Source organism: Hyphobacterium vulgare, assembly GCF_042643335.1.
Classification (GTDB): domain Bacteria; phylum Pseudomonadota; class Alphaproteobacteria; order Caulobacterales; family Maricaulaceae; genus Hyphobacterium; species Hyphobacterium vulgare.
Map to the genome: position 1 here is coordinate 355,172 of NZ_JBHRSV010000028.1, position 57,671 is coordinate 412,842.

50 protein-coding genes (2 of these 50 running past the window's edge) are annotated in these 57,671 nt (G+C 62.2%); 32 read left to right on the forward strand and 18 right to left on the reverse strand.

Going from position 1 to position 57,671, the window contains the following annotated elements:
• The 4 genes in view from ACFOOR_RS14125 to ACFOOR_RS14140 are tightly spaced (at most 15 nt apart) and all read left to right on the forward strand, a layout consistent with a single transcriptional unit that may run on beyond the window.
• Positions 1-995, forward strand: partial view of a 3-hydroxyacyl-CoA dehydrogenase NAD-binding domain-containing protein gene (locus tag ACFOOR_RS14125; protein ID WP_343163229.1) — the 3' end only. 1,093 nt of this gene lie to the left of the window's left edge; only the last 995 of its 2,088 coding nucleotides appear in the window; its start codon lies off the left edge, out of view; the stop codon is at positions 993-995.
• A 10-nt stretch (positions 996-1,005) separates the two neighbouring features.
• On the forward strand, positions 1,006-2,184 hold the full coding sequence (locus tag ACFOOR_RS14130; RefSeq protein WP_343163230.1) for an acetyl-CoA C-acyltransferase: 1,179 nt from the start codon (positions 1,006-1,008) through the stop codon (positions 2,182-2,184).
• A gap of 15 nt (positions 2,185-2,199) precedes the next feature.
• The gene (locus tag ACFOOR_RS14135) at positions 2,200-3,396 is read left to right on the forward strand and encodes an acyl-CoA dehydrogenase family protein (RefSeq protein ID WP_343163231.1); all 1,197 of its coding nucleotides are present in this window, start codon (positions 2,200-2,202) and stop codon (positions 3,394-3,396) included.
• A gap of 1 nt (position 3,397) precedes the next feature.
• Entirely contained in the window at positions 3,398-4,546 is a 1,149-nt protein-coding gene (locus ACFOOR_RS14140) for an acyl-CoA dehydrogenase family protein (RefSeq protein WP_343163232.1), read from the forward strand.
• A gap of 25 nt (positions 4,547-4,571) precedes the next feature.
• Here ACFOOR_RS14140 and ACFOOR_RS14145 read toward each other — a convergent pair whose 3' ends face one another.
• Complete coding sequence (locus ACFOOR_RS14145) at positions 4,572-5,216, reverse strand: DsbA family protein (protein ID WP_343163233.1); 645 nt, start codon at positions 5,214-5,216, stop codon at positions 4,572-4,574.
• Positions 5,217-5,404: 188 nt separating this feature from the next.
• On the opposite strand from ACFOOR_RS14145, the gene ACFOOR_RS14150 reads away from it, so the two are divergent.
• Entirely contained in the window at positions 5,405-6,250 is an 846-nt protein-coding gene (locus ACFOOR_RS14150; RefSeq protein WP_343163234.1) for a type 1 glutamine amidotransferase domain-containing protein, read from the forward strand.
• Positions 6,247-8,073 (forward strand): arylsulfatase, encoded by a 1,827-nt coding sequence (locus ACFOOR_RS14155; protein WP_343163235.1) that lies wholly within the window; start codon positions 6,247-6,249, stop codon positions 8,071-8,073. The genes ACFOOR_RS14150 and ACFOOR_RS14155 overlap by 4 nt, the downstream gene beginning before the upstream one ends.
• A gap of 86 nt (positions 8,074-8,159) precedes the next feature.
• On the opposite strand, the gene ACFOOR_RS14160 is transcribed toward ACFOOR_RS14155, so the two are convergent.
• The 3 genes from ACFOOR_RS14160 to ACFOOR_RS14170 are packed head-to-tail and all read right to left on the reverse strand — an operon-like array spanning position 8,160 to position 12,194.
• The gene (locus ACFOOR_RS14160) at positions 8,160-9,260 is read right to left on the reverse strand and encodes an MBL fold metallo-hydrolase (RefSeq protein WP_343163236.1); all 1,101 of its coding nucleotides are present in this window, start codon (positions 9,258-9,260) and stop codon (positions 8,160-8,162) included.
• A 26-nt stretch (positions 9,261-9,286) separates the two neighbouring features.
• Positions 9,287-11,089: a flavin-containing monooxygenase gene (locus ACFOOR_RS14165; RefSeq protein ID WP_343163237.1), complete on the reverse strand. Its 1,803-nt coding sequence runs from the start codon at positions 11,087-11,089 to the stop codon at positions 9,287-9,289.
• A gap of 25 nt (positions 11,090-11,114) precedes the next feature.
• The gene (locus ACFOOR_RS14170; RefSeq protein ID WP_343163238.1) at positions 11,115-12,194 is read right to left on the reverse strand and encodes a haloalkane dehalogenase; all 1,080 of its coding nucleotides are present in this window, start codon (positions 12,192-12,194) and stop codon (positions 11,115-11,117) included.
• A 355-nt stretch (positions 12,195-12,549) separates the two neighbouring features.
• Between ACFOOR_RS14170 and ACFOOR_RS14175 the strand changes: the two genes are divergently transcribed.
• The 3 genes from ACFOOR_RS14175 (at position 12,550) to ACFOOR_RS14185 (ending at position 18,631) form a co-directional block, all read left to right on the forward strand.
• Positions 12,550-13,947 carry an MFS transporter gene (locus ACFOOR_RS14175; protein WP_343163239.1) on the forward strand — a complete coding sequence of 466 codons (1,398 nt, stop codon included), beginning with the start codon at positions 12,550-12,552 and terminating at the stop codon, positions 13,945-13,947.
• Between the two features lie 119 nt (positions 13,948-14,066).
• Positions 14,067-15,806 carry a sulfatase gene (locus tag ACFOOR_RS14180; RefSeq protein WP_343163240.1) on the forward strand — a complete coding sequence of 580 codons (1,740 nt, stop codon included), beginning with the start codon at positions 14,067-14,069 and terminating at the stop codon, positions 15,804-15,806.
• A gap of 116 nt (positions 15,807-15,922) precedes the next feature.
• Positions 15,923-18,631: a TonB-dependent receptor gene (locus ACFOOR_RS14185; protein WP_343163241.1), complete on the forward strand. Its 2,709-nt coding sequence runs from the start codon at positions 15,923-15,925 to the stop codon at positions 18,629-18,631.
• A 120-nt stretch (positions 18,632-18,751) separates the two neighbouring features.
• Here the strand turns inward: ACFOOR_RS14185 and ACFOOR_RS14190 are convergent, their stop codons facing one another.
• Positions 18,752-19,153 carry a DUF4345 family protein gene (locus ACFOOR_RS14190; protein WP_343163242.1) on the reverse strand — a complete coding sequence of 134 codons (402 nt, stop codon included), beginning with the start codon at positions 19,151-19,153 and terminating at the stop codon, positions 18,752-18,754.
• A gap of 62 nt (positions 19,154-19,215) precedes the next feature.
• Positions 19,216-20,190 carry an NAD(P)H-dependent flavin oxidoreductase gene (locus ACFOOR_RS14195; protein WP_343163375.1) on the reverse strand — a complete coding sequence of 325 codons (975 nt, stop codon included), beginning with the start codon at positions 20,188-20,190 and terminating at the stop codon, positions 19,216-19,218.
• A 342-nt stretch (positions 20,191-20,532) separates the two neighbouring features.
• Here ACFOOR_RS14195 and ACFOOR_RS14200 point away from each other — a divergent pair, with 342 nt between their 5' ends.
• Together ACFOOR_RS14200 and ACFOOR_RS14205 are read left to right on the forward strand one after the other, a co-directional pair.
• Positions 20,533-21,597, forward strand: a complete 1,065-nt coding sequence (locus ACFOOR_RS14200) for an alpha/beta fold hydrolase (protein WP_343163243.1) — start codon at positions 20,533-20,535, stop codon at positions 21,595-21,597.
• Positions 21,598-21,855: 258 nt separating this feature from the next.
• Entirely contained in the window at positions 21,856-22,887 is a 1,032-nt protein-coding gene (locus ACFOOR_RS14205; RefSeq protein ID WP_343163244.1) for a formylglycine-generating enzyme family protein, read from the forward strand.
• 602 nt (positions 22,888-23,489) lie between these two features.
• Here ACFOOR_RS14205 and ACFOOR_RS14210 read toward each other — a convergent pair.
• From ACFOOR_RS14210 to ACFOOR_RS14240, 7 genes are all read right to left on the reverse strand, one after another.
• Positions 23,490-26,615 carry an efflux RND transporter permease subunit gene (locus ACFOOR_RS14210; RefSeq protein ID WP_343163245.1) on the reverse strand — a complete coding sequence of 1,042 codons (3,126 nt, stop codon included), beginning with the start codon at positions 26,613-26,615 and terminating at the stop codon, positions 23,490-23,492.
• Complete coding sequence (locus ACFOOR_RS14215) at positions 26,612-27,775, reverse strand: efflux RND transporter periplasmic adaptor subunit (RefSeq protein ID WP_343163246.1); 1,164 nt, start codon at positions 27,773-27,775, stop codon at positions 26,612-26,614. Before ACFOOR_RS14215 ends, ACFOOR_RS14210 begins: the two co-directional genes overlap by 4 nt.
• Positions 27,772-29,220, reverse strand: a complete 1,449-nt coding sequence (locus tag ACFOOR_RS14220) for a TolC family protein (RefSeq protein ID WP_343163247.1) — start codon at positions 29,218-29,220, stop codon at positions 27,772-27,774. The genes ACFOOR_RS14215 and ACFOOR_RS14220 overlap by 4 nt, the downstream gene beginning before the upstream one ends.
• A 69-nt stretch (positions 29,221-29,289) precedes the next feature.
• Entirely contained in the window at positions 29,290-29,709 is a 420-nt protein-coding gene (locus ACFOOR_RS14225; RefSeq protein WP_343163248.1) for a signal transduction protein, read from the reverse strand.
• 71 nt (positions 29,710-29,780) lie between these two features.
• Complete coding sequence (locus ACFOOR_RS14230) at positions 29,781-30,317, reverse strand: EF-hand domain-containing protein (RefSeq protein ID WP_343163249.1); 537 nt, start codon at positions 30,315-30,317, stop codon at positions 29,781-29,783.
• Between the two features lie 119 nt (positions 30,318-30,436).
• Complete coding sequence (locus tag ACFOOR_RS14235; protein ID WP_343163250.1) at positions 30,437-31,816, reverse strand: ATP-binding protein; 1,380 nt, start codon at positions 31,814-31,816, stop codon at positions 30,437-30,439.
• Positions 31,813-32,538, reverse strand: coding sequence for a response regulator (locus ACFOOR_RS14240; protein ID WP_343163251.1), 726 nt, complete (start codon positions 32,536-32,538; stop codon positions 31,813-31,815). The genes ACFOOR_RS14235 and ACFOOR_RS14240 overlap by 4 nt, the downstream gene beginning before the upstream one ends.
• Before the next feature lie 144 nt (positions 32,539-32,682).
• On the opposite strand from ACFOOR_RS14240, the gene ACFOOR_RS14245 reads away from it, so the two are divergent.
• Positions 32,683-32,874: a hypothetical protein gene (locus ACFOOR_RS14245; RefSeq protein WP_343163252.1), complete on the forward strand. Its 192-nt coding sequence runs from the start codon at positions 32,683-32,685 to the stop codon at positions 32,872-32,874.
• Between the two features lie 84 nt (positions 32,875-32,958).
• Here the strand turns inward: ACFOOR_RS14245 and ACFOOR_RS14250 are convergent, their stop codons facing one another.
• Positions 32,959-34,365, reverse strand: coding sequence for a YfcC family protein (locus tag ACFOOR_RS14250; RefSeq protein WP_343163253.1), 1,407 nt, complete (start codon positions 34,363-34,365; stop codon positions 32,959-32,961).
• Between the two features lie 78 nt (positions 34,366-34,443).
• Positions 34,444-35,643 (reverse strand): LL-diaminopimelate aminotransferase, encoded by a 1,200-nt coding sequence (locus ACFOOR_RS14255; protein WP_380214848.1) that lies wholly within the window; start codon positions 35,641-35,643, stop codon positions 34,444-34,446.
• A gap of 123 nt (positions 35,644-35,766) precedes the next feature.
• Here ACFOOR_RS14255 and ACFOOR_RS14260 point away from each other — a divergent pair, with 123 nt between their 5' ends.
• The 4 genes from ACFOOR_RS14260 to ACFOOR_RS14275 all read left to right on the forward strand — a co-directional run bounded on the left by ACFOOR_RS14260 (position 35,767) and on the right by ACFOOR_RS14275 (position 39,636).
• A complete protein-coding gene (locus tag ACFOOR_RS14260) occupies positions 35,767-36,099 on the forward strand; it encodes a hypothetical protein (RefSeq protein ID WP_343163254.1) in 333 nt (110 codons plus the stop codon).
• A 252-nt stretch (positions 36,100-36,351) separates the two neighbouring features.
• Positions 36,352-36,744 carry a hypothetical protein gene (locus ACFOOR_RS14265; RefSeq protein WP_343163255.1) on the forward strand — a complete coding sequence of 131 codons (393 nt, stop codon included), beginning with the start codon at positions 36,352-36,354 and terminating at the stop codon, positions 36,742-36,744.
• Positions 36,745-36,911: 167 nt separating this feature from the next.
• A complete protein-coding gene (locus ACFOOR_RS14270; RefSeq protein WP_343163256.1) occupies positions 36,912-38,354 on the forward strand; it encodes an MBOAT family O-acyltransferase in 1,443 nt (480 codons plus the stop codon).
• 25 nt (positions 38,355-38,379) lie between these two features.
• Complete coding sequence (locus tag ACFOOR_RS14275; protein ID WP_343163257.1) at positions 38,380-39,636, forward strand: hypothetical protein; 1,257 nt, start codon at positions 38,380-38,382, stop codon at positions 39,634-39,636.
• Positions 39,637-39,638: 2 nt separating this feature from the next.
• Here the strand turns inward: ACFOOR_RS14275 and ACFOOR_RS14280 are convergent, their stop codons facing one another.
• Positions 39,639-40,589, reverse strand: a complete 951-nt coding sequence (locus ACFOOR_RS14280) for a LysR family transcriptional regulator (RefSeq protein WP_343163258.1) — start codon at positions 40,587-40,589, stop codon at positions 39,639-39,641.
• Between the two features lie 96 nt (positions 40,590-40,685).
• On the opposite strand from ACFOOR_RS14280, the gene ACFOOR_RS14285 reads away from it, so the two are divergent.
• The gene (locus ACFOOR_RS14285; RefSeq protein ID WP_343163259.1) at positions 40,686-41,135 is read left to right on the forward strand and encodes a hypothetical protein; all 450 of its coding nucleotides are present in this window, start codon (positions 40,686-40,688) and stop codon (positions 41,133-41,135) included.
• Positions 41,136-41,282: 147 nt separating this feature from the next.
• Entirely contained in the window at positions 41,283-42,260 is a 978-nt protein-coding gene (locus ACFOOR_RS14290; protein ID WP_343163260.1) for an NADPH:quinone oxidoreductase family protein, read from the forward strand.
• A gap of 179 nt (positions 42,261-42,439) precedes the next feature.
• Here ACFOOR_RS14290 and ACFOOR_RS14295 read toward each other — a convergent pair whose 3' ends face one another.
• On the reverse strand, positions 42,440-43,771 hold the full coding sequence (locus ACFOOR_RS14295) for a hypothetical protein (protein ID WP_343163261.1): 1,332 nt from the start codon (positions 43,769-43,771) through the stop codon (positions 42,440-42,442).
• Between the two features lie 187 nt (positions 43,772-43,958).
• Between ACFOOR_RS14295 and ACFOOR_RS14300 the strand changes: the two genes are divergently transcribed.
• The 8 genes from ACFOOR_RS14300 to ACFOOR_RS14335 all read left to right on the forward strand — a co-directional run bounded on the left by ACFOOR_RS14300 (position 43,959) and on the right by ACFOOR_RS14335 (position 50,404).
• A complete protein-coding gene (locus ACFOOR_RS14300) occupies positions 43,959-45,038 on the forward strand; it encodes an isoaspartyl peptidase/L-asparaginase family protein (RefSeq protein WP_343163262.1) in 1,080 nt (359 codons plus the stop codon).
• A complete protein-coding gene (locus ACFOOR_RS14305; RefSeq protein ID WP_343163263.1) occupies positions 45,028-45,441 on the forward strand; it encodes a hypothetical protein in 414 nt (137 codons plus the stop codon). Before ACFOOR_RS14300 ends, ACFOOR_RS14305 begins: the two co-directional genes overlap by 11 nt.
• Positions 45,442-45,489: 48 nt before the next feature.
• A complete protein-coding gene (locus tag ACFOOR_RS14310; protein WP_343163264.1) occupies positions 45,490-46,638 on the forward strand; it encodes a homogentisate 1,2-dioxygenase in 1,149 nt (382 codons plus the stop codon).
• 101 nt (positions 46,639-46,739) lie between these two features.
• Positions 46,740-47,372: a carbonic anhydrase gene (locus ACFOOR_RS14315; RefSeq protein ID WP_343163265.1), complete on the forward strand. Its 633-nt coding sequence runs from the start codon at positions 46,740-46,742 to the stop codon at positions 47,370-47,372.
• Positions 47,373-47,387: 15 nt separating this feature from the next.
• Positions 47,388-48,350, forward strand: a complete 963-nt coding sequence (locus tag ACFOOR_RS14320) for a sodium-dependent bicarbonate transport family permease (RefSeq protein WP_343163266.1) — start codon at positions 47,388-47,390, stop codon at positions 48,348-48,350.
• A gap of 9 nt (positions 48,351-48,359) precedes the next feature.
• Positions 48,360-48,692: a P-II family nitrogen regulator gene (locus tag ACFOOR_RS14325; protein WP_343163267.1), complete on the forward strand. Its 333-nt coding sequence runs from the start codon at positions 48,360-48,362 to the stop codon at positions 48,690-48,692.
• Positions 48,693-48,722: 30 nt separating this feature from the next.
• Positions 48,723-49,736, forward strand: a complete 1,014-nt coding sequence (locus ACFOOR_RS14330) for a fumarylacetoacetate hydrolase family protein (protein ID WP_343163268.1) — start codon at positions 48,723-48,725, stop codon at positions 49,734-49,736.
• A gap of 77 nt (positions 49,737-49,813) precedes the next feature.
• Positions 49,814-50,404, forward strand: coding sequence for a hypothetical protein (locus tag ACFOOR_RS14335; protein ID WP_343163269.1), 591 nt, complete (start codon positions 49,814-49,816; stop codon positions 50,402-50,404).
• 12 nt (positions 50,405-50,416) lie between these two features.
• On the opposite strand, the gene hspQ is transcribed toward ACFOOR_RS14335, so the two are convergent.
• Positions 50,417-50,749 (reverse strand): heat shock protein HspQ, encoded by a 333-nt coding sequence (gene hspQ / locus ACFOOR_RS14340; RefSeq protein WP_343163270.1) that lies wholly within the window; start codon positions 50,747-50,749, stop codon positions 50,417-50,419.
• Between the two features lie 161 nt (positions 50,750-50,910).
• Here hspQ and ACFOOR_RS14345 point away from each other — a divergent pair, with 161 nt between their 5' ends.
• From ACFOOR_RS14345 to guaA, 6 genes are all read left to right on the forward strand, one after another.
• On the forward strand, positions 50,911-52,041 hold the full coding sequence (locus ACFOOR_RS14345) for a Ppx/GppA phosphatase family protein (RefSeq protein ID WP_343163271.1): 1,131 nt from the start codon (positions 50,911-50,913) through the stop codon (positions 52,039-52,041).
• A complete protein-coding gene (locus ACFOOR_RS14350) occupies positions 52,038-52,805 on the forward strand; it encodes an RlmE family RNA methyltransferase (RefSeq protein ID WP_343163272.1) in 768 nt (255 codons plus the stop codon). The genes ACFOOR_RS14345 and ACFOOR_RS14350 overlap by 4 nt, the downstream gene beginning before the upstream one ends.
• 1,060 nt (positions 52,806-53,865) lie before the next feature.
• Positions 53,866-55,338 carry an IMP dehydrogenase gene (gene guaB / locus ACFOOR_RS14355; protein ID WP_343163273.1) on the forward strand — a complete coding sequence of 491 codons (1,473 nt, stop codon included), beginning with the start codon at positions 53,866-53,868 and terminating at the stop codon, positions 55,336-55,338.
• Positions 55,338-55,772, forward strand: coding sequence for an MAPEG family protein (locus ACFOOR_RS14360; RefSeq protein ID WP_343163274.1), 435 nt, complete (start codon positions 55,338-55,340; stop codon positions 55,770-55,772). The genes guaB and ACFOOR_RS14360 overlap by 1 nt, the downstream gene beginning before the upstream one ends.
• Positions 55,772-57,082, forward strand: a complete 1,311-nt coding sequence (locus tag ACFOOR_RS14365; RefSeq protein WP_343163275.1) for an RsmB/NOP family class I SAM-dependent RNA methyltransferase — start codon at positions 55,772-55,774, stop codon at positions 57,080-57,082. Before ACFOOR_RS14360 ends, ACFOOR_RS14365 begins: the two co-directional genes overlap by 1 nt.
• Before the next feature lie 426 nt (positions 57,083-57,508).
• A protein-coding gene (gene guaA / locus ACFOOR_RS14370; protein ID WP_343163276.1) for a glutamine-hydrolyzing GMP synthase crosses the window boundary here: on the forward strand, positions 57,509-57,671 show its 5' end (the start). Its footprint extends 1,412 nt past the window's final position; 163 of the gene's 1,575 nt are visible here — the first part of the coding sequence; the start codon lies at positions 57,509-57,511; its stop codon lies beyond the right edge, outside the window.

Genomic DNA, 57,671 nt, shown 5'->3' on the forward strand with positions numbered 1-57,671 from the left:
CGGACTATGATGCGCTTTCATCGTGCGATCTCATCATCGAGGCCGTGTTCGAGGACATGGCGGTGAAGAAACAGGTCTTTGCCGAGCTGGACCGGGTAGCCAAACCGAACGCAATCCTGGCCACCAATACCTCCTATCTCAATGTGAATGAGATCGCGGATTCGGTTTCGCGCCCCGGAGACGTGATCGGACTGCACTTCTTCTCGCCCGCGCACGTGATGAAATTGCTTGAGGTGGTGGTTGCCGACAAAACCCTTCCCGAGGTGACGGCGACCAGTTTTGCGCTGGCCAAAAGACTCGGCAAGGTCGCCGTTCGTGCCGGGGTGTGTGACGGCTTCATTGGTAATCGCATCCTCGCGCACTATCGAAAAGTCCTCGATCAAGCAGTCCTGGCTGGGGCCAGTCCGTTCGATGTGGACCGAGCGCTGACCGGTTACGGGCTCGCCATGGGTCCGTATGCCGTGGGCGATCTTGCCGGACTTGATATCGGATGGGCCCATCGCAAGCGGCTTGCAGCCACCCGGGACCCGCGCGAGACCTATGCTGAGTTTTCAGATCGGCTTTGCGAGGCGGGCCATTTTGGCCGAAAGACGGGCAGGGGGTTCTATGATTATTCAACCGGCAAGCCGGTCCCGAACGAGGACGTTCTGGATATCCTCGAGCGTGAGCGGGCCTCGAAAGGGATCACCGCGAGAACGCTGTCGGATGACGACATTGTGCGCCGATACCGGGCGGCAATGGTGAATGAGTCGGCCCGGATTATCGATGAAGGTATTGCCCGTCGTCCGCTGGACGTGGATGTCACCATGCTCAATGGCTATGGCTTCCCGCGCTGGCGGGGTGGGCCCATGCATGATGCAGATGCGGTTGGTCTGGAGTCCATCCTGACCGACATCAAGACATTCGCCGCTGAGGACGATTTTCTTTGGCAACCTGCCTCGCTGCTTGAACGGCTCGTGGCCGAAGGCAGGACCTTTGCCAGTCTGAATGACTAAGGATCAAGCCATGAAACAGGCCGTTATAGTCTCGACCGCGCGCACCGGGCTCGCCAAGTCCTACCGCGGGGCCTTCAACGAAACCCACGGCGCAACCATGGCCGGGCATGCTGTGAAGCATGCTGTGGAGCGATCCGGGCTTGACGCCACGCTCATCGAAGATGCGTTTATTGGATGCGGGTATCCGGAAGGCGTAACCGGGGCGAACATCGCCCGCCATGCTGCCATTCGCGCTGGCTTGCCGGTGACGGTGGCCGCTGTGACAATCAACCGCTTTTGCTCTTCCGGGCTCAACGCTGTTGCGATGGCCGCCCACGCCATCGCCATGGAAGGAGCGACCGCCGCGATCGCAGGTGGCGTGGAAAGCATCAGTCAGATGCCTCCGTCGCGTCCTCCCCAAGCGCGCGAACCCTGGCTGGAGGCGAACAAGCTGGCCATCTACGACTCGATGATCCAGACCGCAGACACTGTGGCAAAACGCTACAAGATCAGCCGTGAGGCGCAGGACGAGTTATCGCTCGAAAGCCAGAAACGCACCGCCGCGGCGCAGGCGGCAGGCAAGCTTGACGATGAGATCGTGCCGATCACCGTCACTCAGGCCATCAAGGACCGGGAAACCGGTGAGGTGACGCGCAAGCAGGTCACCTTTGGCATGGATGACTGCAATCGCCCCAACACCACATTGGAAGGCCTTGCAGGTCTCGAGCCAGTACAAGGCCCGGGTAATTTCGTGACAGCCGGCAATGCATCGCAATTGTCCGATGGTGCCGCGGCGCTGGTGCTCGTCGATAGCGAGCTGGCCGGGAAAAAAGGGCTGGAGCCCCTCGGGGCATTGAAGGGGTTCGTGACTGCGGGCTGCGAGCCGGATGAGATGGGGATCGGTCCGGTATTTGCTGTCCCGCGGCTGCTGAAACGCCATGGTCTTGCGGTCAAGGATATCGATCTTTGGGAACTGAACGAGGCGTTTGCGAGCCAGGCGCTGTATTGCCGAGATCGGCTCGAAATCGATCCTGAGATCTGCAATGTGAATGGTGGCTCGATCTCGATTGGCCACCCCTTCGGAATGACCGGCGCGCGTATGACTGGGCATCTCTTGCTCGAAGGCCGGCGGCGCGGTGCCAAGTACGGTGTCGTTACCATGTGTGTCGGTGGTGGCCAGGGTGCGGCTGGCCTGTTTGAAATTTTCTAAGGAAAGATCGCGCAGATGGATCTGAACTATACCGATGAGCAAAACGCCTTTCGTGCAGAGGTGCGCGGTTATCTTGAGGAGGCGCTTCCAAAGCGGCTCTCGCAGAAGGTTGCGGGCGGGAAGCGTCTGAACAAGGCTGATTACGATCTCTGGCACGATATTCTTTATACGCGAGGCTGGCGTGCTCCTAACTGGCCCAAGGAATATGGCGGCACGGGCTGGGATGCGGTGCAGCGCCACATCTTTGATGAGGAGACTGCGCGTATTCACGCGCCGCGGGCCGTACCGTTCGGTATCAACATGCTTGGGCCTGTTCTTCAGGAATTCGGCACGCAGGCGCAGAAGGATTACTACCTACCGCGCATGCTCAAGGGTGAGGACTGGTGGTGCCAGGGGTATTCTGAGCCCGGCGCCGGCTCTGACCTTGCTTCGGTCAGGACCACCGCCGTACGCGATGGGGACCATTATGTCGTAAACGGACAGAAGACCTGGACCACCTTGGGGCAGCACGCCGACAAGATTTTCTGCCTTGTTCGGACCTCGAAAGAGGGCAAACCGCAAGAAGGCATCAGCTTCCTGCTGGTCGATATGGAAACGCCTGGCGTCGAAGTCCGGCCGATCGTGCTGCTTGATGGCGAAGCCGAGGTTAACGAAGTCTGGTTCAGCGACGTCAAAGTCCCGGTCGAGAATCTGGTAGGTGAGGAAAACAAGGGCTGGACCTACGCCAAATATCTTCTCACCCATGAGCGTACCAACGTGGCCGGCGTGGGTTTCGCGACCGAGGGCTATAACAGTCTGAAGCGCATTGCCAGCCGTGAGTATTCTGGCGGTCGCCCCCTGATCGAAAACCCATATTTCGCTGCAAAAATGGCGCGCGTGGAAATCGATCTCATGACGCTTCAGACGACCAATTTGCGCATGATCGCCAAAACTGCGTCGGGTCAGGCCCCGGGTGCAGAAAGCTCAATGCTGAAAATCCTGGGTTCGGTCATCCGCCAGGAAATCAATGTGCTCACCCGCGAGGCAGCCGGTCCCTATGCCCTGCCCTTCGTATCGGAGCTTCTGGACGAGGACAGTAATGCCGAACCTGTTGGTCCGGACTACGCAATGCCTGCGACGCAGAGCTATTTCAACAATCGCAAATTGTCGATTTATGGCGGATCCAACGAGGTTCAGCGCGGGATCATCAGCAAAGCGATTCTGGAGCTGTAATATGAATTTCGAACTGACTGAAGAACGCCAGATGCTGCAGGACGGGCTGCGTCGATTTCTGCGTGAAACCGTCACTTCGGACCTGTTGAGCGAGGCCACCGAGAGCTCTGAAGGCCATAGCCAGACTCTGTGGAACGGCCTGGCCGAAATGGGTGTAATTGGCGCGCTGTTCTCGGAGCGGGATGGCGGGTTTGGAGGCGCAGGTTTCGATCTAGCGCTGGTTTTTGAAGAGATGGGGCGTGTCGGCGCGTTCGAGCCTTTGCTCGAAACCGGAGTTTTGGCTGGAAGGTTGATCGCTGAGCTTGGCAGTGATGAGCAGAAAGCGTTGATCGAAGATGTCATTGCCGGAAGCATCAAGATTGGTTTTGCGCACGGAGAACCACGTAGCCGCTATGATCTGGAGCGCGTTGAAGCCACGGCTGAAGCGGGTCCGCAGGGCTATGTGCTCAATGGTCATAAGGCGGTTGTGCGGGCAGCACCCTCGGCCGACTATTTCGTGATCAGTGCCCGCACAGCTGGAAATGTCGCCGATGAGGATGGCATTTCGCTGTTTCTTGTGCCTGCGGGAGCTGAAGGCCTGACCCTTCGCAGCTATCCGTTGAATTGCGGGGGGCGGGCCTCTGAAATGTTGCTAGAGAACCTCACCGTCGCCCACGATAGCGTGCTGGGTGAGCCCGGTGCCGCTTTCACAGCGCTGGAGCGAGCTGTCGCTTATGCGACAGCCGCGATTTCCGCAGAGGCGCTGGGCTTGATGGAGACCATCCGCGAGCTGACCACCGATTATCTCAAGACCCGGCAACAATTCGGACGTCCGATCGGCAAATTCCAGGCGTTGCAGCACCGCATGGCTGATGTTCTGATCATCATCGAACAGGCACGCTCTGCGGTAATAAATCTGGCGGGTCATCTCGAGAGCCCCCCCGCACTGCGTGCCCGTCATGTCAGCGCGACAAAGTACATGATCGGATGTGCGGCCCGTCAGGTGGTTGAAGAGAGCATTCAGATGCATGGCGGGATTGGCATGACGCAGGAGTATGCGCTCGCGCACCTGGCCAAGCGCCTGACGATGGTTGACCATAAGTTCGGTGACACCGATTACCATCTGGAGCGCTTCTGTAAGACGCAGCTGGTGTCGGCCGTTCCGGCCTGAGGCCGTGTTGGTAACGCCGGCCTGTCTATCGGGCCAGGCCCGCGTTTTCCAGCCGCCAGCGCAAGGTGTCGACACGATCTTGCCCAAAGAGGGGTTCGTCTCGGAACACCATGGTTGGAACACCCCAATGACCCGAGGCATCGAGCGCCTTGTGATTGCTCTCGATGTCCTCGGCGTGGTCTCCGCCCTCGATGGCGTTGTCGAGCGCTGCCAGATCAAGCCCGATCTCTTCGACGGTCTGGCTGAAGATGCTGCCTTTGTCCCACCCTTGAGTCCCACCAAAAATCATCGCGGAAACATGACCCGCGAACTCCAGCCCTTTGCCCTGTCTGGTCGCCTCGACGCCAAGCTTGGTGAGCCTGTGGATGTGAGGCTGGTGGTCTGAAACTTTCATGGTTGTGAAATCCTGAACCACGGGATCAGGTTGGAGCGGATAGACAACCGGGCGCCCAAGCATCTGGCCTCGCCGCATGCTATCCCTGACGATATATTTGGGCGCTCTCTTGTCATTGGGATCAAAGAGCGATTGCGGGAACCGGATCGCCAGAGGCAGAACCGGCCTTAACCGGACCGTCACGTGAAAATCGTCGCGAAGTTTCAAGAGATCCGGCACCACCAGACGTGAATAAGGACTGCGAAAAGACCAGAATACATCAACGAAGTCAGACATTGTTTCATCCCTCATTATGTCCAGCAATGCGTCGGCCTCTCAGGAGCTACTCGGGCACCCTGCCTTGCTGGATTGAGGGGCGGAACGAGGCGTTTCCGCGGTTTTTCCCGCCTGCTGACGTAGATGCAGAAATTGACTCGATTAATGTGTAGCATTAAACGGGAAAGGCAACCTCAGGAGATCAATTCGTGAAACGTTGGCTCGTCTATGGACTATTTGGTGTGTTGGCGCTCGTCGCCCTGGTTGGTTTCGGAGTGCCTCGCGCCCTGACTGCGGCGGGCCTTCATGCCCACTATGAAGTCCCGCCGATGGATCTCAGCGGGCGGCGCGCACTAATCATTACAACGAGTCATGCCACCCTCGATCCCAGCGGCGCGGCGACCGGTGTTTTCGCCTCGGAAATGACGGCTCCCTACTATGCCTTCCTGGATGCCGGCATGGAAGTTGATATTGCCAGCATTCGGGGCGGGGCTATTCCCATCGAACCTGCTTCTTTGCGTTGGCCGCTCATTTCGCCGCCGGATCGGCGCTTCCTCGATGACCCCCAATTCCTGTCCCGCGTTGAGCGCTCATTGGAAATCGAACTCGTTGATATCGAGGATTATGACATCGTGTTCCTGGCCGGAGGCTGGGGTGCAGCCTATGACTTCGCCCAGTCGGACGCGCTTGGCGATCAGATCAGCCGCGCTTATGCGGCTGGCGCGGTAGTCGGCGGCGTCTGCCATGGCCCTCTAGGTCTGTTGCCGGCACGGGCGCCGGATGGAACCCCGCTCGTTGAGGGGCGCCGCGTCACGGCTGTGACCGATAAGCAGGTTCAGGAACTGAATATCGAAATCACACCGAGACACCCCGAGCGCGACCTTCGCGCCGCAGGCGCACTTTTTGAGGCCGAGACAGCCTTTCGCGATTTCTTCGCCACCCACGTGGTGGTCGATGGCCGTATTGTTACCGGACAAAACCAGAATAGTGGCGCAGAAGCCGCTCACCGCATGATGGAAGTGGTCCTCACCGACAATCATGAGACTGCACCATGACGAAAGGCCTCTTTCGGCTGCTGCTGATCTTGCTGATGTGCTTTGCAACACCCGCGGGACTGGCACAGGAGAGCAGGCCGAATATCGTCGTGTTTCTGGTCGACGATGCGGCTTTGATGGATTTCGGTGTTTATGGCGGTGAGGCCCACACACCGAATATCGACGCGATCGCCGCGCGCGGAACACTGTTTACCCAGCACCGGGCAACGCCATTCTGCGCTCCCTCGCGCGCCATGTTGCTCACCGGCATGGATCATCATACGGCAGGCCTTGGCACAATCCGCGAAGTTCTGCCCACCGAGCATCGTGGCCAGCCTGGCTATACGATGGCTTTGGAACCTGGCGTCATTACTCTTGCAGAGCGCCTGCGCGGTGGCGGGTACCGGACTTACATGACGGGTAAGTGGCATCTCGGTCATGAGGAAGGCGATCTGCCCATCGACCAAGGATTTGACCGCTCCTTCCTGGTTGATGCCTCGGGCGCTGACAACTGGGAAGACCGCCCCTATCTGCCGTATTATCGCGAGGCTCCCTGGTTTGAGGGACGTGAGCCCGCCACCCTGCCGCAGGACTTTTATTCGTCCACGTTCATCGTCGATCAGATGATCGACTATCTCGAAACCGATCAGGCGTTGGACGAGCCTTTCTTTGCCTTTGTTTCCTTCCTGGCGATCCATATTCCGGTCCAGGCCCCTCGCGCGTTCACCGATAGATATGTCGAAACCTATTCGGTCGGCTGGGAGGTCATCCGCGAGGCCCGTTGGCAGCGCGCCCAGGAACTTGGGCTGATCCGGGAGGGGGCCCCCATGGCACCGCCCCCTGCGACCCTTGACGCCTGGGACTGGGACACGCTGAGCGAGGAAGAACGGGCTCTTGCGTCCCGTCGAATGGCCGTTAATGCCGGAATGCTGGAAGCGATGGACCATGAGATCGGCCGGCTGATTGATCATCTGCGCGAGACCGGCGTCTATGACAACACGATCTTCGTCGTGACCTCCGATAATGGCCCGGAAGCCGGTGATCCGATTAACGGTCCGGTGAGCAACTGGCTGCGTTGGACCGGTTATAATTGGGATCTGGAAACCCTCGGTGAGCGCGGCAGTTATGTCGCCATCGGTCCAGAGTGGGCGCAGGCAGCGTCCGGACCCTCAAGCTTTTTCAAATTTCATGCTGGCGAGGGCGGGTTGCGGGTCCCGTTGATCATGGCAGGGCCGCAAGTGCCGGACGAGGGACGGGTGGAGGCCTTCACGGTCATGGCCGATGTGGCCCCCACGCTTCTGGATCTGGCCGGAGTGGCCCACGAAGTGCCCGATACGCTGCCGATGACCGGGCGAAGCTTCCTTTCGCTCCTGACGGGAGAAACGGAAAGCATTTATGGCCCCGATGACGCGATTGGGTTGGAAACATCTGGACAGGCGGCCCTGTACCGCGGCCAGTACAAGCTGGTCCGCAACATGCCGCCCCATGGCGATGGCGTGTGGCGGCTGTATGATGTGTTTGCCGACCCCGGGGAGACCCGTGATCTTTCAGATACACATCCCCAACTGATGCGGGAAATGCGCCATGAATATCGCCTCTACGCCAATCGTGTGGGAGTGCTGGAACTTCCTGAAGGCTATCAGGTGGAGCAACAAATCGGTCTAAACATCATTGAGAGGATGCTCAGCTTCTATTGGGGCTGGCTTCTGTCAGGGCTGGTGATCATCGCCGCCGGTCTATGGGCCCTATGGCGATTCATTGGCTGGATTATCCGTCACCGCGGCGCGATCGTCTCGACCGAATGGCTGCGCTCGCTGTCTCGAACGGTCCGCAATCGGCCCTGAGCCAACTCGCTTCAGGCCGTCGACCTATCGAAACGAATGAGTCTGGCTCAAGCCTGGTCGCGCGGACCTCGCGGTCCGCGCGATCGCTAAAGCGGATTGGTATGAATGATCTCGTCGCTATTTGCGGGAAGCGATATGAGCATGCCGTCCTCGCCCACTGTAATCCGGCCGTCAAACAGGTTGCCGGACTCGCCAAGCCACATCCGGTTCAGGGCTCGCATCGGCAGGGGCGGCACGATGTGATAAAAAACCAGCTCTTCTGCCCCGGCTTCTGACGCGGCCCGCGCGGCGTCTTCAGGGGAGGCGTGATAGTCGAGGATGTCGTACAGGAGCGTTGCGGGCACATCGCGCCCAATCGTTTCCATTCGCTCGGCGAGGCGCTGAACCATATCTGGATCCAAGCCTTCGTGCAGCATCACGTCTACACCTTCTGAAGCTCGGACGAAGCCCGGATGATAGATGGTGTCACCACTCAGAGATACTGACCGTCCTCCATAATCAATTCGGTACCCGAACGCCGGCTCAACCGGTGAATGATCGACGCGGATAGCCCGGATCGTCACGCCAGCTTGCTCATAGACGATCTCGCTGACGGCAGGCCCGGCTGGAAGCTCCAGCTCGATCGGGCGGCCGCCATAGCCGTCCGGGTTGGCAGTGCCTGAATGGTGGGCGACCCGGTAATTGCGATCGAACGCATAAGCCGTATTGAATGCCTCGACAACGGTGGCAGTGCCGACCGGACCACGAACCGGTAAGGGTTCGGATCTGAAGGCGTTGTCTCCGATCCAGGCCATCACAAGAAGTTCGCCAAGGCCGTCAATGTGATCAGAGTGAAGGTGAGTCAGGAAAGCGCTTTCGAGCGCCCCCATCGGGAAGCCCATCCGCCCCAGCTTACGAATTCCCCCTGAGCCGGCATCGAAAACGAAAGCCTGGTCGCCGGCAACGACGCCAACGCAGCTGGCGGCGCGTCGATCGTCAGCGATCGGTGACCCGGTGCCGCAAAGATAAACATGCAGTCCATCGGAAAGTTCAGCCAAGGGGTCAGCCGTCATGCGGCTCTCCATGGCAGCGTCGAAGACGCGCGACATAATAGGAACCTGAAACACGCGAAACCCGATTATCGCGATCAATATAAGCACGACGGCCGCGATCAGGCCTCTAGTCCACCAGTTCGTGAGCAAGCTCATCTCGTTTCTCCTCAAGCGGTCCCGGCCTATTCCCGATTTCTGAATACCAAGCCTTCAAAATTGCCGGCGTCCCGCCAATTTTTGATGTGGGAGAAAAACCCTCCAGCCCCGCCCGGATGCCCCTGGGCCGACTTGAACTTTTTATCCCAGCCCTGGCCCTCATTATTCCAGAAGCCCGGGGTGCAGTCCGGTGAGCTAATCATGGAGCCGGTATTTGTCAGGATGAGTTCAACCCATGCCGCTTCAGCTTCAGCCGACGGCTCGACCTCCGCAAACGCGTTAGCTTCAGCGTGAGACACAATTTGAGCAATTGTCGCTGCGTGGTCGACAATATTGTGTGTAATATTCGAGGCTATGTTCGCAGCTTGATGCATTTGCACCATGAAGGCATTTGGAAAACCACGCATTTGTAGCCCATGAAATGTGCGCAGCCCGTCTTCCCAATGCTCGGACAGCATCTCCCCGCCGCGGCCTTTGAGATCAAAACCGGACTTTAGCTGAAAATTGGCTCCGAATTCGAAGCCGGATGCAAAGACAATACAATCGACTTCGTAGTGCTTGCCATTTGCAATAATACCGGTCTCATCAACGGCTTCCACACCCTTACCGTCGGTGTCGACAAGAGTTGTGTTCGGCAGATTGAACGCGGGGAGATATTCATTGCTAAAACATGGGCGTTTGCAAAGCTGTCCATACCAGGCTTTCAACTTCTCCGCGGTTTCCTTGTCTTCGACGACGGATTCCACGCGAGCGCGGATCTGCTCCATCTTTTCTAGATCTGCGTCTTCAAATGCCGCCTTCATGCCCTCCGGGTTCAGCTGCTCTGGAGGCAGGGCGAACACTTTCTCCCGGATGCGACGCGCAATCGCTGTCCAGCCATCGTCGATGAGATCCTCGCTGGGGATGCCGCGCCCCTGGTTCTCGACGAAATTGTCCAGCCATCGCTTCTGCCAGCCCGGTGTTGCGATTTCGGCAAACCACTCTGGATCAATGGGATGATTGACACGCTCGTCAACCGAGGACGGAGTGCGCTGAAAGACGAAGAGTTTGCGCGCCGAGCGCGCAAGTTCGGGGACGCATTGAACAGCGGTCGCACCGGTGCCGATGATGGCGACCCTCTTGTCGCCCAGCTTGTCGAGCGGTGCCCCGTCCTTGTTGCCTCCGGTATAGCTATAATCCCAGCGGCTGGTGTGGAATGACTTGCCCTTGAAGGTCTCAATGCCGGGAATGCCGGGGAGCTTGGCCACATGCAGCGGCCCTGTTCCCATGCCGATATAGTTGGCCGTGAAATCGTCGCCGCGCGTTGTGGTGATACGCCAAACCTTGCTGCCTTCCTGCCATTCAAGTGAGGTCACTTCGGTGTGGAACAGCGCCTTGTCTCGCAGATTATACTGGTCGGCGATGCGTTCGCAGTGGGCGAGGATTTCCGATCCTTTGACGTATCTTTCGCTTGGCATATAGCCGGTTTCTTCCAGCAGCGGCAGATAGATCATGGCCGCTGTGTCACAGCGCAGGCCTGGATATCGGTTCCAGTACCAGGTGCCACCGACATCGCCGCCCTTGTCGATCAACCGGACATCCTCGATGCCAGCTTCCTTCAGTCGCGCGCCAACCACGAGACCTGAAAATCCTGCGCCCACAAAGGCGAAAGTCACATGGTCTTTCACCGGGTCGCGTGGCTTGAGCGGTGTATAGGGGTCTGCCGCCAGATCATCGAACTTGTCTTCAAGTCGCTGATACTGAGCATTGCCGTCGGAGCGTAAGCGCTTGGCGCGCTCCACGGCGTATTTATTCTTGATCGCGTCTTTGTTGAGAGTAGCTGTGTTCATAGGGCAGCCTCTTGGTGTCTTCGACTCACTGATTCGGCGCGGGTGTGGCGCGAATAAAGTTGATAATAGTTTGCGAGATTTCTTCCGGAGCGTTCTCCTGGACAAAATGCCCGCCGCCAGAAATGGTTTTGTGTGGCTGACCCTGTGCGCCGGGGACGCGTTTGCGGAATTCGGCTTCCTGACCGCCGGTAATCGGATCGTCATCAGAGAAAGCGCAGAGGAACGGCTTCTCGAAAGCGTCAAAGAAGGCCCAAGCCTTCAACTGGGCTTCTGTTGACGGGTCGCCTGGCAGAAGAGGCACGTGCGTCGGCATCGCGCGGGCGCCCATCTTGTAGCTCTTATCGGGGTAGGGGGCTTCATATGCTTTTACGACGGGCGATCGGGCGATCTTGCCTAGCCCGAGCTTGCTCAGGACCACGTTGATGGCCATGGACCGTCGAGAGTCATGGCTCGTACCCGCGTACATTATCAGCCCGATTGGAAGGTTTTCCGTTTCCCAGCTGAACTTCTGCCAGGTGGCAAATTTGAGGACCTTGCTCTCTCCCGCCATCCCCTGGAGTGATCGCCCCATCTGCTGGAGCGTTGGCGTGCGCGGGTCAGCTTTGAGCGCCTCGACCGCGCGCAATTCCTTTTCGGACACATCTCTGGGATAGGCCAGCCCAGTATTGGATATGACAACCCGGTCAAATCTGTCGGGCTGATCGGCCACGACACGCAATCCGATCATGCCGCCCCAGTCCTGCCCGAAGAATGTCAGTTCGGTGAAGTCATTCGCAGCAAGCCAGTCATTCATCCAGTCGACTTGGCTTTGATAGGTATAGTCTTCGAGCGAGGCTGGCTTATCGGACTTGCCAAAACCGGGCAGGTCCGGCGCTATCACCCGAATGCCGGCGGCCGTCAGCACGGGTATCATCTTGCGATACACATAGCTCCAGGCGGGTTCCCCGTGGAGGCACAGAACCGCCGGACCGTCCTTTGGCCCTTCGTCGATGTGATGAATCCGCAGTTCTGCCCCATCTTGCGTCCGTATCGATGTGTAGTGAGGGGCAAACGGATAGTTTTCGAGGTTTTCGAAACAGGTATCCGGCGTGCGAAGAATCTTCATTTGATAGGGTCATCGTTAGCAATTTAATGGAAGGCATTACTACTCTGGCTTGGATACGAACGCAAGCCCGGCGCCGGTCCGCGCCTTCTTGATTGCCCACCGCTTTCGGGGTGTACGACGGAGAGCGACGCGCGAACGAGTTGCGCCTTGCCCTTGAACGCTTGTTGCTTCGGCTCCCGTCATAATGATATACATTAAATCGGAAATTGGCTTTTAGAAGCGACGCCAAAGCGTGCCCCGAGCCATGCTCACCGCGCGCCAAGGGGGACGAATGGCAGAGAGTGAGAATTCAGAAGTGTCAAACGCTACAGCGGCCTTCGAAGCAGACGCTGGTAAGCACTCACCTGGCATTTTGATGAAGCTCGCCTTCGGAGTCGGCGCGGTCGCCTCAGGCGTTAAGACCAGTGCTTTCGACTATTTTCTGCTGCTGTTTTACAGCCAGGTCGTGGGTTTGGACGCGCGGCTGGTCGGTTTTGCAATCCTTGTTGCGCTTGTGTTTGATGCGATAAGCGATCCGCTCGTTGGCTACTGGTCGGATAATCTTCGCTCGCGCTGGGGACGCCGGCATCCTTTCATGTACATTTCGGCAATCCCGGTGGCGCTGAGCTTCTTCCTGTTGTGGAACCCGCCCGCAGACGCTTCTCAACATGTCCTCTTCTGGTATTTGCTGGTGCTGGCCGTAACGATACGCACAGCGATCACCTTCTTTGAGACCCCAAGCAGCGCGCTCGTTCCGGAACTGACTAAAGACTATGACGAGCGGACATCGCTTTTCAGCTTACGCGTATTCTTCGGCTGGTTTGGGGGAAACGTCATGTCGGTCATGATGTTCTTCCTGCTCTTTCCATTGCTGGCCTCCGAAGCCTTTCCCGATGGCCGGTTCAATCCCGACGCCTACCAGGTTTATGGCATTGTCGGATCGCTCGTGATCTTCGTTGCAATACTCGTATGCGCGCTCGGGACCCATTCAAACATCGCCCATCTCGAACCCGCGCCGCCGGCTCGGCAAATGACTTTGAAGCGCATCTTCGGTGAGATTTTCGAGACGTTGTCGGAGCGGTCGTTCGTCGCGTTGTTTGCCAGCGCGCTGCTGGGGGCCGTGGCATCCGGCGTTGCGGCGAGCCTGTCCTACTATTTCCTGACCTATTTCTGGAGTTTCAGCGAGATCCAGACCGGGGTCATTCTCCTGGGGACCTTTGTCGCGGCGGGAATCGGGCTTGTGCTGGCGCCGATTGTCTCGCGGACAATTGGCAAGAAGCGCGGCGCCATGATCGTCGGGCTCATCGCCTTCGTCGGGTCGCCCATGCCGATCGTGCTACGCCTTATTGGCGTCTTGCCCGAAAATGGAGAACCCTTCGTGTTCTGGTTTGTCCTGATCACGAATATTGTCGATATCGGACTGATCATCTGCTTCCAGATTCTGTTCTTCTCGATGGTGGCAGATCTTGTCGAACAGAGCGAGGTCAAAACCGGGCGGCGCTCCGAAGGCGTGTTCACCGCAACGGTCACCTTTATTCGCAAGTCGGTCCAGGGCCTCGGGGTTCTTACCGCGTCCTTCGTGCTGGCGCTCGCGGCGTTCCCGGTGGGCGGCGATACGTCTGATGTATCAGAGACTGCCATCTGGCGACTGGGCGCACTTTATGTGCCAACAGTCCTGATCCTCTGGCTTGCCATGATCGCCGCGATTTCAGCGTATAAAATCGATCGAACCTCGCATGAAATTAATCTGGAAAAGCTGAGAACGAGACCCTAGGACTTCAAACAAGTAATGTTGCCACCATGTCATGAGCCCTTTCAAGAAAAAATAAATATATCTTTTGGGTGATTGGATAGGCGGGTCGCGGAGACCCGTAGTGCAACAGGGAGGAACAGATGAGTACGCTATTGCAGCTCCGCACCGCGGCGCTTCGACTGTTATCGCCCATCTGGGTCCGCGCCTTGTTGGCGGTTATTTTTTTGCTGGTCGTGGCGGTGGCGGCAGCCTGGATGAACCGCGCCAATATCATTCTTTATCTGGCGTCTGGTACGGACCAGTTAGACGTTACTGAGTATCAGCCGGTTGAGTGGATGCGGGGGCCGGAACAGGCATCTGCCCGACGCCCGGACTCGCCGCCGAATATAGTCTTCATCCTGGCCGACGATCTTGGACTGAATGACATTTCGACTTTTGGGGGCGGTGTCGCGGGGGGGCGCGTGCCCACACCGAATATCGACCGGCTGGCGGCCCAGGGGGCAATCTTTACGAACGCCTACGCGGGAGCGGCAACATGTGCGCCGTCGCGTGCGATGCTGCTCACCGGGCGGTACGCGACGCGGACCGGTTTTGAATTCACGCCGGCACCAACCGGGATGGGCCGGATTCTTTCAATTCTCGATGACGGTGGTCTTGAAGTCAGCGGCTTGCCTGGCCTGGTTTGGAATGAGGCGTTTGACGAAACCGGTTTGTCTTATGGCGAAATGGGGCTTCCTCCCGAGGAGGTGACCATTGCCGAAATCCTTAACCAGGCGGACTATCACAGTGTGCATATCGGTAAATGGCATTTGGGCCGTGGCACCGAAATGCGGGCCGTATCGCAAGGATTTGATGAAAGCCTTCTGATGGCCAGCGGGCTGTACCTGCCCGAAGACAGCCCTGATGTCGTTAATGCCCGGCTTCACGACGATATTTTTGACCGATTTCTGTGGTCAAGAATGCAGTTTGCGGCTGATTACGACAGAGCCGGCGAAGTCCCGGTGGACGAAGCTTTTGAGCCGTCCAGATACATTACCGACTATTACACTGATGCGGCCGTCGAAGTTATCGAAGCCAATCGCAACCGTCCCTTCTTCCTGTATCTGGCGCATTGGGGACTCCACAATCCCCTACAGGCAACGCGCGAGGATTACGAAGCTGTCGGTGATATCGAGCCGCATCGACTGCGCGTGTATGCTGCCATGGTCCGATCGATCGATCGTTCCGTTGGGCGTGTGATGGACGCCCTTGAAGAGCAAGGTATCGCTGACAATACAATTCTGGTTTTCACCTCTGACAATGGCGGGGCGAGCTATATCGGACTGCCTGAAGTGAATGCGCCTTACCGTGGATGGAAAACAACTCTGTTCGAGGGCGGTATCCGGGTCCCCATGTTTGTGCGCTGGCCAAACCGGATCGCACCGGGCCGGGTGGTTGATGAGCCCGTTGCGTTCATCGATCTGATGCCAAGCTTTGCGGCGGCTGCGGGTGTCGCGCTTCCGGGCGATATTGAAATCGACGGGCAGGATATTTTGCCGCTGGCGCTTGGTGAGGCCGATTCGGTTTCACGTCCTGATGATGCGATCTATTGGTCCAGCGGATTCTATCGCGCCGTTCGGGCTGGGGACTGGAAGTTGCAGGTCAATGAGCGGCAAGGACGGCAATGGCTGTTCAACCTCGCTGAGGACCCGACAGAGTCCACCAATCTTGCCGAGAGCCGACCGGAAGTGGTGGCGCGGCTGAGGGGTTTGATCGACGCGCATTGGTCGCAGGCCAGAGATCCGCTCTACCCCCATGCGATTGAGTGGCCTGTCCTGGTGGACAAGACGACCTTTGAGCCCATCGACGAAGGCGACGAGTATGTGATCTGGGCGAATTGAGCTGGCCCGTTGCGTCGGACGGGCCTGCGCTGAGCCACACCCGACAGATCGCGCTCTAATCGTAGCCTGTCCTTTTTCAGCCTTTAAGAGAATGGATTTGCGAGGGCTTGTATTTAATGGGCCGCATTAGTAATGTCCTTCATTATAAGCCGGTAAAACTGGCACAAGGCTATCACGCGGTGGCCGAAGGGGAGGACTTCATGGCGCGCAATAAGAAGCAGAATTTTCGGTCTCACTTGATGTCAGAAGCACTCTTGGGTGCCTGTCTGGCCGTTCCGCTCCTCAGCGGTGGTGCGATAGCCCAGGAGACTGACGAAGAGGTTACGCGGACACGCGACGTCATTACGGTGTCGGCGACCAAGCGGGAACAAACCCTCCAGGAGACGCCCGTGGCGGTGTCCGTGATCGGTGCGGAAACCATTGAACGTGCCGAGATCCAGGATCTCAGCGATCTGGCAACACTGGTGCCTTCCCTGCGGGTGGCGCAGGGCAGCACGGCGGGCAACACCAACTATTACATCCGCGGTTTCGGTAACGGGTCGAACGCGATTGGTGTCGAGCCATCGGTCGCCGTCTTTGTTGATGGCGTTTACCGTTCGCGCTCGTCGGCAAGCGTTTCGGACCTGCCAAACCTGGAGCGTGTCGAAGTCCTTCGAGGGCCTCAGACCACGCTCTTCGGTAAGAACGCGTCAGCCGGTGTCATTTCCTTGATTACGCGGCGGCCGCAGTTCGAAACCATGGGCAATATCGAGGTCAGTGTCGGCAATTATGACTCCCGGCGCCTGGCGGCAGATATCACCGGTCCGCTCACTGAAAATCTGGCATACAGCCTTTCAGGCAGTCTCAACCAACGTGGCGGCTACGCTGAAGATCTTGGGACCGGAGAAGACTATAATCAACGCAACCGCTGGGGCGTTCGCGGCGACCTTCTTTTCCTCGCAAATAATGATCTGGAATTCAGGCTCATTGCCGACTATGACGAAATTGATGAGATCTGCTGTATCGGCACAAACCTTGTGAACGGTCCAGTTGGTGGGGTCGTGATGGCTTTGGGGGGGCAATTTGTTCCCGAAGACCCGTTTTCCTACCAGACCTATTCAAGCTTTGCCCCGACCAATGAGATCGTGAATTCAGGCATATCTTTACAGGCTGATTACGATCTGGGCTTTGCAACGCTCACCAGCATCAGCGCCCGCCGGCGCAATGAAAGTACAACAAACTTCGATCCAGATTTTTCAAGCCTCGATATTTTCGGGCAAAATCTTGAATCGTTTGACATCGAAACCTTTACCCACGAATTGCGACTCACATCGAATGAGAATGACAGCCGCTTGGCCTGGCTGTTGGGTTTCTACTATTTCGATGAATCCGTTGCTGTCGAAAATGCCCTGACTTTTGGTCAAGACTGGCGTCCGCTGGTGTCCGCTCTCGCTGGTGGCCCAACAGTATTAACTTCTCTGGAAAGTCTTGTTGGCGTTCCCCAGGGCACGTTTGCAGCGGCCGGCCAGGGGACGAATGAGGACATGTTTCAGGATAATACTGCCTGGAATGTATTCGGTACCGTTGACTTCAATGTCACAGAGCGCCTGACGGCAACCTTTGGCCTAAACTACACCGAGGATAACAAGGATGTCAGGATCAATATCGAAAATACCGACGCGCTGTCCGCGCTGAACATCGACCAGCTCGGCTATACAGCCACGCTCGCTCAACTTCTTGCACGGCAGGGCGTCAATATCGCCGACCCCAGGTCGGTCGGTCCATTCATACAGATGAATCCAGCGTTGTACCGGCAACTGCAGCAGTCGGCGCTCGATATTGCTCAAAGCGACAACAATCCACTTAGTGCGTTGCGTGGCGTACAAATTCTCCCACCTGTTCTCGGATTTCCGAACGCAGTGGAGACCGGTGAGTCCAATGACAGCAACACCAGCGTGAGCTTCCGGCTGGTCTATGATGTGTCGGACAATATCAACGTCTATGCGTCCTATGCCACCGGCTTCAAGCCGACATCGTGGAATCTTTCGCGCCAGACCCGCCCATTTGCGTCCGACTTCACAACCGGCAACACGATCATTGACCCGGTGACCCGGCAGCCTGTTTTCATTCCGCCGTCATCACCGATCAACGACGCGGGTTTGAACATTACGAATCTTCGGTCCGGGACGCGATATGCTGCACCTGAGGAGTCACAGGTGTATGAGCTCGGGATCAGGGGCGACTTTGATACCGTCCAGTTCAGCCTGACCTTCTTCGACCAGTCGATTGAGAATTTTCAGACGATCGTTTGGACGGGCGACGGTTTCGCTTTTGCAAATGCAGAAGAGCAATCGTCTACAGGGTTGGAGATCGATCTGACATGGCAGCCGATTGACCCGCTGACATTGACCTTCGCGGGAACCTTCATGGATTCAGTCTATGACACCTTCACCAATTTTGGTGATGGGGTTGATGTATCCGGCCAAACACCGGTCGGTGTGGCGGATACGCAATGGTCTATCTCGGGCAATTATAATTTCCTCGTCGCACGGATGCCCGCCTTTGTGCGTGCGGATTGGCAATATGTGGGTAGTTCTCCCTTCTTCAATGACCCAGACGAGGTCGCTCTGATGGACGGTTCTGGCTATACGAGGGAGCAGAGTATCGTTAACGCCTCGGCTGGCTTGATGACCCCTGCCGGTATCGGGATTTCCGTATGGGGCCGCAATTTGTTCGACGATGAATCGATTGTCGGGGCCTTCCCGACTTTGGCTCAAGAAGGGTCGATTTCCGGCTTCCCGAACCAGCCCAGAACCTATGGGGTGACGGTTCGCAGGACCTTTTAGATCTTATCCACGCCGGGGCGTGTCCAGCCTCGGCTTTGTCACGGCCCAAAAATCAAAACTCCCAGACGGGTTACCGTCTGGGAGTTTCTGTTTTGACGGTTCGATGAAGAACCGGTCTGCTCAGGCGTTTTGCTTCAAAGGCCGGATTGGCAGGAAGGCACCGAGCGCGAGGAGCGAGGCGGCGACCACTTCCATGCCGGTTTGCACCATCCCGGCTGTATCCAGCTCCCCAGCGGCGATTGAGGTGATGCGCGCGATGACCATCACGGCCTCGATGGCAGCCAAAGGAACGAGCCAGCCCGGATGAATGCGGATCGCCGCATAGATGCCAACCAATCCCATGGCGAGGTAGTGCGCACCGATCAGGGCGCGAACCGAGGCAAGACCTTCGGGCGCTTGAGGCAGAAGGGACACGGCTTCGGCCAATCGCTCGGGCTGCATAAAGCCAATGGCTCCTATGAATACAAAACCGACCGAGATGAGGATAATCACGATCCGGATAACAGTTGCAGCAATTGTCATGGTTTCATCCTGTCTATTATGACAATAATTCGTTGGGGGTTGTTTGTGTGCCCTGGCATTTATCAGCTGGCGTCAGCGTAGCGCGCCAGTCTGCCGCGGATAATGTCTTCGGCGTCGGCAATGAGGGACCGCACAAGCTCCGCGCAGGTGGGAATATCGTCGACAAAGGCCCCGGACATGCCGGCCGTGACCATCCCGGCCTCGATATCACCGGTGAACCAGGCCTTTTCCTGATTGGTACCTGAGACGTATGCGTGGACGTCCTCAAACTTCCCGCCTGCCGCTTCGATTTCCGCGACCTTTTGTGAGACCGAGTTTCGATAGACACGGGCGGTGTTGCGGAAGCTTCGGAAGATGATCTGAGTTTGAGTCTCGTTCATCTCGACGATTTTCTGCTTGATATTGTGATGAATGGGGGCCTCCTGGGTCGCCATGAAGCGTGTTCCCATATTGATCCCGTCGCAGCCGAGCGCCAAAGCGGCCACGAGGCCCTGGCCGTCGGCTATGCCGCCAGACGCGACCACGGGAACCTTGAGCGCGCGGGCTGCAGCGGGAAACAGGACCAGACCTGGAATGTCTTCTTCCCCGGGATGCCCGGCACATTCAAATCCATCAATGCTGATCACATCCACCCCAAGCCGCTCCGCAGCCAAGGCATGGCGTACGGTCGTGCACTTGTGAATGACTTTGATCCCGGCTGCTTTCAGCCGTTCCATGAAAGGCTCAGGACTGCGGCCGGCGGTTTCAACAATGGTCACGCCGCTATTGACGATCACATCGACGTATTGGTCATAGTTGATCGGGCTCGCAACAACACCAACCGTCAAATTCACCCCAAAAGGCCTGTCGGTCATCTGCTGGCATCGGGCAATCTCTGCTTCCAGCCCTTCAGCGGTTTTCTGAGTAAGGGCCGTCATGACACCCAGCGCCCCCGCATTTGAAACCGCTGCCGCCAGATCTGCGGTACCCACACGCATCATGCCACCACAAATAATCGGGGCATCAATTCCCAGGAGTTCTGTGAGTCGTGTCCTCAAGGTGTCCCTGCCAGGCAAACAGCCAACGCCAAATATCAGAATAATGAAGCGCATTAAATCTGATCTTCGTTCAGCATGTCAATCAGCCGTGCGTGCGCAGCGACCCGGACTGGATACAGCGATCAGAAGGCACGTGGGGCTGTGTACCCGCTCTTTTGTGCGGGCCTGAACGATGGATGGGAAACCGCAGATTTTAACGCGAACACGCCGGCTGACGACGAATGTCAAACAGATCTCAAAGGCCACAGCATCGCGAAATTAATGGATACCATTGATGTTGGCTGTGTTGTGTGACAAAGCTGACGAGCTGCTTTTCTTCAAGCTCACGCCCAAGGGGTCGCCATGTTGAAGATCGTTCTAATTGTAATGGGAATCATGGTGTTAGCGGGAGCGATCATGGCTTTTGCGCTGACCCGTGATGGCAAGCTCGTGACGCCTGAAGGCACAGGTACAGTGACCACCGCATCTGGAACCTTTGAAGCCTTTCCTCTGCCTGACTATGCAGCCGAGTTTATAACGGACGACTATCTGAGTTACCTGATCGAGGTGGAGCCCGGCATCAAGATTCATGTCCTTGAAGTCGGGACCGGCCGGCCTGTGTATCTGCAACACGGCAATCCGACGTCCGGATTTCTATGGCGGCGGGTCGTGGAGCATTTGCCCACTGATCGCTACCGAGTGATTATGCCAACCATGGTTGGGCTTGGATTTTCCAGCAAAGTCCCGGCAAGCCAGCACACTGCGGAAAACCAGATCAACTGGATGCATGCCGCGCTGGAGCAGCTCGATCTGGAGGACGTTGTCTATGTTGGTCAGGATTGGGGTGGGATCGTGGGCATGGGTATCTTCACCCGCTCGCCGGACCTCTTGTCCGGAGCGGTTATGCTCAATACCGGCATTCATGCCCCGACCCAGAGCGGAAGCCTTTCGGCAGCGCACGATCTAGCCAGGACACCCATTGTCGGCGAACTCATGCTGGAGGTCATCGTGTCGATCTTTGACCGGTTGAGCGAAGCGCAGGGAGACCCTGCCTCCATGCCGCAGGAAGTCGCTGACCTCTACGGACGCCCCCTGCGCGAAAGCGGCAATCGAAAAGCTCCGCTGGCGCTGATGCGAGCCGTGCCGACCGGGCCAGAGCATCCCACAGCGGCTCAATTGCGCATGATCGAGGATTATATCGAGACGATCGATATCCCGGTCGAGATTGTCTGGGGCATGAATGACCCGATCCTGACCCGCCTCCTTCCCAATATGGAGGCGATTTTCCCAAACGCCCCGGTCACGCGGACGCAGGGCGGCCATTTCCTTCAAGAAGAAGTGCCTGAGGAAATTGCGGCGGCCATTATCCGTGTCGTAGAGCAAGTCGATGGTGATGACTCCGCTTCGGCCGCTGCAACCGGCGAATAACAAGATTGGCGGTCTTGTCAGAGGAAACCAGCCGTTTTCGGGTTTGGCTCAAGGCTATTGACCTGCTTCCCGTTTTCTCGGCCCGGATCAGGGGGCTGGGTGACAAACACTTCAGATCCGTCGCCAGACCACTTGAAAAACACGCCGAAAACCATCTCAACCTCTTCAAACTCGCCGCCATTCAAGTCTGGCTACGAAATTATGAGTCGGTATAGTGGGCAGAGTGAGCGCTGCGTTTGCGGTGAGATCTGCCACTAGATGAGTTCTTTTGGTGTGTTCTGGTTGCTTGAGGTCGGATTGAATATGCGTGTGAATTTACAGAGATTGTGTATGGTCCGAGTTCTTGTGCATGCCGGTGTCATCGCTGTCCTGGTGACAGCTTGCGGTGAGCAGGGCTCCAACTCTCAGGCTTTAAGCGACTCACTCGTGGAGCGCAGCGGCCCGGCCTGCCCTACGTCTGAGGCTCCAGCGTTCATTGCCATTGCGGGGGGGCGCTTCATCATGGGGTCGGAACGCGGCTACCCGGAGGAAGCTCCGGAGCGCGAGGTCAGTGTCGGGGCGTTTGCGCTGACGACCCATGAAATCACCAATGCCGACTTCTCCCGTTTTGTCGAAGCAACGGGCTATGTCACCGTGGCTGAACGGGCACCTGATCCGGCCTTGCACACGGACATTCCTCGCGAAGCGCTGGTTGCCGGCTCAGCAGTTTTCGTGCCGCCCACGGGGGCTGAATACTGGTGGCAATTTGTACCCGGCGCGAGCTGGCAGGCGCCGGAAGGTCCAGGCTCCGATATTTCAGATCGCGCTGACCACCCAGTCGTTCACGTCGCCTACGATGACGTTCTGGCCTATGCCAACTGGGTTGGCGGTCGGTTGCCGACCGAGGCGGAGTGGGAGTTTGCCGCGCGCGGCGGGCTGGAGCAGGCCATCTATGCCTGGGGCGACACCCCGCCCCATGAGGGCACGCCGCGGGCCAATACCTGGCAAGGCCTATTCCCGGTCATCAATGATGCCGACGATGGCTATATCGGATCCGCGCCGGTCGGTGAGTTTGACGCCAATGGCTATGGCCTTCACGACATGACGGGCAATGTCTGGGAGTGGGTGGCAGCTCCGGATCGGCAGTCGAATATGGGGCTCATCAAGGGCGGCTCCTTCCTTTGTTCAGACAATTTCTGTCGCCGCTTCAGGCCATCGGCCAATCAGCCGCAGGAGCTGGATTTCTCCACGAACCATATCGGTTTCCGCGTGGCGTTTGACGCCGATTGTGGTGCCGAACCAGAAGCCTGATTGCGCTGGCAGGTGGTTCCAGACGACAGCGAACGGGTCTCAGTTCGCCAGGGTTTCGCGAATTTGGGCAGAAAGTTGCCGCCATTCGGCCAGCGCGGTTTGCCGGTTCTGCTTGCACCGGTCGCGGTGGTTGATGAGGCGCTTACCGTTGAGCGCATGGGATTGTGTCCGCGCGCGTCGACCCGAACCGGTTCTGTGAACTCCGTCGTGATCGAACGGGGCGGTTTATCCCCGTGCGGGTCAATGATGCACCGCACAAAAGCGGGTCAATAACCCCCTGAAAACACCCCCTTTTTGAAAAGCCGCATTTTGACCCATTTGGCATAAGTCACGGAAACAAAAGGGTTTAGACGGCGCCGGCCCTGGGCACCATCCAACTCAAAAACTCCAACCATGTTGAAAGCTGAACCGGCAGGCCGCTTCAGTCCTGCACCAAACCAGGACCGGAGGTGCCAGGCCGGTCTGCCCGGAGTGCGGCGCATTCATATCAAGTCAACGTGGCGGGAGGCTGCTTCAACAGGCCTGCGATCCGCCCGGCACCCGCTTCTTTCGGCCACCGCTCCGCCGTGCGCAGAGACATCAACGCCGAATGGACCGACGGCCTAGTGGACCGCTTCGACTGACACGGCCGCCTTTGTTGCTCCCAGTGCCAGAAAGGCCGGGACCATGACGAGCACGATCAGGCTGGCAAAGACGATGCCGAACGCGATGCTGACGGCCATCGGGATCAGGAACTGGGCCTGCACGCTGGTTTCCGCGATCATTGGCACGAGCCCGATGAACGTCGTCAGGGTCGTCAGGAGGATCGGACGGAAACGCCGCCGAACAGCCTCGACGATATTGTCCAGGGTCGAGCCCCGACCGTCCCGCTGAAGCAGGTTGAAATAATCGATCAGCACGACCGAGTCGTTCACGACAACGCCGGCCAGCGCGACCATGCCGAAGAGAGACAGAAAGGACAGGTCAAAACCGAGAAGCATGTGGCCGATCAACGCGCCGACGCCGCCGAACGGGATGGCGAGGAGGATCACGATCGGCTGGGTGTAGGATCGCAGCGTGCTGGCCAGCAGCACGTACATGACCATGATTCCGAGGATGAGATTGTTCATCAGCGAACGCAGGTCTTCCGCCTGATCCCGGGCCTGGCCTTCGGCACTGACCGACAGTCCGGTATGGCGTGAGGCGAGCCCGGGCAGGATCCGGTCTTCAAGCAGCGCCGTCACGGCATTCGGCGTTGTGATCGCTTCATCGACGTCGGCGGTGACCGTGATCACCCGCCGTCCATCCACGCGATCGATTGCGGCATTGCTGCGCGTTTCCTCAACCCGGGCAACGGTTCGAAGGTCGGCTTCGCCCCCGCCCGGAATGGCGATCCGCATGCTCGCCAGGTCGGTCAGGCTTCTGCGCTCGGCCTCGGGCAGACGCACGAATACGCGCACTTCTTCGCTGCCGCGCTGGATGCGCTGGACCTCTTCGCCGAAATAGGCCTGACGCACTTGCATCCCGAGGTCGCGCACGGTCAGTCCCGCGGCGATCCCCGCCTCGGTCAGCGCAAAAGAAAGCTGGCGGCTCCCGAGCTCGTTATTGGTTTCGATCTCGGTCACACCTTCGATGCCGCCCAGCGCCGCGACGAATTCATCGACCGCGGACAGGAGCTGGTCGGTATCGGCGTGAGCAAGATTGAAGCTCAGATCATCCCCGCCGCTCAGTCCGGCAGACGTGAAAACAAGGCTGCGGACGCCCGGGATGTCGCCCGCTGCTTCCCGCCACCGCCGTTCGATTTCGGCCGATGTGACATCGCGTTCCGACGCCGGCGCCAGTTCCAGAGTCGCCGTCGCGAGCTCGGCACCGATGATCGTGCCATCAACGCCAAATCCCGAAGCCAGCTGGCCACCAATCGTGACCGAAAGGCTGCGGTAGAGCGGGCTCGACTCGCCGCCGACCGCTTCGAGACCGGCCTGCACGACCTGGTTCATGGCGCGTTCGGTCTGGGCGAAGGCCGTGCCCCTCGGCATTTCCAGCTCGACGACGACCTCCTCGCCCTCGACCGTTGGAAAGAAAACGAAGCGGATATGGCCCCCGGTCACCACGCCGGCCGCCACAAGAAGGATCGAGATCGCCGCGGCGATGACAAAGTAGGGCATCCGCACCGCGAAGCGGACGACCGGGATCACGACCGCGTCGCGAACGGTGTTGAGTCCGCCCTGGACCGCCAGCTTGAGCTTCTTCATCGGCCCGACCGTCCACTCCCCGCCATGGGCAAGGTGGGACGGCAGGATCAGGAAGACCTCGGCCAGCGACAGCAGGAGCACCGAGATCACAACGATCGGTACCGGCTGAAGCAGCTGGCCCAAAACCCCGCCCATGAAGAGCAAGGGCGCAAAAATGGCGATTGTCGTCAGAATGCCGATCGTGACGGGGGCGAGCACGGTACGCGCGCCGTCGATCGCTCCGGCCATGCCGAGGCCGTGGTTCGTTTGACGCTCGTAGATATTCTCGCCGACCACGATGGCATCATCGACCACGATCCCGAGCACCATGATCAGACCGAAGAGAGCGGTCATGTTGATCGTGGTGAACTGCCCGAAAATCAGGAAGCCGCCGATGAATGCGACCGGTATGCCAACCGTGGTCCAGAACGCCAGTCGAAGATCCAGCGTGACGGACAGGAAGACAAAGACGAGTGCCAGACCCATCAAGGCATTGCGGACCAGAAGATTGATCCGGTCGCTGATGCGTTCGGTGTCATCACCGACGACCAAAACCTCAAGCCCGGGTGCCGGCCGATAGGCCGATACATAGTCCTCGACCGCATTGCCGACGTCGAACGCGTCTTCGCTTTCGCTTCGCGCGACCTGCAGGAAGATTGCGGGCCGGCCATTGAAGGAGTTGATCAATTGCGCGTCTTCGAAACCGTCCCGGATGGTGGCGATATCGCGCAACCGGACACGCTGGCCCTCGAAATCGCTAAGGATCACGATCTCGCCGAACTCGCCCGCATCCTGAACTTCTTCGTCAGTCCGCAGGAGAATGTCCCCCGCGCTTGTCCGGACCGAGCCTCCGGACAGGTTGACCGATGTGGCCCGGATCGCATTGGAGACCTGTTCGATCGTGAGGCCGTACTGGCGCAACACGGATTGGGAAATCTCGATGGAGATTTCGTAGTCGCGCGCGCCCTGGATGGTCACCGTGGTGACATTTTCGAGCGCGATGAGGTCGCGCTCCAGACGCTCGGCGGCGCGCCGCAGAGCCAGTTCGCCAACATCGCCGGTGACGACGAGGCGAACCACATTCGATGCCACCGATACGACGCGGACAACCGGCGCTTCCGCATTCTCGGGCGGGAAATCGACGAGTTGATCAATGGCCGACTGGACCTCGTCGGCAACCGTGCTGGCGTCGGCAAAATCGGTCAGCTCGACAGTCACGGTTCCCGAACCTTCGACCGCTCGCGAACTGACCCGCCGGACCCCTTCAATGCCGATGATGGCTTCCTCGGCGCGGCGGGTGATGCTCGACTCAATCTCGTCGGGCGACGCTCCTCCGTAGATGACGGACACGGTGATCGTCCGCGGATCGATCGTCGGGAAAACCTCCGCATTGGTGCGGGCGATGGTGATCAGACCCGCCGCGATGAGGATGACCATCAGCACATTGGCCGCAACGGCGTTCTGCGCGAACCAGCCGACGATGCCGGCGCCCGAGATCGGCTTCTCCCCGGTGCTCAAGACCGGCTCCCGCCATTCACGATACGGGCTGGCGTCGTTTCGGTGGGTGACACGAGCGGCGAGATCACCAGGCCGTCTCCGAAATCGAACGGCGCGACAAGAATCTCGCCGCTATCGGACAGTCCCAGCGGCACGATCGTCCGGCGGGCGAGACGGCCGCCTTCGACGATCCAGACTTCCAGCCCGTCGGAGATCGCCTGTTCGGGGATCGCAATCGCGCCCTCGATCTCCGGGCCGGTAATCTCGACCTCGAGGAATGCACCGGGAATGATGCCCGTCGGTCCCGTGGGTTGAACGATCAGCCCGGCAAGACGGGTTTGTGCATCCAGTTCGGCCTCGACCCGGACAACGCGGCCCGGATATTCCCGGAACGAACCCATGCCTTCTGCCCGAATGACGGCAGGCCGGCCGACGGCCGGTTCGAGCCGGGCCAGTGCCGCAGCATTGATCGGAACCGAAATTTCGAGACTGCCGAGCGCGTAGGCCTGTCCATAGGACTGGTTGGGGGCGAGCGTCTGCCCGAGCTCGACGGTCGTGCTGACGATACGTCCCGAGACCGGGAGCGCGAACGCAACACGCGACAGGTTCAACCGTGCCGTGCGCTGGCGTGCCTCGGCGGATTCAAGCGTAGCCTCCGCGCGCGCGATCTGCGGCGCCCGGGCCACGAGATCGGGTATCGGCTCTCCCGGATTCACCAATTGCCATTCGGCATTGGCAACCTCCGCTTCAGCCAGTTCGACCTGCAGGTCGGCGCGGGCGGAGGAGGCGTCCGCATTCGCGCGATCGAGTTCGGCCTGATAGTCGGAAGGGTCCAGCCGGAACAGGACCTCGCCTGCTTCGAACATCTGGCCGGAAGCCAGATTGGCGGATACCTCGACAACCCGGCCTCCAACCTGCGGGGTCAGGCCGATCGTGTTGCGCGACCGGGCGACACCCGTTTCACGGATGATCAGCGGCGCACTCGTTTGCCGCGGCTGGATCACTTCGACAAGCACGGCATCGTCGCCGGCAACGCTTTGCCTGGGCGGGGTCGCAGCGGAAGCCAGGATCTCGTTGATCGCAAAACCCGCGCCCAGAACGCCGACGACCAGGACGATCTGAAGCGAGCCTTTGAGCCGGTCGCTGAGCCTCGCGAGGCGGAAACGCGGTGTTTCGGTCATGGCACCTCGCCGGCAATCGACTGCCGCTCTTCAGCGTCGTCGAACCACCGGCCCCCCAGACTTTGGTGAAGATCAATTCGAGCGAGGATCAGCGCCTGCTCGGTCAGAATGATGTTGAGCCGCGCCGCGTTGAGGCTTCGCTGGGTTTCAAGGACCGAGAGCAGGGGGATCAGACCCTGCCGGTATCGGTCCTGGGCAATCTGATTGGAAATTTCCGCCGAACGCAAAGCCGCATCCAGCTGTTCGAGCTGGCGGATCAGGCCTGATTGCTGAACGAGCGCCGTCTCGACGTCTGTGAGCGCCGTGAGCGCGGCCCGGGCAAAGGCACTGGACAATGCCGCCGCCTCGGACTCCTGGATTTGCACCTCTGCGCGCAAACGTCCGCCCTGGAAAACGGGCTGGGTCAGCGATGCGGCGAGATTTGCGAGCAAGTCGTCGAAGTCGACGACATCGCCCGGCTCGTCGCCCTGGAAGGACAGGGCAGTGGTCAGTGTCAGGCCCGGGAACAGGTCCGCACGCGCCGCGCCAATGTCTTCAAGGGCCGCCTGATAGCTCAGTGCGGCGGCTGCCACATCGGGGCGGTCCATAAGAAGATCGGCCGGCAAGCCAGCCGGGATGATCATCTGCCGGTCCACAGACAGGTCGCTCTCGAAGTATTGAGCCGTCTGGCCGGCCGGTCGCGCCAGCAGCAGGTCGATCTGGATCAGCTGTGCGGCCAGCTGCGTTTCCAGATCGGGAATGTCGGCCAATGCCGCCTCGAGATTTTGCCGGGCAATCTGGACATCCGAGGCCGCGGTGTTCCGCGAGCCGGTGTCATAGCGCTGGTCGGTCAATGTGTAGGTAACACGGTAGCTTTCGGCGATCTCGATCGCGAGTTCGAGACGTCTCTGCAGGGAGGCGGCATTGACCCAGCTCTGCGCGAGGATCGCGATCAGTTGCTGCTCCGTGGCGACATAATTCAGTCGGGCTGCGGACGAGCCGAGCCGGGCCGACCGCTCGCGGGCCCGAAGCTGTCCGAAAATGTCGGTGTTGAAGCTCGCCGTCAGGCCGAGTGAGTAGCTGTCGTCCCATTCAAAGCCGGCTGGCGGAACGGGCGCCCGTCCGTAGGCCGCGCCCAGATCCGCGCCCGCGGACGGAAATCGACCGCCCCTTGCCTGAACGGCCCGCAATTCGGCCTGAACCACGCGTTCACGCGCTTCGATCAGGTCGAAATTGTGCGTGCGCAGCCTGGCGACGGCCTCGGAAAGACCGGAGCCGCCCAGATCGGCCCACCAGTCGATGCGATCAGCCGTTTCGGAACCGTTGATCTCCGCGTGAGCGAAGCCCGCCCGGGTCCGGATATGTTCGACCATGACAGGCTCGGTCGCCGCCGGTGTCAGCGCGCATCCCGAGGCCAGCAAGGCGATCGACAACACGGTCGCAATGCGGTGCCGTCCCTTCGTCATCTTTCGCCCCACCCCGACAATCCGCGTACGCCTGAAGCTCCAATATCACCCGGATATGTCGGTTGCTTCTCAGCCAGCCGAGCAGGCCATGGCCTGCAACGCGGCAATTTCCTCGGGCTCGAGACGATCGTTTTCATTGTTGTCGGCGCGATCAAATCCAGGCGTCGGTCCGTCAACAAACTCGGCTTCCGTCAGGCGTCCGTCCGCGTTCGCATCAAACGTGGCGAGCAGGGGTTCGAGAGCATCCGAGAACCGGTCGCGCGCCATGCGCGGCGCATCGGCCATCTCGGCGATCCCGTCGCCATTTCGATCAAGCCGGGTGAAAATGCTCGACCGGCGTTCGCCCAGCTCGCCGCGCGTGATGACGCCATCGGAGTTCAGATCGGACTCAAGCAGCCGATCCGGATTCTCGATGCAGTCCGGCGCGTCGGCGGTTTGCAGTGACATCGCGGCAAGACCGGCGATTGCGACAGTGACCAGGATATTCATGAGCATGCTCCGTTCAGTGGTTCGTCGTTTGGTAGGAAAGGGTGTTCGTCACTCGGTTCGCCGGGGGATCGTTACCGCCGGGCGGCCTGCTGGCACATCTGGCGCGCCCGTCGGCGCATCTGTTCTTCCATGTCACCCCGAATGGCGGCTATGTCGGGCCCAACCATGGTGACGAGGAGCTCGCTCCGCTGAAGCGCGCCGTCCCTGTCCTGATCGAACCGGCTGACCACACCGGCCAGAGTGGCCTCGAATTCCGATTGGGAAATCAGACCGTTCTGATCGTGATCGAAGGTCATCCGGCCCGGTATCGTATGGGTTGCGCCGAGGTTGCGCTCTGACCAGTCGGAGAATTCCACCCCGTTTAGATGACCGTCTCCGTCCGCATCGCTCCGCGAAAACATGACCGGAACAGCGGCGGCGAACTCGTCGCCGCTGACGATCGCGTCATGATCGGAATCGAGCCCGGCGAGCATGAGGCCGACGGGCGGGGCGATTTGCTGGTCGGGCGATGCGGTCAGTGTGGGCGCGTCGGGATTGCGGCCGGCGCTGGTGGAACACGATGCCAGGGCGACAGCGGATGCCGCTGCCAAGATCGATACAACTCTCATTCCGGGAAACCTCACTCACATTCGAGAGGCAGACCTAGACGGGAATTGGTGCCAGCGTTTGTCACGCATGTTGCGATTTGTTGCGAAAGCCGTTGCCGGGTCCGGTCGGCCCGTCCCGGTCACGTCCGGGTTGATGCGGGAAACCGGACGAGCGCGGTCAGTCCGCCGTCCGCCCGGTTCTGCAGGACCAGGGTCGCGCCGTGAACCGCGGCGATGGAACGCGCGATGCCAAGGCCCAGACCGCTACCGCCCGTCGCCCGGTTCCTCGACTCCTCGATCCGCCGGAAGGGTTGAAATACCTCCTCGAGCAGATCGTGAGGAATACCGGGACCATTGTCATCGACCCGTACAACCAGTTCGTCCTGTTCGATCGCAACTGACAGCGATATTTCGCCATCCCCATAGCGCCGCGCATTTTCGAGAAGATTTTCGAACAGACGGCGCAGCGCCACCGGGTCGCCGGCGATTGTGAATTCGTCTCCCGCGCCGAGCGATGAACTGAAACGGACTTCGGTCGGCGCATGCGAGGCCATCTCGCTCAGGAACCGGCCCATTCTGATCAGCTCGCGAAGGCCGGACGGGCTCTCCGCGCGGGAATAGGCCACCATGTCGGCGATCAGCTTCTCCATTTGACTGAGATCGGCCTCGAGTTCTTCCGAGGTTGCCATATTGTCTTCACTGAGGCGCAACCGGACGCGTGTCAGCCCGGTACGGATGTCATGTGCGATGGCCGCAATGATCTGCTCCCGTTCGAAAATCAGCCCGGCCAGCCGCCGCCGCATATGGTTGAATGCAGCGGCCAGCTGTCTCAGTTCCACGGGGCCCTGTTCGGAAACCGGGTCGCCGGCATCGACGAGTTGCACCCGGTCCGCCTCGCGCGTCAGGCGCCTTATGGGCCGGTTGACGACGAATGCGATGGCGGCGCTCAGCGAGATCGCGACCAACGCAAAAATGATCGCGATCACGGTCAACGCTGCCATGGGTCGGTCGAGCAACACCGACGGCGCAAGCCAGATGTTGAGCACGCGGCCATCGGAGAGCGCGATTCCGATCTGTAGCGCGAACACACCTCCGAATGGTGACGATTCAACGTGCGGCTCGAGCCCGACGTTTTGCATGGGTCGCAGGTTCCCGAACTCGATCCGGCGATCTCGCAAGCGATGTCCAGACTCACTCTCGATCTGCCGGAACGCCCGCTCCAGGTCTGGGTTCGGCTCCAGGGCCGGAGAAAAGTCCGGGCTGATCGATGCGGCCCGTTCCCGGCTTTGATAGGTGTTCAGGACCATTTGCTGATCCGCCGGTGACGCCTGTTCGACTTGCGCAACAAAGTCCGCGATCGCGGGCGCATTGTCCGAAACAGTCTGGGGATAGACCCAGATCGAGAACGGTCCCTCCAGGGACAGGATCGTGACGAGGATGAAGACAGAAAATGCCGCCATCGCCACGGCGGTGACCTGAGCGGCGATCGACGACCCGAATCTGGACGCCAGCGTTCTCAAATCTCGATCCGCTCGACATCGGCGGCAAAGGCATAGCCGAGATTGCGAACCGTCTTGATGTATTCCGGGCGTCGCGGGTCCGGTTCGATCTTTCCGCGGAGCCGGCTGATCTGGGAATCGACGCTCCGGTCGAACGGATTGGCCGCCGCGCCGCGTGACAGGTCCAGCAACCGGTCGCGGGACAAGACCTGGGGCGCGTTCTCCACGAGGGCACGCAGCAGCGCGAACTCTCCCGATGTGAGAGGGATCGACTCGCCATCCTTCCTTTCCAGCAGAAATCGTGTGGGATGCAGCCGGAACAGTCCGAATTCCAGGATCGGCGCTGCACTCCTTGCCCGCCGGTCCCGTTCACTGCCTGAGCGTCTCATGACGGCGCGGATCCGTGCGATGAGCTCCCGGGGGTTGAAGGGTTTGGGGAGATAGTCATCGGCGCCAACTTCGAGCCCGACGATCCGGTCAATGTCTTCCGCAAGGGCCGTAAGCATGATGATGGGAATGTGAGAATGTTGACGCAATCTCCGGCAATATTTCAGTCCGTCCTCCCCCGCCATCATCAGGTCAAGGACGATAAGGTCGATGCTTTGACGTACAAGAATTGCGTCGGCCTGGGAGGTTGATTGCGCCACGACGACGGTCATTCCGCTCCGGGACAGCGCGCGCTCGATGAGTTCAAGAATTTGAACGTCATCGTCGACCACGAGGATATTCAGGTCACTGTCCATACTTCACCTAAAAGACACGCTCCGCCGCAGCTCCACGCGGCCGCTCCCGCGCTTGTTGAGCCACTTTTCCACACTGTGAAGCGAAAGCGGAAACCGGACATACACTATCTCGGCAAGGCCGGTGACCACAGGCGATGTCTCTAAATGCCAAAACGAGGCGACTGGCCGGGTCTTGGCCGGCTGCACGAGGACCGCGACCTGCTTCCGGTCAACGACCTGCGCGGCCTGTTCAAGGGGGTGTTGGCCGAGCACTGGGGCATCGAGCGCGCGGATCTCGATTCCCGGGTCTTCCCCGGCAGTTCCGGCCTCCCGGTGTTCGAGGGCCTGATCGCCTGAACCGTGCTGCCGGTACAAGTCACGGAAACAAAACGGTTTAGACGGCGCCGACCCCGATCACCATTTCCGGCCTATCTCACTCCCTCACGAATAGCCGATCCACACCGCCACGATCAGCGCGATTGCCGCCGCGAGTGTCAGCTTGATCATCAGCGGGAAGACGAAGCGGAACCAGCGCGCATAGGGGATGCCGGCGAGGCCGAGAATCCCCATCAGCACCGCATTGGTCGGCACGATCATGTTCGAGAAGCCGTCGCCGAACTGGTAGGCGAGCACGGTCACCTGGCGGCTGACGCCGACGAGGTCGCCGATCGGCGCCATGATCGGCACGGTGGCGAAGGCCTGGCCGCTGCCCGACGGGACGAAGAGGTTGAACAGCGTCTGGATGAACAGCATGCCGACGGCGGAGAATTCCGCGCGCACCTGTTCCAGCGGCGTCGCGAGCGCATGGACCACGGTGTGCAGCACCTGGCCGTCCTCGAGGATGAGCGAGATCGAGCGCGCGAAGCCGACAAGCAGCGCCGTTGCGGTCAACTGGGCGGCCCCGGCGATGAAACTCTCCGCCGCAGCGTCGAGCTTCAGGCGCGCGAAGATGATGGCCGCCACGCCGAGGCCGAGGAAAACCGCGGCCAGTTCGGTCAGCCACCAGCCCTGCAGCGTCACGCCGAGGATGAGGCCGACAATCGTCGCGCCGAGTGAGAGGAGGACCAGCCGCCGCGCCCAGGTCATAGGCGGATATTCTTCCGGCGGCGGCGCATGCGCGGTGGGGATGTCCGCCACGAGGCTCTTGGTCGGATCGTTCCTCACCTTCCTGGCGTAGCTGTAGACGTGGTGGAAGCCGATCGCGAAGATCGGCACCGCGATGGCCAGCCGGTACCACCAGCCCGATAGCGGGGTCAGCTCCGCCACGTCCTGCGCGATCATGACCGTGAACGGGTTCATGAAGGACACGCCGTAACCGACCCCGTAACCCACCACCATCATCCCGACGGCGGTCATCGCGTCGAGCCGCAGCGCCGCGCAAAGCGCCACCAGAATGCCGACGAAGGCGATGTATTCCGCCGCCATGCCGAAGGCGGCGGAGAATGTGCCGAACATAAACATCGAGGCGAGCACCAGCAGGGCCAGCCGCTCGCGGAAATGCACCAGCATGCCGCCAATGGCGGCCTCGATCGCGCCGGTGGAGCGCACCACGCCGAGCACGCCGCCGATCAGGAAGACAAAGAAGATCACGTCCGCCGCCGAGGCCATGGCGCGCGGGATGACGGTGAGCAGATGCCAGGGCATGAGGGTCGGCGCGTCGTCCGCGACCTCGTACGTGCCCGGGATGACCATCATCCGCCCGGCCTCGTTCGGACGCATCTCGAAACTGCCGGCCGGCAGGATCCAGGTCAGGATCAGCGCCGCGGCCATCATGATGACCATCAGCACCAGCGTGTGCGGAATCCGGAATTCGCGCTTGCGCGCGCCGCCGCTGCTCACATCCGCCATCTGCTATCCCCTTGAACGATTTCCGTGAGTTGCGAGTGGAGTCGCGCCCGGGGAAAAGGTCAAGCGAAAGCGTTCTGCCTAGCCCTCGAAGAAGGGTTTGATCGCGCGGGCGGCCTGGCGGATGCGCTGGGTGTTTTCCACGAGGGCGAGGCGGACATGGCCGTCGCCCTGCTCCCCGAAGCCGAGGCCCGGCGCGACCGCGACGCTGGTTTCCTCCAAGAGGCGCTTGGCGAATTCCATGGAGCCCAGATGCGCGAACCGCTCCGGGATCGGGGCCCATGCGAACATCGTCGCGGGCGGGGAGGGCACGTCAAACCCGGCCCGGCCGAAGCTTTCCACCAGCACGTCGCGGCGGTCCCGGTAGAGATCGCGCAGCGCGTCGACATGGTCCTGTGGGCCGTCCAGGGCTGCGACGGCGGCGATCTGGACCGGCGTGAAGGCGCCGTAGTCGAGATAGGACTTCACGCGCTTGAGCGCGTCGATCAGGCGCGCCGATCCGGCGGCGAAGCCGATCCGCCAGCCCGCCATGGAATAGGTCTTCGACATCGAGGTGAATTCCACCGCGATGTCCTTCGCGCCGGGGACTTCGAGGATGGACGGGGGCGGGTCGCCCTCGAAATAGATTTCCGAATAGGCGAGGTCGGAGATGACGATCAGGCCGTGGCGTTTCGCCAGTGCAATCGCCTCGGCGTAGAAATCCCGGCTGACCACGCGCGCGGTCGGATTACTCGGGAAGTTCAGCACGATCGCGCTCGGCGCGGGCACCGACCGGCGGCAGGCCGTGTCGGCGATGCGCAGGAAGTCCTCTTCCGACGCGAAGGGCACGGAGCGCACCACCGCTCCGGCGATCAGGAAGCCGAACATGTGGATCGGATAGGACGGGTCCGGCACCAGGATGACATCGCCCGGTGCCGTGATCGCCTGGGCAAGATTGGCCAGACCCTCCTTCGAGCCGAGTGTGACGCAGACCTCCCGGTCGGCGTCGAGCGCGACGCCGAACCGCCGGTCGTAATAGCGCGTCAGCGCCTTCCTCAGCGCCGGAACGCCCTGGCTCGCCGAGTATCGGTGCGCGCGCGGGTCGCCGGCCACTTCGGCGAGTTTCGCGACGATGTGCGGGGCGGGTGGCTGGTCGGGATTGCCCATGCCGAAATCGATCACGTCGCGACCGGCCTTGCGGAAGGCCAGCTTCAGCCGGTTGATCTCGGCGAAGACATAGGGCGGCAGGCGCCGTTCGCGATAGAATTCGGTCGGGGTTTCAGCCATTTCGATCACCGTCATTCGTGCGTCCACGGCACAGCATAATTCGCGTGTGGCCGCAATCGCGCGCAAGAGTCTCCCGGAACATCCCGGCGGTTCCGGCCGTTTCAACGGCAGAAACTTGGCCGTTTCGGGAGCTTGCGCATGTTCGGACTGAAGTCAGGTCTGGTGCTGTGCCCGGCTGCGCTGGCGATTGCCGCCTGCGGAGGAGGCGATCCGTATATCGATGACGGAGAGGACACCGGGCCGGCTGCCCTGGTCCAGGTCTCCGGCCAGATCAGCGCGGGACGGCGCTGCCCCCTGCTGACTGCTGAGGACGGGACGGTGTATTCCCTCGCCGGAGCCGCCCATGTCGCGGCGGGAAACTGGTATTCGGTGAGCGGACTCGAGGTCGAGAGGTCGGTGTGTCTCGACGGCGATGTCGCCCTGAGTGTCTCGACCGTTGAGGAGGAATTCCCCGAGGAAGACGCCCCCTGAGCGTGAGGCGTGGAGACGAGCGGAAGCCGAATTCGGTGTGAGACAGTCCGAAGCCAGGCAGACACTCGCGGGAAACGCGCGCCGACGGAAGATCCGCCCGGTGACGGGCGCCGTCCGGCATGTTCAACTCTGGAATCGGACGATCACCGCAGCATCAGGCCCACCGCTTTGTCGGCGGGTGCCGAGACGCCAAACGCGCATTAAAAAGCTGGCATTTGTTCGATAAGTATTGTTGACCTTCGGGGCCGGATCGTGGCTTTCGCAACCGCCCTGAATCGTGCCGCACGCATCCTCGGACCAGGCGTGGGCGTCCAGGTGTTCGTTTTTGGGTGGTGTGACCTGTTCCGCAGGCATACGGTCAGCGACTATATCGCGGCTGCCGATCGTAACGGGCTGGCGCTCATGGGCGAGCGCCGCTTCCTTCAGACGCAAGAGACGGGTGAGTTCCGCGCGAAACTTTCACCGCAATTTATGAACCGGCATGACGACGCGCGCCTCGCGGACATCACCGCCAACATCCAGCGTTTCAAACCCGACGTTCAAAGTCTCGATCTGATGACGTCCTATGTCGTTCTCGTCTTCCGGAAAGCGCCGAACGACCTTGGCGGTCTTGCCAACAGCATCGCCCGCATGGCGGGAAACTGATCAGACAGGTCTGATTGCGTCATTCCGAGCGGTGACGGTCGTCCGCCATAAGTGCGCGGACTGGCAAGCCACTACCGCTCCCTCCGCTTGCCGCATCTGCCACCCCCTGCTAGCCCTTCGGTCGGGGACGGACATGGCGAAGGGGCCATGCCGGGCGAGGGGCAGGCATGCTATTCAACTCCTTCGAGTTTCTGTTTCTCTTCCTGCCCGCGACGCTGATCGCCTATTACCTGCTGCGCCGCTGGGTGGCGCACCATGCGGCGCTGGTCGCGCTGACGCTTGCCTCGCTGATCTTCTATTCTTGGTGGGATATCCGCTATCTGCCGCTGCTGCTCGGCTCGGTGGTCATCAACCACTTTCTGGGTCTGGCGATCGGGCGGAAGGCGCAGCCCTGGCTGGGGATCGGCATCATCCTCAATCTCGGTGCGCTCGGCCTGTTCAAATATGCCGACTTCTTCGTCGGCAATGTGAACGCCGTGGCCGGCACCGACATTCCGTTGCCAGGCTTCCCGCTGCCGTTGGCGATTTCCTTCTTCACCTTCCAGCAGATCAGCTTCCTGGTCGACGTCGCGCGCAAGCACACGCGGCCCGGCCCCTTCCTCGACCACACGCTGTTCGTCTCCTTCTTCCCGCAACTGATCGCCGGACCGATCGTCCGCCACGACCAGATCGCCGACCAGTATGCCGACAAGGACCGCAAGGATGATCTCGCCGAGAATATCGGCGTTGGCCTGTCCATCTTCGCCATGGGTCTCGCGAAGAAGGTCCTGATCGCCGACAATATCGAGCCCTTTGCCGCCTCCGCCTTCGGCGCGGCGGCGCGCGGCGACGAGCTCGGCATGCTCGAGGCGTGGAGCGGCGCGCTCGCCTACTCGCTGCAGATCTTCTTCGATTTCTCCGGCTATTCCGACATGGCGATCGGGCTGGCACGGATGTTCGGCTATCGCCTGCCGGCCAACTTCAACGCCCCCTACAGGGCGACCTCGGTCGTCGATTTCTGGCGCCGCTGGCACATCACGCTGTCGCGCTTCCTGCGCGACTATCTCTACATCCCGCTGGGCGGGAACCGGAAAGGCCCGCAGCGCCGCGCCATCAATCTGATGCTGGTCATGCTGCTCGGCGGCCTCTGGCATGGCGCGGCCTGGACCTTCGTGGTCTGGGGCGGCCTGCACGGTCTCGGCCTGGCCTGGTGCCACATGATCAACCGAATCCGGCCCCAGGGCCTGTTCCCGAAGGCGAAATGGCTCGCCATCCTGTTCACCTTCCTGTTCGTCACCGTGGCCTGGGTCTTCTTCCGCGCGACCAGCTTCGACGCGGCGTGGGAAATCCTGTCCGGCATGGCAGGCATGAACGGGGTCGGCACCGGCGTCGGCGACGAGCCGTGGATCGCCATCGTTATCGGTCTCGGCATCGTCTGGCTGATGCCGGACACGATGTCCTACTTCTCCAACTATCTCGACGAGCGCACGCTCGACGGGTCGGAAGGCAGTCTGCAGAAGGGCTGGCGCTGGAAGCCGGGCGTGTGGACCGCCGTGCTGATCGCCTCGATCCTCTTCCTCGCCATCGTCAATTCATGGACCGCCGCGGAGTTCATCTATTACAACTTCTGACCGCTCCACGCCTTCGGGAAACCGGATGGCGCGCTATGCGCGCGCATTGCTGATCGCGTTCGCGGTCTGGCTCGTGGGCTTTGGCGGCTTCACCTTCCTCGTCGACCCCTATGGCCTGATGCCGGGCGTCCAGATTCCCGGCGTCAACGAACGCCGCACCCGCGCCCATGAGGACGGTTACCGGGTCCGCACCGGTCATCGCCTGCTCGATACCAGGGCCGGCACCATCATCATGGGCTCGTCGCGCGTCGCCGACGGCTATCCGCGCGACATCCCGGACTGGGAGGGCGGGTTCGAGAATCTCGGCATGGCCGGCACGACGGCGTTCGAACTGGCGCGGGCCTCGACACTGGCGGCCGGCAACCCGGACATTCGCTGCGTCATCATCGGCATGGATCTGCGCGAGTTTGGCACCGAGCCGAACGCCCACGCGACCTACTGGCTGACGCCGCTGGCCGGCGGGCCGCGCCTGTTTGCCGATCTCCGCATGCTGCTCTCACCGAGCGCCTTCGCCCGCGCCATGCAGACGCTGATCGACAACATCACCGGCGGGTCCGACACGCGCTGGGAACACGCCTATGACGAGGACATCCTGCGCGAACGGTTCGAGGAGGAAATCTCCAAGCGCTACCGGGGTTATTCGACCTATGAATACGATCCGGAACGCATGCGCTTCCTGTTCCGCGGCGTTGATGCGCTGCTGGCCGAGGGCAAGCAGGTCGTCTTCGTGATCCACCCCGTCCATGTCTGGCAGGAAGAGGCCGGCTATCGCGCCGGTGTGAACGACGAGGAATATGCGCTGCGCCGCGATGCCGCCGCCCACCTCGCGGCCCGGCCGCAGATCGAGGCCGACCGGCCCTGTTTCGATGGCCCGGCGCTTCAGGTTTGGGACTTTGGCGGCTATCAGCCGGTCTCGCTGACCGCGCCGCCCGATTGGGACGGGCAGGGGCCGAACCCCTGGTATTACGTACCCGCGCACTACCGCCCGGCGCTGGGTCAGGCCGTGCTCGACCGGCTGCGCGGCCGCGAACGGGAAGCCCCCGTCAGCGCCGACCTGTTCGGCTACCGGCTGACGCCGGACACGCTGGATGACCTGTTGGCCGCCCGGGAAGCCCGCCGCGAGGCCTGGCTCGCTTCCGGCGATGAGTGGATGGACTATGTTTCAGGCGAGTTCGACGCGCTCGACGCCAACCCGCCACCGCCGGAACGCGATGCGCGCCACTATCTCAACCGCGACAACTGGAGCCAGCTGGAACGCGATGTTCGCCGTCACGGCGGCTAGGATCAGGCAATGACCGTTTCGCGCGGCAGCATCGGCAGGCCTTCCAGCACGGCGCTGGCTCCGCCATATTCGAAATAGCCGCGGTCCATCTCCACCATCGCGACGAGATGGTCGAAGGCCGCGCGGATCCGTGCGCTGCGCCGCACATCCTCATGCACGACGAGCCACAGGTCGAGTTCGGTTTCCCATTCCGGCAGGACTCGCTCGATCCCGGCACGGGAGCGGGCCATGCGATGGGTCGCGACACCGATGCCATAGCCGGCCGCGATGCCGGCGATGACGGCGTTCGGACTGTTGGCTTCCAGCGCCACGCGGTCCGGTACGACCGGCAGATCGCCGATCGCCTCGGGCCAGGCGAAGGGGGCGGTAATGTTCCACATGACGGCGGCATGCCCGGCCAGGTCTTCGGGGCGTTTGGGACGGCCATGGATGTCGAGATATTTCCGCTCGGCATAGAAGCCGGCTTTCACCGTTGCCACGCGGCGCCCGATCAGACTCTGCTGATTGCCCGGCCCGCCCCAGCGAAGCGCGATATCGGCCTGCCGCTGCGCCAGATTGGCCGAGACATTGTCGATATTGATCACGACCTGGATGTTGGGATGATCGTCTGAAAAGGACTTCAGCGCCTTCGGCAGCCAGTCGGCCCCGGCTCCTTCTGACGCGGTGACCACGACCGGGCCGGACAGGGAATTGTCCTGGCTGATCGCGGCGCGCGCGATAGCCGCGGCCTCGTCCTGCATGCGGCGGGCGTGTTCAAGGACGACAAGCCCGAAGGCCGTGGGGCGAAGATTGCCGTCTTCGCGCTCGAAGATCGCCGCGCCGAGCCGCGCCTCAAGCGCCTGGATGCGGCGTCCGACCGTGGGTTGGCTGATGCCGAGCGATCGCGCGGCCTGCGTGTAACTGCCGGCCTCGGCAATGCCGATCACGACAGGAAGGTCTGACCATTCAATCATGCATTTTTGTATGAATATGGTGCGGAACTGTCAATTCCATTCAACGATGAACCACCCAAGATGTGAGGCTCGGTTGGAACCAATGGAGGACCTCCCATGTCCCGCATCTTCTCGATTTCCGCTCTTGCCGCGCTCGCTTTGGCCGGTACCGCATCGGCTCAGGACGCCGCACCGCAATTCGCGCTTCAGACCACGACCGATGGCGTGATCGCTCTGTCGGCCCGCGCCTTCTCCGAAGGCGACTATGCCCGCGCCGCCGAACTGGCGAACCAGATGGCGTCGCGCCCGATCTCGCCCTCGCGCCGCTCGGCCGCCTATTCCAATCTGTGCGCCGCGCAGTCCATGCTCGGCAATCACGACGCCGCCATCGCGGCCTGCGAAGCCGCCAATGGCTACCGCGTCAGCTGGGAAGCCCAGACCAATTACGGTGCCGCGCTCTACAATGCCGGCCGTCCGGCGGATGCCGCCGCGGCTTTCGCCTATGCCGGCCAGATCGCGCCGAACGAGGATGTCGTTCAGGCCAATCTCGCGCTGACCGCGCAATAAGCTCCCGGTCCCGGCGGGCCGTTCATGACGGTTTCGCGATGGGACTATACCTGAAGGGCCGGAGCGGTAGCCCTCCGGCCCTTTTCTTTTGCCTGCCCGCCCCGCTATCGTCATACCCGACATTCGAAGCACTCAAGGGATTCACCGATGAAAGCCGTCCTCTGCCGCGACTTCGCGCCTTACTCCGGTCTTCAGGTCGAGGAGGTCGATGATCCGGTCGCCGGCGAGGGCATGGTCATCATCGACGTCAAGGCGGCCGGCGTGAACTTCCCGGACATCCTGCTCGTCGAGGGCAAATACCAGATGAAACCGCCGCTGCCCTTCATTCCGGGCGGGGAATGTGCGGGTGTGATCTCAGACGTCGGTCCGGGCGTCAAAGGCTTCAAGCCGGGTGACCGGGTGATCGCTGCGACCATGCTGAATGCCTTCGCCGAAAAGACGGCGGCGCATGTCTCCGCGATCGCGCCCATGCCCGCCTCCATGCCGTTCGAGGAAGGCGCGGCGCTGATCACCACCTATGCGACGACCATCCACGCGCTGAAGCAGCGCGGCGAGCTGAAAGCCGGGGAAACCCTGCTCGTGCTCGGCGCCGGAGGCGGTGTCGGCACGGCGGCCGTCCAGCTGGGCAAGGCGATGGGCGCGACCGTGATCGCGGCGGCGCGCGGCGCGGAGAAGTTGGCCGCGGCGAGAGAAGCCGGCGCGGACATGACGATCGACTATGACGCCGAAGACCTGAAGGCGCGCTGCAAGGACCTGACCGGCGGCAAGGGCATCGACGTCGTCTATGACGCGGTCGGCGGACCCTATTCCGAACCGGCGATGCGGGCGATGGGCTGGGGCGGGCGCTTCCTGGTGATCGGCTTTGCCGCGGGCGACATCCCGAAAATGCCGCTCAATCTCGCGCTTCTGAACAGCCGCGATATTCGCGGCGTATTCTGGGGCGCCTGGGCGGCGCGCGACCCCAAGGGCAATGGCGCCAACATGGCCGAGCTCTTCGCGCTCTACGAACAGGGCAAGATCAAACCGATGGTCTCGCACACATTCGCGCTGGAAGACGTCACCAAAGCGTTCGACGCGCTGATGAACCGCGAAGTGCGCGGCAAGGCCGTTCTGGTGACGGGGTAGCTTCGGCTGCCGCGCCGATCTGCCGGCATTCCTTCCCCTCGCCCCCCTTTAGGGGGAGAGGGGAGTTTCATGGGGATTGACTGTAAGCATGGGGTTCCCGCGAAAGCGGGAATCCGAAACCGGGTGCTTGCTTCAGGTCCCCGTTTTCACGGGGACCCCATCCATTTTCAGTCGGGCAATCAAAGCGAATTCTCGTTCTTGAACCGGTTGCGGTAGAGCAGGATTTCGCGCTTGTCGCGGCGGATCTGGTCTTCCAGCCCCTTGTCGATCCCGGAGGTGTGGAAGCGCGCCCATTCGCCCGAATACATGCGGCCCTCGACGAGGCCCGCCGGGTCGGCGAAAACGTGGAACAGCAGCACCCAGGCCACCAGCACGAACCAGATCGCGACCCCAGCGGCGAGGAAGCCGAGATCGGTCGGTGACAGGCCCGCAAACACCCAGGACAGGCCGAGAATGACCGCACCGGCGAGCAGCATCAGGCCGAAACCGCCCCATTTGTAGAGATCGCTGTTGCGCCGGATCTGGAACAGGATGTTGCGGATGCCGTGTTCGTTCAGGAACATGCGCCAGATCATCCAGTGATAGCACAGCGTCCAGTTGACCGCCGCGGCGATCGCCTCGGTCTCGTTGACCTTGTCCTTCTCGGCATTCGCCGCCTCCTTCAGCGCCTCGGTCCTGATCGTGTTGATCCGGTTCAGGCGCGTCTCGACATAGCCGTTGAAATTCAGCGTGTTGCGGATCTGCTGGTTCTTGTAGCTGACGAAGTAGGAAAACACCGCTGCCGCCAGTCCTGCGAGCAGGACAGCCGATGACGCCAGGATCAGCGGGTCGGACGCAAGGCTCGACAGCGCGATCCCGCTGGCGCCCGAAGCCTCCACCGCGTTCGCGGTACGCAGATAAACGAACAGCAGCGGCAGGAAGCTGAGCGTCAGGAAGATCGGCGCGACGCGCAGGAACAGGATCGCCGTATTCTGGTTCGTGATGCGCCGCATGCGCGTCAGCGTACCGACATAGTAGCGGTCTTCCGCCGCGATCAGCCTTTCCTTCGGCGTTTGCGGATCGCGGTCGGCGGCGACGCCGGGCTTCTGCTCGTTATTGCCGTAGATGCCTTCGATATAATCGCCCTCACTCTCTTCGTAGAACACCGAATTCTGGCCCGAGAGATTGATCGGAAAGGCGAAGAAGCGCCGTGCCTTGTCGGCATAGAGTTTCGCCACCTCGAGATCGACCTCGGTATGGCGCAGCGACAGGATTCGCGGGCGCGGAAACAGCTTGAAGAAGATGGTCCGTTCATCGTCGGAATGTTCGCCCGCCGCGATCTCCGCAAACGCCCCGGTTTCGCGGTTCAGCGCTTCGGCGGCCTCGGCGTCGTCCTCCGGCACGCTGGCGGGGTCGACCACCGGGGCCGTTCCGCCTGCGGCGCGTGTGGCCGCCGCGCCAGTGACGCGTTTGCCTCCCATCGCGGCACTGCGGCCGCCCCGTCCCAGCATGCGCAATAACGCTTTGAACACCCGTATCTCCTCCCGTTTGCAGAAGGTTAACACGCGAACATGTCAGGACACAGGCGGAACCCGCACCGGGCGAATTCCTTGTCGCTGTGTTTTTCCCTCCCCTTGAAGGGGAGGGCGAAAGCATTTCCCCCGCTTGCCTCCGCTCCGCCGCCCCCGCAGGATGCCGCGCGACAAAGGGAGATGTCTCATGCGGATATTCGCACTCGCGCTCGCACTCGGACTGTCGGCTCCGGCGGTGGCTCAGGCCCAGAATGACGACCGCCCGGACTGGGCCATCGTCATCCATGGCGGCGCCGGGGTGATCGAACGCGAGTCGATGACGCCCGAGACCGAGGCCGCCTATCGCGCCGCGATGGAGGCCGCCGTGGCGCGCGGACGCGACGTTCTGGAAGCGGGCGGGTCTTCGCTCGATGCCGTCGAGGCGGTGATCCGGGGCCTGGAAGACGATGCCATGTTCAATTCCGGACGCGGCGCTGTCTTCACCGCTGCCGGGCGCAACGAGCTCGATGCCTCGATCATGGACGGCGAAACGATGAATGCCGGCGCGGTCGCCGGCGTCACCAATGTCCGCCACCCGATCACGCTCGCCCGCGCGGTGATGGAGAATTCCCGTCACGTCATGCTGCAGGGGGCAGGGGCGGAAACCTTCGCCGAGGAACAGGGGCTGGAACTCGTCGAGCCGGCGTATTTCTTCACCGAGCGCCGCTGGCAGGCGTTGGAGCGCGCGCTCGAAGGCCTCGGCCTGCCGATCCCGGATCGTCCCGACGGCGCGCCGGAACCTGAAGAGGTCGACCACACAATGCTGGAACGCGACGCGCTGGAGCACCGCTTCGGCACGGTCGGCGTGGTGGCGATGGACGTGAACGGCCATATCGCGGCGGGCACGTCGACCGGCGGTACGACCGCCAAGCGCTGGGGCCGGGTCGGCGATTCCCCGGTGATCGGCGCGGGCACCTATGCCGATGCGCGCTGCGGCGTCTCCGCAACGGGCACGGGCGAATACTTCATCCGCCTGTCGGTCGCGGCCCGCATCTGCATGGAAGTGGAGATGGGCGATCGCGGCGCGGAAGAGATCGACAATGCCGGACAGGCCGCTGCCGACCTCGTCATCCAGGGCGCGCTGACCGACATGGGCGGCGATGGCGGTGTGATCGTGCTGACCAGCGATGGCCGGCCGGGCTGGAGCTTCAACACGGCGGGCATGTACCGCGCCAGCCAGGTGGCGGGCGAGGACCCGGTCATCGCGATCTATGGGGATGAGGGCTGATCCGCTCGTTCCGGTAAGGGCGGGCGCGCTCTATTTCGCGCTCGTCTTCGCGGCGGGATTCGTCCTGGGTGCGTTCCGGACGCTCTGGCTCGCGCCGCGCGTGGGCGATTTCGCGGCGGTCGCGGTCGAACTGCCGGTCATGCTCGCCGTCGCGTGGCTCGCCTGTGGTGCGGTGCTGCGCTGGGTGAATCCGGGTCAGGGGATCGAAGCGCGCGCCATCATGGGCCTTTTCGCCTTTGCGTTATTGATGATCGCCGAACTGGCCCTGGCCCTGACATTCGGCGTGCCGTCGGTGGCCGCCTGGCTCGCGGATCTTGTCACCGCGCCCGGGCTTCTCGGTCTCGCCGGCCAGATCGCGTTCGCGAATTTTCCGCTCGTCCGGCAGCGCCCCGCTTCCATTTAGTTACAAATGTAACTAGATTGACCCCGAGCCATTCAATGGAGTCGCGTCATGGGCAATCGCAAGTGGATTTCCGCCTCCCGCGTCGAGGGCAATGCCTCGCGTCAGGCACATGCCGACCTGCCCGAAGGCACCTATGAGCGCGAAATGTCGAAGGAAGGCTTTTTCGGCCCCGCCGCCTTCCTGCACCACACCAACCCGCCGACCGGCTGGGTGAAATTCGAAGGTCCGCTGCAGCCGCGCGCCTTCGACCTGACGAAGCTCAACGCCGCCGAGACCAGCCCGTGGGCTTCGCACCCGGTGCTCTACAACAAGGCGACGGATATCCGCTTCTGGAAACTGGCCGAGCCGATGACGGCCCTGGCGCGCAATGGCGATGGCGACCAGCTTCTCTTCATCCATGCCGGCCGGGCGGACCTGTTCTGCGATTTCGGCCATCTCGCCGTCGAGCCGGGCGACTATGTCTACCTGCCGCGCGGCACGATGTGGCGCTTCGTGCCGTCAGAGCCGCTGGCCGTCCTGATGATCGAGGCGACCAACACCCACTACACCTTGCCGGACCGGGGCCTGGTCGGGCCGCACGCCATCTTCGACCCGGCCATGCTCGACGCGCCGGAAATGGACGACGCCTTCAGGGCGCAGCAGTCAGACGAGAACCACGAATGGACGGTCGAGGTGAAGAAGCGCGGCCAGGTCAGCCGCATCACCTATCCCTTCAATCCGCTCGACGCGGTGGGCTGGCATGGCGAGCTGTCGCCGGTGCGCCTCAACGTGCGCCATATCCGGCCGCTGATGAGCCACCGCTATCACCTGCCGCCGAGTGCACACACGACCTTCCTGTCGGACCGCTTCGTCGTCTGCACCTTCGCGCCGCGCCCGTTCGAAACCGATCCCGGCGCGCTGAAAGTGCCATTCTTCCACAACAATGACGATTATGACGAAGTGCTGTTCTACCACGCCGGCGACTTCTTCAGCCGCGACAATATCGATGCGGGCATGATGACCTTCCACCCGGCCGGCTTCACCCACGGGCCGCACCCCAAGGCGCTGAAGAACATGCTGAAACAGTCGAAGCCGGCGACCGACGAATACGCCGTGATGATCGACACTCGCGACCCGCTCGACGTGGGCGAGGGCGCCGCGGCGGTCGAGAACCACGACTACGTCAATTCCTGGAAGCCGAAGGCCGCGGCGGAGTAGGCGGCCGAGTCAGACTTGCGGCTCAAGGACGCGCGGATTGAAACCCGCGCTGTCCGGTCGTATTCCGCTGGGTCCAGGCAGACAGACGAGGTCCCCCGCCCGTGATTCCCGAGAAGCTTGAATCCGGTTTCCGCCGCTTCCGCGAGGAACTCTATCCGCGTCACCGCCGCACTTTCGAACAGCTGGCCGACAAGGGACAGAGCCCGCACACCCTGGTCATCGGGTGCAGCGACAGCCGGGTCGATCCCGCGGCGATCTTCGATGCCGGTCCGGGCGAGCTTTTCGTGGTGCGCAACGTCGCCAACCTCGTCCCGCCCTTCGAGACCGATGGCGGCTTCCACGGCGTGTCGGCGGCGGTCGAATTCGCCGTCACGACGCTGAAGGTCGCCAACATCCTGGTCATGGGACACCGCCAGTGCGGCGGCGTCCACGCCTGCGCCAGCGGCCATTCACCCTCTGACAGCATCTTCGTCGGCCACTGGATCAGCGCCCTGCATCCCGCGCTCGCAGAGAGCCGCGCCGAGCTTGGCACGCACGCCCCGACCGACGCGGTCGCCGACGATCTGGAACTGCGCGCCATCCGCCATTCCATCGAGCGGCTGAAGTCCTATCCCTTCGTCGAGACGGCGGTTGCCGACGGCCGGCTGAACCTTCACGGTGCGCGCTTCGGCGTCGCGGACGGCCGGCTCGAATGGATGGAGGAGGACGGGTCCTTCTCCGATTTCGAGCACTAGGAAAGGGTCAGCGACGTGGACTTGTTCGACCTCGCAGCGGCCAATCTCGTCTCGCCGCCCATCCTGTTCTTCCTGCTCGGCCTCATTGCGGCGCTCGTGCGCTCCGACCTCGCCATTCCCGAAGCCGTGGCGAAGGCCATTTCGATCTATCTGGTCATGGCGATCGGCTTCAAGGGCGGGGTCGAGATGGCGGCCAGTCCGCTCGTCGCGGCGGCGCTGGCGATTGCCGCAGGCATTCTCCTGTCGGCCGCGATGCCCTTCATCAGCTTCGGCGCGCTTCGCGCCACCAGCCGCCTGCCGCGGGTCGATGCCGCGTCGATTGCCGCCCACTACGGATCGATCTCCATCGTCACCTTCATCGCCGCGTCCGATGCCGGCGCCGCGATGGGGCTGGCCGCGGCCGGCTTCATGGTCGCGGTCGCCGCCGCCATGGAAGCTCCGGCGATCTTCTCCGGTCTCGCGCTCGCCGGCCGGCGCGAAGGCGAGGGCGGCGGCACGATGATCCGCGAGATCGCCTTCAATGGCTCCATCGTTCTGCTGGTGGGAGCATTCGCGATCGGCTGGGCGACCGGCGAGCGCGGCATGGCGATGGTTGAGCCGTTTTTTGGCGACATCTTCCGCGGCGTGCTTTGCCTTTTCCTGCTCGACATGGGGCTGGTCGCCGGCCGCGGCCTCCGTCGCAGCGCCGGCAAGCTCGACTGGCGCGTCCTCGTCCACGGCCTCCACATGCCGCTGATCGGGGCGGCGCTGGGGCTTGGTCTGGCGATACCGATCGGGCTCGATCCGGGCAGCGCCGCGCTGCTGATGACGCTGGCCGCCAGCGCCTCCTACATCGCCGTGCCGGCCGCCATGCGCCTCGCCCTGCCGGAGGCCGATCCGTCAGTCTCGCTGACCCTGTCGCTGGGGATCACCTTCCCGTTCAATCTCGTTCTCGGCATCCCGCTCTACTTCGCCGCCGCGCAATGGGCGCTCGGTTAGGAGGCCGCCATGCAGACCACGCTCAAGAAACGCCTCGAAATCGTGATCGAGGCCCCGGTCATCGACCGGCTCCGCCGTGTGCTCGATGACAAGGGGGTCAGCGGCTACACCATCATCCCCGCCGTCGCCGGCCGCGGCCGCCATGGCCGCTGGAATCGCGAGGGCGAGATCAGCGATACCAGCCGCATGCTGGTCCTGTTTGCCATCATTGACCCGTCCGAACTCGACGACATGCTTGCCGCCGTCTATGCCGTCCTCTCGCGCCAGATCGGCATTGTGTCGGTCAGCGACGTGCAGGTCGTGCGAGACGAACATTTCCGCCGCACCGGCAAACCCGCCTGATCCCGAAAGCAGTCCCAACAGGAAACGCCCATGAAACTCGCCACGCTGAAGAATGGCACCCGCGACGGCCGCCTCGTCGTCGTCTCGAAGGATCTCGCGACCTGTGTCGATGCCTCGACCGTCGCCCCGACGCTGCAGGCCGCGCTCGATGACTGGAACAATTGCGAGGGCGCGCTGCGCGATCTCTCCTGGCAGCTCACCGAGGGCAATGTGCCAATCGAGCGCTTCCACGAACGCGAGGCGATGTCGCCGCTGCCGCGCGCCTACCAGTGGGCGGACGGCTCGGCCTACGTCAATCACGTGGAGCTGGTGCGCAAGGCCCGCGGCGCGGAAATGCCCGACAGCTTCTGGACCGATCCGCTGATCTATCAGGGCGGGTCCGACGCCTTCCTGAATCCGCGTGACCCGATCCCGCTCGGCGACGAGGCCTGGGGCTGCGATTTCGAGGGCGAGGTCGCGGTCATCACCGGCGATGCGCCGATGGGCGTGAAGGCGGACCAGGCGAAGGATGCGATCCGCCTGATCATGATCGTCAACGATGTCTCCCTGCGCGGCCTGATACCGGCGGAACTGGGCAAGGGTTTCGGCTTCTTCCAGTCGAAGCCGCCGAGCGCCTTCTCGCCGGTCGCCGTGACGCCGGACGAGCTGGGCGAGGCCTGGGATGGCGGCAAGGTGCATTTGCCGCTGCACTCCTGGCTCAATGGCGAGAAATTTGGCGAGCCGCGCTGCGAGATCGACATGACGTTCGACTTCCCGCGCCTGATCGAGCATGTCGCCAAGACGCGGCCGATCACCGCCGGCTCGATCATCGGTTCGGGCACCGTCTCCAACAAGATGGACGGCGGTCCCGGCAAGCCGGTCGCCGAGGGCGGTGTCGGCTATTCCTGCATCGCGGAAATCCGCATGATCGAGACGATCGAGAACGGCCAGCCGAAGACGAATTTCATGCGCTTTGGCGACACCATCCGCATCGAGATGCTGGACGGCACCGGCCATTCCGTCTTCGGCGCGATCGAGCAGACGGTGGTGAAATACGAGGGCTAGCGCCGGATCGCGCTCGCCACGTATCGAACTGACACAATTGCACAATACTGTCGTGATCAGGCAATGGGAGCGGCAGGATGGCAGGTGTAAGAGCGGTGATGGTGGCACTGGTTTCAGCGCTGCTCGTCGGATGCCACTACTGGTCTTCAGCCAGGCTCGACCTGGGTCCCGCCATGTCGCAGGCCCAGATGCAGAATCTCGGCGGGCGTTCCTTCCACCGGTTCAGCCTCGGCGATGCGCCGTATCACGCCATAACGACACAGATGGTCGGTTCACGGCTGAGAGTGCGAAGTGAAATCGTGATCTGCGGGGAATCCGGCTGCGACGTGCAAACGGACGACTATTTCTTCGACAATGTCTTTGTGCCGGGCGACCGGTCCTTCGGGGGGCTTCGCTTTCCGCAGCGCTGGATGGTGGGCGAGTCCATTCAATCGAATTACCGCTATTTCGTCTTCCGGATTGACGACGCGCAATTGCGCTACCTCTACGTCAGCCGGGGACCGGACGGTCAGTTCAATGGCAGCGGTTCAAGTGTAAGTTCTCCGGTGGAAATCATCCGCGATCTCAACGATCAACTGGCCGGGATCGACCCTCAGGACCGCCTCGAACTCTGGACGTTCAACGCCACGAACTCGAGCGAAGTCAGACGCAATCTCAGCCGGTACTAGCGGTTCGAGACTTCAATGCCCCTTCGGGCCGGCCTTGGGCAGATATCGCTCGCCGTCGAACCGGTCGAACAGCGCCTTGGCATCGGGATGCCCGACAGGTCCGTGCTCGGCGTCGGGCAGCAGATTCTGCTCCGACACATAGGCCGTGTAGTAGCTGTCCTCGTTCTCGGCATAGACGTGATAGAAGGGCTGGTCCTTTCTGGGACGGATTTCCTCAGGAATCGCCAGCCACCATTCCTCGCTGTTCGCGAACACCGGATCGACGTCGAAAATGACGCCGCGGAAGGGGAAGAGCCGGTGCCGGACCACCGCGCCAATAGCGAACTTTGCTTCTTTCTCGGTCATCTTGCCCACCGTTATGCTGGGAGCGTGTCCCTCGCTCACGCATACGCAGCTTGATGATCGCTGGATGCGCACTATCCTGACACTCAAGGCAAAGTTCGGGCCGGATTGCGCACGGCGCGCCACATTCGTGGCGCCGCCGCGCTCCGGCGGAAGGGTAAACCATGGCGCAGGAGCCACTCCGCGCCGAAAGGCCGCGCCGTCCGCACAAGGATGATGGCGGGCCGGACGGGCAGAACAAGACGACCGGACGGGGCCGCGGCCCCGGTCCGGCCTATGCGGCGATCGATCTCGGCACCAATAACTGCCGCATGCTGATCGCGCGCAAGACGCCGGGCGGTTTCCGCATCATCGATGCCTTTTCCCGCATCGTCCGGCTGGGCGAGGGCCTCAACGCGTCGGGCGCGCTGTCCGACGCCGCCAGCGAGCGCGTCATGGAAGCGCTCAAGGTCTGCGCCGAGAAGATGGAACGCCGCGAAGTGGTCAAGGCGCGCTGCATCGCCACCCAGGCCTGCCGCACCGCCACCAACGGCCCGCAGCTGATGGCCCGCATCCGCGACGAGCTGAAGCTGGATTTCGACATCATCACCCCCGAGGAGGAGGCGCGCCTGGCCGTGCTCGGCTGCCTCGACCTGATGGACGACCGCTTCGACGCCGCACTGGTCGTCGATATTGGCGGCGGCTCGACCGAGCTGTGCTGGGTCGATCTCGCCGAATGGCGCGCCCGCGGCGGCTATGCCAGCGGCGGCCGCCCGCCGGTAAGGACCTGGTCGTCGGCCCCGGTCGGCGTCGTCACCCTGTCGGAACGCTTCCCCGAACCCGGCGAGAACCGCGCCGAATGGTATGAGGGCATGAAGGCCTACGCCGCGGACCTGCTGAAAGTGCCCAAGGGCGCCAAACGCCTGCGCCCCCTGTTCGAGGAGGGCCGGGCGCATCTCGTCGGCACCTCGGGCACGATCACCTCGGTCGCCAGCGTGCACCTGCGCCTGCCGCGCTATGAACGCGCCCGGGTCGACGGTCTGTGGATGAGCTCGGCGGAGACCCGCGCCGCCTGTGACCGCCTGTCGGGCATGGATCTGGGCGGCCGCGCGGGCGAACCCTCGATCGGGCGGGAACGCGCCGAACTGGTGCTCGCCGGTTGCGCCATCCTCGAAGCCGTGATGGATGCCTGGCCGGCGGACCGTCTGCGGGTCGGGGACCGGGGCTTGCGCGAAGGCCTCCTGCTTAACCTCATGCGCAAGCCGCGCCGCCGCCGGCGCAAGCCGCGCAAGGCGAACAGGGAGGCTGCCGAATGAGTGACGAAACCGATAATCCCGAAGGCGGGCCCGAAGGCGGTGACGGCAGCGATGATCCGGTCAACCAGCCCAAGCGCCGCTGGAAGAAGGGCACCACCAAGGGCGGCGACCCGCGCGCCAGCAAGCAGTTCCACACAAGGGTGAAGACCGCCCGCAAGCGCTCGAACTCGTCCACGCTCTGGCTCCAGCGCCAGCTCAACGACCCCTATGTGACCAAGGCGAAACAGGAAGGTTACCGCTCGCGCGCGGCCTATAAGCTGTCCGAGCTCGACGACCGCTTCCACCTCATCCCGAAGGGCGGAAGGATCGTCGATCTCGGGGCCGCGCCCGGCGGCTGGGTCCAGGTCGCGCTCAATCGCGGCGCGGAGCATGTCATCGGCATCGACCTGCTCGAGATGGAGCAGATCCCCGGCGCCGATCTCTTCGTGCTCGACTTCACCGAGCCCGGCGCCCCGGACATCGTCAAGCAGCGCCTCGGCGGCCCGGCCGACGCGGTCTTCTCCGACCTCGCGCCGTGGACGACCGGCCACCGCTCGACCGACCACCTGCGCATCGTCGCCCTGGTCGAGCTTGCCGCGCAATTCGCGCTGGAAACCCTGAAACCCGGCGGGCATTTCGTCGCCAAGGTCTTCCAGGGCGGGACGGAGGACAGCCTCCTCGCCCAGCTCAAGCCGCGCTTCGAAAAGGTCCGCCACGCCAAACCGCCGTCCAGCCGCTCCGACAGCGCCGAGACCTTCCTGCTGGCGATGGGGTTCAAGGGGTAATTCTGAAACCGGGATCCCCGTGAAAACGGGGACCCGAATTTGGCACCCGGTTTCGGATTCCCGCTTTCGCGGGAACCCCGGGATAGCGTCGAACGCCCCGGTAGGGGCCGGGCCAGGGTGGGGCTAGGCACGACCACTTTCCTCCCCCGTTCACGGGGGAGGGGGACCACGAAGTGGTGGAGGGGGCTTCACGACGATTCCCGGTTTCGGGGTCCCCGCATTCGCGGGGAAGACGAAGACCGAGGTCTGCCCGTCATCCCGATGAAAATCGGGATCCAGATCAAGCGTTGCTCTGGATTCCGGCGTTCGCCGGAATGACGAAGGTGTATGTCGATCAAAACCTTACATCCATTCCCGGACTCAAGACCTGACTCACCTGAATCAGTGTCTGAACCGGCCGGCCCGAACCAACCCACCCGAACTTGAATCAAACTCTGAACTCGCCGCGCGACTTGAATCAGCGTCTCAACCGCCGCGAATTCGAATCGCGGATCAGGGGTTTGCACATTTTCCCTCCTCTTGAAGGAGCGGGGTGGGGTGAGCGTGAAGTGAATTTCACCGGGGTTCCCGCGAAAGCGGGAACCCGAAACCGGGTACATGCTTCAGGTCCCCATTTTCATGGGGACCCCATGAAACACCCCCCACCCCGGCCGGCTGGCTGGCGCACAGCCTCCCGGCCCTCCCCGCAAGGGGGAGAGCGAAGCGGTCGTCATTCCCGTCTTCGCCGGGGTGACGCCCTCCAAAACCACCGAAACGCTCCCGAAGATCACGAAGACCTTTTCCAGGACGACGAAAATGCCGGAATTCGCCCCGATCATCGTCGATCATGCGGGGCGTGTCCCCGCCGCTATCCCCGCCCCGAAAGGGCGATTCCGGACCGTTCTGGCGGACGCCGCGAAAATCATCGTCATCTTCAAAACCATCTTCCGCGATCATCACATCTTCACTTGTCCCCGCCCGCCGCCGCAGACCCGCCCTGCGCCGCCAGCCGTCCCGCCCCCTTGCCCTCATTCGCAATCCCCTCTAAAGCGCGCCCGCAAGCAGCAGTGGAGGATCTCTGATGGAGATTCGCGAAGGGCTGACCTTCGATGACGTGCTCTTGCAGCCCGGACAATCGAGCGTCCTGCCGGCCGATGCCGATGTGCGCACGCGCATCGCCGGCGAAATCGAGCTCAACATCCCGATCCTGTCGGCGGCGATGGACACCGTCACCGAAGCGCCCCTGGCCATCGCCATGGCGCAGGCGGGCGGGATCGGCGTCATCCACCGCAATCTGACCGTCGAGCAGCAGGCCGAGGAAGTGCGCCGCGTGAAGCGCTTCGAGAGCGGCATGGTGGTCAATCCCGTGACCATCAATCCCGGCGCGACCCTGGCCGAGCTGAAGGATCTGATGGCGCACCACAAGGTGTCCGGCATTCCCGTCGTGGAAGGCGGGGGCGGCGGCGCGCCCGGCAAGCTGGTCGGCATCATCACCAACCGCGATGTGCGCTTTGCCGACGACCCCAACGAGAAGGTCGCGAACCTGATGACGCGCGACGTCGTCACGGTACGCGAGGGCGAGGGCGAGGACGCCGCCCGCCGCCTGCTGCACAAGCACCGCATCGAGCGCCTTCTGGTCGTCGACGCCGAGAATCGCTGCCTCGGCCTCATTACCGTGAAGGACATGGAGAAGGCCCAGTCGCACCCGATGGCGGCCAAGGACGGGCAGGGGCGTTTGCGCGTCGCCGCCGCCACCACGGTGGGCGATTCTGGCTTTGAACGCGCCGAGGCGCTGATCGAGGCGGGCTGCGACGTCATCGTGATCGATACCGCGCACGGCCATTCGGTTTCGGTGCCGCAGCAGGTCGAGCGCATCAAGCGCCTGTCGAACACGGCCCGCATCGTCGCCGGCAATGTCGCGACCTATGACGCGACGCGCTCGCTGATCGATGCCGGGGCGGATTGCGTGAAGGTCGGGATCGGGCCGGGCTCGATCTGCACCACGCGCATCGTCGCGGGCGTCGGCGTGCCCCAGCTGACCGCCATCATGGAGGCCCGCCGCGCCGCCGAGGGCAGTGGCGCCAGCATCATCGCCGATGGCGGCATCAAGTATTCCGGCGACATGGCCAAGGCGCTCGCCGCCGGGGCCGACGCCGTCATGCTGGGCTCGATCCTGGCCGGCACCGAGGAAAGCCCGGGCGAGGTCTTCCTCTTCCAGGGCCGTTCCTACAAGGCCTATCGCGGCATGGGCAGTGTCGGTGCCATGGCGCGCGGCAGTGCCGACCGCTATTTCCAGAAGGAAGTCACCGACCGCATGAAGCTGGTTCCCGAGGGCGTCGAGGGCCAGATCGCCTACAAGGGTCCGGCCGGGCCGATCCTGCACCAGATGGTCGGCGGGCTGCGCGCCGCCATGGGCTATACCGGCGCGGCGACCTTGCGCGATTTCCGCGAACGCGCGACTTTCGTGCGCATCACCAATGCGGGCCTCAGGGAAAGCCACGTCCATGACGTGACGATCACGCGTGAGGCCCCCAACTATCCGAGCGCCAGCTGATGGTCTTTCCCGCCGCGCATCTCAGCCTGTTCTACGCCATGATCGCGCAGGCCGTGGTCGTACTCATCCTGCTGTTTTCGCTGGGGGTCGGCCGCTATCTCGCCGCTTCCAAGGGGCGGGCGAAGCGCGGCCCGGACGGCAAGATCGTCTTCCCGGAAAAGCTGGTCCAGCTGTCGGACTGCGTGAACAACCAGTTCCAGGTGCCCTCGCTCTTCTTCGTGGCGGCGCTCGTGGCGCTGCACAGCGGGGCGGCCGGCCCGGTCTTCGCGATCCTCGCCTGGGTCTTCGTCGCGTTCCGCGTGATCCATGCCGTCATCTTCGTGACGACGAACACCATCCTGCACCGCTTCCTCGCCTTCGTGGTCGGCGCGCTGACCGTACTGGTCATGTGGGCGCTTATCCTCACCCATCTCCTCACCCTGCCGGCGGCCTGATGCGCGAAGCCGGACGCATCGCCGCCGCGATCGAGGTGCTGACCGCGATCGAGACGCACCACCGCCCGGCCAAGACGGCGGTCAAGGAATGGGGCGCGGCGCACCGCTTTGCCGGATCCGGCGACCGCGCCTGGATTGGCGGTCTGGTGCTCGACACGCTGCGCCGGCGCGCCTCGGTCGCGCACCTGATGCAGGACGACAGCCCGCGCGCGCTGGTTCTTGGGACGATGGTTCATGCCTGGGGGATGAGCGGCGCGGACATGACCGCCCTGTTTGGAGGCGACGAACACGCGCCTGACCTGCCTACAGAGGCCGAACTGGAGGGCTTCGCCCGCAGCCTGTCGGGCGCACCGGCGCACATCCAGGGCGACTACCCGGACTGGCTGGCCAAATCGCTGGAACGCGCCTTCGGGTCCGATGCCGCTGAGGAGGGCGCGGCGCTCGCTGCCCGCGCGCCGGTCGATCTGCGCGTCAACGCGCTGAAGGCCGAGCCTGACAAGGCGCTCGCTGCCGTGCAGTCGAAAATCCCCAGCGCCGAGCCGAGCGCGCTCGTCGCCCACGCCATCCGCATTCCGCAGACCGATCCGCGCGGCAAGAACGCGCCCGCCGAATCCATCCCGGCCTATGGCAAGGGCTGGGTCGAGGTACAGGACGCCGGCAGCCAGATCGCCGGCCTCGCCGCCGCGGTCGATCCCGGCGCGCAGGTGTTGGATTTCTGTGCTGGCGCAGGGGGCAAGACGCTCGAGCTTGCCGCGATGACCGGCAATACCGGCCAGGTCTATGCCTGGGACCATGACTGGCGCCGCCTGCGCGCCATCTGGCCGCGCCTGAAGCGGGCCGGCGCGCGCAATGTCCAGGTCAAGGACGGGCCGGAAGCCGAAGCCCTCGCCGATCTCGAGGGGAAGATGGACGTCGTCTTCATCGACGCGCCCTGCACCGGGGCGGGCACGTGGCGGCGGCGGCCGGACTCGAAATGGCGGCTGAAGCCCGAGGCGCTCGCCCGCCGCATCGAACAGCAGGACGAAGTGCTCGACCGCGCCAGCCGCTATGTGCGGCCCGGCGGGCGGCTCGTCTATGTCACCTGCTCCTTCCTGCCGGAGGAAAATTCCGACCGGGTCGAAGCCTTCCTGACGCGCGATGGCGGCTTCGAGCAGGGCTCGACCCTCGCCGCGCTGAAAGCCTCCGGCGGCCTCGCCCCGGGCGCGGAAGACGTGCTCGCCAGATGCGAGGACGATACCGGCGCCATCCTCCTCAGCCCGCGCCGCTCCGACACGGACGGTTTCTTCATCTCGGTGATGGAGCGGCGGTAAGTTCCGTCATTCCCGCGCATTCGGGAATCCAGAGCAGCCATGAGACTGGACTCCCGCCTTCGCGGGAGTGACGCCATGCATCAGGATAAATTCCGTCCCGGCATTGCCAGTCCCCGCGAAGGCGGAGATGCCGGGACCTACGTCAGAGACTCGTTCGCACCGAAGGCAGGCCCCGGAATAAATCCGGGGCAGAGGTGTTTTGATGGAAATTCGGGTTCCCTTCGCAGGCATAGGTCCAAAAAAACACCCAACCCTCACAGACCCCTCACCCTAGCCCTCTCCCTGAAGGGAGAGGGAATCAGGTTCGGCGTTTCTCTCCCTCTCCCTCTAGGGAGAGGGTGGTCCGCAGGACCGGGTGAGGGGAATGAAGCGGGACAATAAGCACCCCCGACTCGCCTTTCGCGCTGACTCGCGCTATCGGGCGGCATGACCGAGATCAACGCCTCCGAATCCCACGAAAAAGTCCTCGTTATCGACTTCGGCAGCCAGGTGACGCAGCTGATCGCGCGCCGCCTGCGCGAGAGCGGTGTGTATTGCGAAGTCCACCCCTTCAACCGCGCCAATGAAGCCTTCATCCGGGACTACAACC

Bases quoted from the DNA above. Each gene is read 5' to 3' on its own strand.
- ACFOOR_RS14175 (WP_343163239.1), top strand. From the start codon at position 12,550: ATGAAGCTCGCCTTCGGAGTCGGCGCGGTCGCCTCAGGCGTTAAGACC.
- ACFOOR_RS14250 (WP_343163253.1), bottom strand. From the start codon at position 34,365: ATGGCGGATGTGAGCAGCGGCGGCGCGCGCAAGCGCGAATTCCGGATT.
- ACFOOR_RS14345 (WP_343163271.1), top strand. From the start codon at position 50,911: ATGGCGCAGGAGCCACTCCGCGCCGAAAGGCCGCGCCGTCCGCACAAG.
- ACFOOR_RS14165 (WP_343163237.1), bottom strand. From the start codon at position 11,089: ATGAACACAGCTACTCTCAACAAAGACGCGATCAAGAATAAATACGCC.
- ACFOOR_RS14335 (WP_343163269.1), top strand. From the start codon at position 49,814: ATGGCAGGTGTAAGAGCGGTGATGGTGGCACTGGTTTCAGCGCTGCTC.
- ACFOOR_RS14160 (WP_343163236.1), bottom strand. From the start codon at position 9,260: ATGAGCTTGCTCACGAACTGGTGGACTAGAGGCCTGATCGCGGCCGTC.
- ACFOOR_RS14220 (WP_343163247.1), bottom strand. From the start codon at position 29,220: ATGACGAAGGGACGGCACCGCATTGCGACCGTGTTGTCGATCGCCTTG.
- ACFOOR_RS14240 (WP_343163251.1), bottom strand. From the start codon at position 32,538: ATGGACAGTGACCTGAATATCCTCGTGGTCGACGATGACGTTCAAATT.
- ACFOOR_RS14275 (WP_343163257.1), top strand. From the start codon at position 38,380: ATGGCGCGCTATGCGCGCGCATTGCTGATCGCGTTCGCGGTCTGGCTC.
- ACFOOR_RS14260 (WP_343163254.1), top strand. From the start codon at position 35,767: ATGTTCGGACTGAAGTCAGGTCTGGTGCTGTGCCCGGCTGCGCTGGCG.
- ACFOOR_RS14300 (WP_343163262.1), top strand. From the start codon at position 43,959: ATGCGGATATTCGCACTCGCGCTCGCACTCGGACTGTCGGCTCCGGCG.
- ACFOOR_RS14200 (WP_343163243.1), top strand. From the start codon at position 20,533: ATGTTGAAGATCGTTCTAATTGTAATGGGAATCATGGTGTTAGCGGGA.
- hspQ (WP_343163270.1), bottom strand. From the start codon at position 50,749: ATGACCGAGAAAGAAGCAAAGTTCGCTATTGGCGCGGTGGTCCGGCAC.
- ACFOOR_RS14135 (WP_343163231.1), top strand. From the start codon at position 2,200: ATGGATCTGAACTATACCGATGAGCAAAACGCCTTTCGTGCAGAGGTG.
- ACFOOR_RS14215 (WP_343163246.1), bottom strand. From the start codon at position 27,775: ATGACCGAAACACCGCGTTTCCGCCTCGCGAGGCTCAGCGACCGGCTC.
- ACFOOR_RS14205 (WP_343163244.1), top strand. From the start codon at position 21,856: ATGAGTTCTTTTGGTGTGTTCTGGTTGCTTGAGGTCGGATTGAATATG.
- ACFOOR_RS14290 (WP_343163260.1), top strand. From the start codon at position 41,283: ATGAAAGCCGTCCTCTGCCGCGACTTCGCGCCTTACTCCGGTCTTCAG.
- ACFOOR_RS14310 (WP_343163264.1), top strand. From the start codon at position 45,490: ATGGGCAATCGCAAGTGGATTTCCGCCTCCCGCGTCGAGGGCAATGCC.
- ACFOOR_RS14280 (WP_343163258.1), bottom strand. From the start codon at position 40,589: ATGATTGAATGGTCAGACCTTCCTGTCGTGATCGGCATTGCCGAGGCC.
- ACFOOR_RS14190 (WP_343163242.1), bottom strand. From the start codon at position 19,153: ATGACAATTGCTGCAACTGTTATCCGGATCGTGATTATCCTCATCTCG.
- ACFOOR_RS14230 (WP_343163249.1), bottom strand. From the start codon at position 30,317: ATGAGAGTTGTATCGATCTTGGCAGCGGCATCCGCTGTCGCCCTGGCA.
- ACFOOR_RS14170 (WP_343163238.1), bottom strand. From the start codon at position 12,194: ATGAAGATTCTTCGCACGCCGGATACCTGTTTCGAAAACCTCGAAAAC.
- ACFOOR_RS14350 (WP_343163272.1), top strand. From the start codon at position 52,038: ATGAGTGACGAAACCGATAATCCCGAAGGCGGGCCCGAAGGCGGTGAC.
- ACFOOR_RS14145 (WP_343163233.1), bottom strand. From the start codon at position 5,216: ATGTCTGACTTCGTTGATGTATTCTGGTCTTTTCGCAGTCCTTATTCA.
- ACFOOR_RS14285 (WP_343163259.1), top strand. From the start codon at position 40,686: ATGTCCCGCATCTTCTCGATTTCCGCTCTTGCCGCGCTCGCTTTGGCC.
- ACFOOR_RS14360 (WP_343163274.1), top strand. From the start codon at position 55,338: ATGGTCTTTCCCGCCGCGCATCTCAGCCTGTTCTACGCCATGATCGCG.
- ACFOOR_RS14185 (WP_343163241.1), top strand. From the start codon at position 15,923: ATGGGCCGCATTAGTAATGTCCTTCATTATAAGCCGGTAAAACTGGCA.
- guaB (WP_343163273.1), top strand. From the start codon at position 53,866: ATGGAGATTCGCGAAGGGCTGACCTTCGATGACGTGCTCTTGCAGCCC.
- ACFOOR_RS14270 (WP_343163256.1), top strand. From the start codon at position 36,912: ATGCTATTCAACTCCTTCGAGTTTCTGTTTCTCTTCCTGCCCGCGACG.
- ACFOOR_RS14245 (WP_343163252.1), top strand. From the start codon at position 32,683: ATGCCAAAACGAGGCGACTGGCCGGGTCTTGGCCGGCTGCACGAGGAC.
- ACFOOR_RS14365 (WP_343163275.1), top strand. From the start codon at position 55,772: ATGCGCGAAGCCGGACGCATCGCCGCCGCGATCGAGGTGCTGACCGCG.
- ACFOOR_RS14155 (WP_343163235.1), top strand. From the start codon at position 6,247: ATGACGAAAGGCCTCTTTCGGCTGCTGCTGATCTTGCTGATGTGCTTT.
- ACFOOR_RS14140 (WP_343163232.1), top strand. From the start codon at position 3,398: ATGAATTTCGAACTGACTGAAGAACGCCAGATGCTGCAGGACGGGCTG.
- ACFOOR_RS14330 (WP_343163268.1), top strand. From the start codon at position 48,723: ATGAAACTCGCCACGCTGAAGAATGGCACCCGCGACGGCCGCCTCGTC.
- ACFOOR_RS14130 (WP_343163230.1), top strand. From the start codon at position 1,006: ATGAAACAGGCCGTTATAGTCTCGACCGCGCGCACCGGGCTCGCCAAG.
- ACFOOR_RS14180 (WP_343163240.1), top strand. From the start codon at position 14,067: ATGAGTACGCTATTGCAGCTCCGCACCGCGGCGCTTCGACTGTTATCG.
- ACFOOR_RS14225 (WP_343163248.1), bottom strand. From the start codon at position 29,709: ATGAATATCCTGGTCACTGTCGCAATCGCCGGTCTTGCCGCGATGTCA.
- ACFOOR_RS14325 (WP_343163267.1), top strand. From the start codon at position 48,360: ATGCAGACCACGCTCAAGAAACGCCTCGAAATCGTGATCGAGGCCCCG.
- ACFOOR_RS14305 (WP_343163263.1), top strand. From the start codon at position 45,028: ATGAGGGCTGATCCGCTCGTTCCGGTAAGGGCGGGCGCGCTCTATTTC.
- ACFOOR_RS14255 (WP_380214848.1), bottom strand. From the start codon at position 35,643: ATGACGGTGATCGAAATGGCTGAAACCCCGACCGAATTCTATCGCGAA.